Origin of the sequence: Nonomuraea sp. 3N208 (assembly GCF_052245935.1) — a bacterium.
Taxonomy (GTDB): Bacteria; Actinomycetota; Actinomycetes; order Streptosporangiales; family Streptosporangiaceae; genus Nonomuraea.
Genome location: NZ_JBQQBR010000018.1, coordinates 171,371 through 218,922, shown reverse-complemented (window position 1 = coordinate 218,922; position 47,552 = coordinate 171,371). Strand labels below are relative to the sequence as shown.

The 47,552-nt window shown below is 71.3% G+C and carries 43 protein-coding genes (1 of these 43 cut by a window edge); 26 read left to right on the top strand and 17 right to left on the bottom strand.

Translation table 11 applies throughout. The annotated features are described in order from the left end of the window. Positions 1-185 precede the first annotated feature (185 nt). From ACTWPT_RS27585 to ACTWPT_RS27575, 3 genes are all read right to left on the bottom strand, one after another. Positions 186-1,091: a cation diffusion facilitator family transporter gene (locus ACTWPT_RS27585; protein WP_443180367.1), complete on the bottom strand. Its 906-nt coding sequence runs from the start codon at positions 1,089-1,091 to the stop codon at positions 186-188. Next, positions 1,088-1,216: a hypothetical protein gene (locus tag ACTWPT_RS27580; RefSeq protein WP_443180366.1), complete on the bottom strand. Its 129-nt coding sequence runs from the start codon at positions 1,214-1,216 to the stop codon at positions 1,088-1,090. Before ACTWPT_RS27580 ends, ACTWPT_RS27585 begins: the two co-directional genes overlap by 4 nt. A gap of 86 nt (positions 1,217-1,302) precedes the next feature. Then, entirely contained in the window at positions 1,303-1,698 is a 396-nt protein-coding gene (locus tag ACTWPT_RS27575; RefSeq protein WP_443180365.1) for an ArsR/SmtB family transcription factor, read from the bottom strand. 165 nt (positions 1,699-1,863) lie between these two features. On the opposite strand from ACTWPT_RS27575, the gene ACTWPT_RS27570 reads away from it, so the two are divergent. The 3 genes from ACTWPT_RS27570 (at position 1,864) to ACTWPT_RS27560 (ending at position 6,802) form a co-directional block, all read left to right on the top strand. Next, complete coding sequence (locus tag ACTWPT_RS27570; RefSeq protein ID WP_443180364.1) at positions 1,864-2,058, top strand: DUF1918 domain-containing protein; 195 nt, start codon at positions 1,864-1,866, stop codon at positions 2,056-2,058. 84 nt (positions 2,059-2,142) lie between these two features. Continuing rightward, positions 2,143-2,649 carry a methyltransferase family protein gene (locus ACTWPT_RS27565; protein WP_443180363.1) on the top strand — a complete coding sequence of 169 codons (507 nt, stop codon included), beginning with the start codon at positions 2,143-2,145 and terminating at the stop codon, positions 2,647-2,649. 130 nt (positions 2,650-2,779) lie between these two features. Then, a complete protein-coding gene (locus tag ACTWPT_RS27560) occupies positions 2,780-6,802 on the top strand; it encodes a hypothetical protein (protein WP_443180362.1) in 4,023 nt (1,340 codons plus the stop codon). A gap of 331 nt (positions 6,803-7,133) precedes the next feature. On the opposite strand, the gene ACTWPT_RS27555 is transcribed toward ACTWPT_RS27560, so the two are convergent. Further along, positions 7,134-7,946: a phosphotransferase gene (locus ACTWPT_RS27555; RefSeq protein WP_443180361.1), complete on the bottom strand. Its 813-nt coding sequence runs from the start codon at positions 7,944-7,946 to the stop codon at positions 7,134-7,136. Between the two features lie 27 nt (positions 7,947-7,973). After that, a complete protein-coding gene (locus ACTWPT_RS27550; RefSeq protein WP_443180360.1) occupies positions 7,974-8,249 on the bottom strand; it encodes a hypothetical protein in 276 nt (91 codons plus the stop codon). A 165-nt stretch (positions 8,250-8,414) separates the two neighbouring features. Here ACTWPT_RS27550 and ACTWPT_RS27545 point away from each other — a divergent pair, with 165 nt between their 5' ends. Beyond that, complete coding sequence (locus ACTWPT_RS27545; protein ID WP_443180359.1) at positions 8,415-9,395, top strand: acetylxylan esterase; 981 nt, start codon at positions 8,415-8,417, stop codon at positions 9,393-9,395. A gap of 54 nt (positions 9,396-9,449) precedes the next feature. Here ACTWPT_RS27545 and ACTWPT_RS27540 read toward each other — a convergent pair whose 3' ends face one another. Beyond that, positions 9,450-9,737, bottom strand: a complete 288-nt coding sequence (locus tag ACTWPT_RS27540; RefSeq protein WP_443180358.1) for a Fe-S cluster assembly protein HesB — start codon at positions 9,735-9,737, stop codon at positions 9,450-9,452. 137 nt (positions 9,738-9,874) lie between these two features. On the opposite strand from ACTWPT_RS27540, the gene fxlM reads away from it, so the two are divergent. The 12 genes from fxlM to ACTWPT_RS27480 all read left to right on the top strand — a co-directional run bounded on the left by fxlM (position 9,875) and on the right by ACTWPT_RS27480 (position 21,715). Continuing rightward, a complete protein-coding gene (fxlM, locus tag ACTWPT_RS27535) occupies positions 9,875-11,011 on the top strand; it encodes a methyltransferase, FxLD system (protein WP_443180357.1) in 1,137 nt (378 codons plus the stop codon). A gap of 183 nt (positions 11,012-11,194) precedes the next feature. Beyond that, the gene (locus ACTWPT_RS27530; protein WP_443180356.1) at positions 11,195-11,725 is read left to right on the top strand and encodes a DUF4142 domain-containing protein; all 531 of its coding nucleotides are present in this window, start codon (positions 11,195-11,197) and stop codon (positions 11,723-11,725) included. A gap of 67 nt (positions 11,726-11,792) precedes the next feature. Continuing rightward, positions 11,793-12,149, top strand: a complete 357-nt coding sequence (locus ACTWPT_RS27525; protein ID WP_443180355.1) for a PRC-barrel domain-containing protein — start codon at positions 11,793-11,795, stop codon at positions 12,147-12,149. Between the two features lie 471 nt (positions 12,150-12,620). Further along, positions 12,621-13,523, top strand: coding sequence for a hypothetical protein (locus ACTWPT_RS27520; RefSeq protein WP_443180354.1), 903 nt, complete (start codon positions 12,621-12,623; stop codon positions 13,521-13,523). A gap of 70 nt (positions 13,524-13,593) precedes the next feature. Further along, positions 13,594-13,851, top strand: coding sequence for a hypothetical protein (locus ACTWPT_RS27515; protein WP_443180353.1), 258 nt, complete (start codon positions 13,594-13,596; stop codon positions 13,849-13,851). 24 nt (positions 13,852-13,875) lie between these two features. Next, positions 13,876-15,276 carry an FAD-binding oxidoreductase gene (locus tag ACTWPT_RS27510; protein WP_443180352.1) on the top strand — a complete coding sequence of 467 codons (1,401 nt, stop codon included), beginning with the start codon at positions 13,876-13,878 and terminating at the stop codon, positions 15,274-15,276. Positions 15,277-15,370: 94 nt separating this feature from the next. Beyond that, a complete protein-coding gene (locus tag ACTWPT_RS27505; protein WP_443180351.1) occupies positions 15,371-16,957 on the top strand; it encodes an MFS transporter in 1,587 nt (528 codons plus the stop codon). A gap of 26 nt (positions 16,958-16,983) precedes the next feature. Next, positions 16,984-18,123 carry an FAD-dependent monooxygenase gene (locus ACTWPT_RS27500; protein ID WP_443180350.1) on the top strand — a complete coding sequence of 380 codons (1,140 nt, stop codon included), beginning with the start codon at positions 16,984-16,986 and terminating at the stop codon, positions 18,121-18,123. Between the two features lie 231 nt (positions 18,124-18,354). Further along, positions 18,355-19,392 (top strand): fatty acid desaturase family protein, encoded by a 1,038-nt coding sequence (locus ACTWPT_RS27495; protein ID WP_443180349.1) that lies wholly within the window; start codon positions 18,355-18,357, stop codon positions 19,390-19,392. 123 nt (positions 19,393-19,515) lie between these two features. Beyond that, positions 19,516-19,917: a cation:proton antiporter regulatory subunit gene (locus tag ACTWPT_RS27490; RefSeq protein WP_443180348.1), complete on the top strand. Its 402-nt coding sequence runs from the start codon at positions 19,516-19,518 to the stop codon at positions 19,915-19,917. Between the two features lie 8 nt (positions 19,918-19,925). Beyond that, positions 19,926-21,086, top strand: coding sequence for a cation:proton antiporter (locus ACTWPT_RS27485; protein WP_443180347.1), 1,161 nt, complete (start codon positions 19,926-19,928; stop codon positions 21,084-21,086). A gap of 17 nt (positions 21,087-21,103) precedes the next feature. Next, positions 21,104-21,715, top strand: coding sequence for a pentapeptide repeat-containing protein (locus ACTWPT_RS27480; RefSeq protein ID WP_443180346.1), 612 nt, complete (start codon positions 21,104-21,106; stop codon positions 21,713-21,715). A 43-nt stretch (positions 21,716-21,758) separates the two neighbouring features. Here ACTWPT_RS27480 and ACTWPT_RS27475 read toward each other — a convergent pair whose 3' ends face one another. Then, on the bottom strand, positions 21,759-22,616 hold the full coding sequence (locus ACTWPT_RS27475) for a helix-turn-helix domain-containing protein (protein ID WP_443180345.1): 858 nt from the start codon (positions 22,614-22,616) through the stop codon (positions 21,759-21,761). A gap of 111 nt (positions 22,617-22,727) precedes the next feature. Here ACTWPT_RS27475 and ACTWPT_RS27470 point away from each other — a divergent pair, with 111 nt between their 5' ends. After that, the gene (locus ACTWPT_RS27470; RefSeq protein ID WP_443180344.1) at positions 22,728-23,312 is read left to right on the top strand and encodes an NADPH-dependent FMN reductase; all 585 of its coding nucleotides are present in this window, start codon (positions 22,728-22,730) and stop codon (positions 23,310-23,312) included. Between the two features lie 21 nt (positions 23,313-23,333). After that, the gene (locus ACTWPT_RS27465) at positions 23,334-24,320 is read left to right on the top strand and encodes an aldo/keto reductase (RefSeq protein ID WP_443180369.1); all 987 of its coding nucleotides are present in this window, start codon (positions 23,334-23,336) and stop codon (positions 24,318-24,320) included. A 4-nt stretch (positions 24,321-24,324) separates the two neighbouring features. On the opposite strand, the gene ACTWPT_RS27460 is transcribed toward ACTWPT_RS27465, so the two are convergent. From ACTWPT_RS27460 to ACTWPT_RS27440, 5 genes are all read right to left on the bottom strand, one after another. Continuing rightward, positions 24,325-25,335, bottom strand: a complete 1,011-nt coding sequence (locus tag ACTWPT_RS27460) for a hypothetical protein (RefSeq protein WP_443180343.1) — start codon at positions 25,333-25,335, stop codon at positions 24,325-24,327. Beyond that, positions 25,325-25,960, bottom strand: coding sequence for a copper resistance CopC family protein (locus ACTWPT_RS27455; RefSeq protein WP_443180342.1), 636 nt, complete (start codon positions 25,958-25,960; stop codon positions 25,325-25,327). Before ACTWPT_RS27455 ends, ACTWPT_RS27460 begins: the two co-directional genes overlap by 11 nt. Before the next feature lie 89 nt (positions 25,961-26,049). Further along, on the bottom strand, positions 26,050-26,601 hold the full coding sequence (locus ACTWPT_RS27450; protein WP_443180341.1) for a hypothetical protein: 552 nt from the start codon (positions 26,599-26,601) through the stop codon (positions 26,050-26,052). Positions 26,602-26,631: 30 nt separating this feature from the next. Then, a complete protein-coding gene (locus ACTWPT_RS27445) occupies positions 26,632-27,807 on the bottom strand; it encodes an acetate/propionate family kinase (protein WP_443180340.1) in 1,176 nt (391 codons plus the stop codon). Next, entirely contained in the window at positions 27,783-30,086 is a 2,304-nt protein-coding gene (locus ACTWPT_RS27440) for a phosphoketolase family protein (protein WP_443180339.1), read from the bottom strand. The genes ACTWPT_RS27445 and ACTWPT_RS27440 overlap by 25 nt, the downstream gene beginning before the upstream one ends. Positions 30,087-30,148: 62 nt before the next feature. Between ACTWPT_RS27440 and ACTWPT_RS27435 the strand changes: the two genes are divergently transcribed. The 4 genes from ACTWPT_RS27435 (at position 30,149) to ACTWPT_RS27420 (ending at position 34,948) form a co-directional block, all read left to right on the top strand. Then, the gene (locus ACTWPT_RS27435; protein ID WP_443180338.1) at positions 30,149-31,855 is read left to right on the top strand and encodes an IlvD/Edd family dehydratase; all 1,707 of its coding nucleotides are present in this window, start codon (positions 30,149-30,151) and stop codon (positions 31,853-31,855) included. Positions 31,856-31,897: 42 nt separating this feature from the next. Beyond that, positions 31,898-33,586, top strand: coding sequence for a glucose-6-phosphate isomerase (gene pgi, locus ACTWPT_RS27430; protein WP_443180337.1), 1,689 nt, complete (start codon positions 31,898-31,900; stop codon positions 33,584-33,586). A 331-nt stretch (positions 33,587-33,917) separates the two neighbouring features. Continuing rightward, positions 33,918-34,271 (top strand): spore germination protein GerW family protein, encoded by a 354-nt coding sequence (locus ACTWPT_RS27425; protein WP_443180336.1) that lies wholly within the window; start codon positions 33,918-33,920, stop codon positions 34,269-34,271. A 35-nt stretch (positions 34,272-34,306) separates the two neighbouring features. Then, positions 34,307-34,948, top strand: a complete 642-nt coding sequence (locus ACTWPT_RS27420; protein ID WP_443180335.1) for a LysE family translocator — start codon at positions 34,307-34,309, stop codon at positions 34,946-34,948. Positions 34,949-35,065: 117 nt separating this feature from the next. Here the strand turns inward: ACTWPT_RS27420 and ACTWPT_RS27415 are convergent, their stop codons facing one another. Then, entirely contained in the window at positions 35,066-35,788 is a 723-nt protein-coding gene (locus tag ACTWPT_RS27415; protein WP_443180334.1) for a VIT1/CCC1 transporter family protein, read from the bottom strand. A 217-nt stretch (positions 35,789-36,005) separates the two neighbouring features. Continuing rightward, positions 36,006-36,725 carry a hypothetical protein gene (locus ACTWPT_RS27410; RefSeq protein ID WP_443180333.1) on the bottom strand — a complete coding sequence of 240 codons (720 nt, stop codon included), beginning with the start codon at positions 36,723-36,725 and terminating at the stop codon, positions 36,006-36,008. Positions 36,726-36,793: 68 nt separating this feature from the next. Between ACTWPT_RS27410 and ACTWPT_RS27405 the strand changes: the two genes are divergently transcribed. The 4 genes from ACTWPT_RS27405 (at position 36,794) to ACTWPT_RS27390 (ending at position 44,712) form a co-directional block, all read left to right on the top strand. Further along, a complete protein-coding gene (locus tag ACTWPT_RS27405; protein ID WP_443180332.1) occupies positions 36,794-36,967 on the top strand; it encodes a hypothetical protein in 174 nt (57 codons plus the stop codon). A gap of 62 nt (positions 36,968-37,029) precedes the next feature. Next, positions 37,030-40,428 (top strand): phosphodiester glycosidase family protein, encoded by a 3,399-nt coding sequence (locus ACTWPT_RS27400; protein ID WP_443180331.1) that lies wholly within the window; start codon positions 37,030-37,032, stop codon positions 40,426-40,428. A 286-nt stretch (positions 40,429-40,714) separates the two neighbouring features. Beyond that, positions 40,715-41,857, top strand: coding sequence for an amidohydrolase family protein (locus tag ACTWPT_RS27395; protein ID WP_443180330.1), 1,143 nt, complete (start codon positions 40,715-40,717; stop codon positions 41,855-41,857). 65 nt (positions 41,858-41,922) lie between these two features. Further along, positions 41,923-44,712 (top strand): glycoside hydrolase family 2 TIM barrel-domain containing protein, encoded by a 2,790-nt coding sequence (locus tag ACTWPT_RS27390; protein ID WP_443180329.1) that lies wholly within the window; start codon positions 41,923-41,925, stop codon positions 44,710-44,712. 124 nt (positions 44,713-44,836) lie between these two features. Here ACTWPT_RS27390 and tuf read toward each other — a convergent pair whose 3' ends face one another. The 3 genes from tuf to ACTWPT_RS27375 all read right to left on the bottom strand — a co-directional run. After that, complete coding sequence (tuf, locus tag ACTWPT_RS27385; protein ID WP_443180328.1) at positions 44,837-46,015, bottom strand: elongation factor Tu; 1,179 nt, start codon at positions 46,013-46,015, stop codon at positions 44,837-44,839. 613 nt (positions 46,016-46,628) lie between these two features. After that, the gene (locus tag ACTWPT_RS27380; protein WP_443180327.1) at positions 46,629-47,438 is read right to left on the bottom strand and encodes a thiopeptide-type bacteriocin biosynthesis protein; all 810 of its coding nucleotides are present in this window, start codon (positions 47,436-47,438) and stop codon (positions 46,629-46,631) included. 2 nt (positions 47,439-47,440) lie between these two features. Continuing rightward, positions 47,441-47,552, bottom strand: the end of a protein-coding gene (locus ACTWPT_RS27375) for a lanthionine synthetase C family protein (RefSeq protein WP_443180326.1). The gene runs 1,094 nt beyond the window's last position; only the last 112 of its 1,206 coding nucleotides appear in the window; its start codon lies off the right edge, out of view — the gene reads right to left on this strand; its stop codon occupies positions 47,441-47,443.

The window sequence follows — 47,552 nt, the reverse complement described above, 5'->3', positions numbered from 1 at the left end:
GACGGCACGATCACCGCGATCGAAGGCAACACCGGCAACGGCAAGGTCGAGCAGCGCATCCGGCCCAAGTCCCACGTCGTGGGCTACGGCTACCCGCAGTACAAGGCCTGACCGGCCAGACGGCTTCACGGGTGGTGCAGGACAAGCTCCTGCACCACCCGTTTGCTTTTGCCGCCCCCGGTCACTCACCAGCCCAGTTCGTCGCATCCCTGGTGATCGGTCGGCTCGACCTGCAAGGTGGCGTGGGCGATGTGGTGACGGCGCAGGAGCACGTCGCGGGCCTGGTCCAGGACGGCGTGGTTGTCGTTGAGGTCGCCGGTGACCAGGTGGGCGGTGGCGACGTTCATGCCGGAGGTGAGCGTCCACAGGTGGAGGTCGTGCACGTCGCGTACGCCGTCGATGGCGGACAGGTCGGCGGCGACCGCGGTGGCGTCGATGCCTTCCGGCACGTGCTGGCCGAGCACGGCGAAGACCTGGCGGCCGAGGGCGATGGCGCGGACGGCGACGAAGACGCCGATGGCCAGGGCCACGAGGGTGTCCCAGAAGGGCTGGCCGGTGGTGGCGACGAGCCAGCCGGCGACGATGACGCCGACCGAGCCCGCGGTGTCGGCCACGACCTCCAGGTAGGCGCCCTTCACATTGAGGCTCTCGGTGGCGCCGGAACGCAGGAGGAGCAGGGCCACGACGTTGACGATCAGGCCGAGGGCCCCGACGACGAGCATCGGCCCGGAGGAGACCTCGGCAGTGCCGCCGATGCGGCCGATGGCCTCGATGACGACGTAAAGGGCGACGCCGAGCATCATGGTCACGGCCAGCAATGAGGCGAACACCTCTGCCCGGTAGGAGCCGTAGCTGCGGCGGCCGGTGGTGTCGGGCCGGGTGGCGATGCGGGTGGCGACGAGTGCGGCGCCGAGGGTGACCACGTCGGCCGCCATGTGCCCGGCGTCCGACAGCAGGGACAGCGATCCCGACAGCAGCCCGAAGGTCAGCTCGACGATGAAGTAGACGCCGATCAGCGCGAAGGAGACGGCCAGGCGCCATCGATGGCGGCCACCGGCGTGGCCATGCCCGTGCCCGTGCCCGGCGCTCATACGGTGATCCCGCCGTCTCGCGTGCCCGGATGGATGCGAACGCTGCGGGACAGGTCGAGCCGCACGTCGTCGGGCCGGTGGCGGGCGGGCCGGCTTGCGCTCTCAACTCCTGAATAGCTGTTCACATATGAACGATAGCGACATCGGTGACCGCCTTGTCAACAAAAGCGGCCGGGGCCACATGCGTGTCGCGGCCGAGCCGCATCCGGGTTCAGTCCTGTTGGCGTCCGTCGCGTTCAGGATGGATGGCCTGCGTGTGCTCGGTGTGCGCCACCGCCAGATCCAGCAGCATCCGGACATGCGCGTCGTCGAGCCGGTAGTAGGCCATCCGGCCGGCCCGTCGTACCGACACCACGCGATGCGCACGAAGCAGCCGCAGCGCGTGTGACGTGGCCGATTCACTCAAGCCGCTCACCACGGCGAGATCGCAGACGCACAGCTCCCCCTCCAGCAGCGCCAGCAAGAGCCGCAACCGGCCGGGATCGGACAGCAGCCCGAACACATCCGCGGTGTCCGTCAGATCGCTGTCGCCGGGCATGCGCGAGCACACCACCGCGACCCGCTCGGCGTCCACCACCCGGGTGCTGCAACTCTCGAGATCCGACACCTGGTTAGTTGAAGAAGCCTTCACACGTCAACCATAGGTCACTCGGTAGACGGTGCTACGGCAGTGGCGACCGTGGCCCAGATGCCCGCCTTCCCTCGAGGGAGCCACTGGTGCAAGGTGGGGAGGAACCTCAAAGTTGTCCTTGCCCAGCTGAGAGGAGCGATCATGCAGGCGAATGTCGGTGACATCCTGCTCGTGCACGGCCACGTCGTCGGTCAGAAAGACAGGAAGGGCCAGATCATCGAGGTCCGCGGACCTGGCGGCTCGCCGCCTTTCGTCGTCCGCTACGACGACGGGCACGAGCAGCTCGTCTTCCCCGGCCCTGACGCGGTGGTGATGCCGCCCGGGGAAGGGTCCTGACGACGCGGCGGGAGTCCGTTGACCCTGGTCGGGATCGCCTCTTAAACTCATCATGTAGTGAATTGAGTGGTGAGGAGCGATTCCGTGCGCAGGACTCCCGCAGCCGTCGTCAGCACAGCCTTCTTCGCCGTCGCGCCGGGCGCCGCCGCCGTCCTGGGTCCGTACTGGATCAGCGGATGGCGCATGCGCGCCCCCTTCCCCGACCCGGTCATGATCCCGCTCAAGGCGCTGGGCGCCGTGCTGGTGCTCGGCGGGCTGGGGGTGCTGATCCATGCGTTCGTCAGGTTCGTGGTCGAGGGATTCGGCACGCCGCTCCCGCTCGCGCCGCCCGACCGGCTGGTTGTCGGCGGACTCTACCGCCACGTTCGCAACCCCATGTACGTGGCGATCTTCGCCTCCGTCATCGGCCAGGCCATGATCTTCGGGGATCCGTGGCTGCTGGTCTACGTCGTCGTCATGGCGATCCCCGTCTACTCGTTCGTGCACTGGTACGAGGAGCCACACCTGCGCAGGAAGTTCGGCGCCGACTACGACGACTACCGCGCTCACGTGCCCGGGTGGTGGCCGCGGCTGCGCCCGCACCACTCCTGAGGGGCCTCCGTCGCCCCGGATGTTGGAGTTCCATTTCCGTGACGGTTTGACTACCGGTGAGGAAGTATGGTCGTCTCGTGACCATTGTTTCTGATGGGATGAATTAGACCGGTCCGGGGGAGAAAGCTTCATGCCGCACGCCCTTCTGCGCGTGCTCGCTTCGACGTCCATCGCCAGCACCGTCCTGGTGGCCCTGCCGCCCGCTGTCCAGGCCGACGTGCGCGCGTCAGCGGGGACGGGCGCCACGGTCCGGCCGGTGCCCGCCGTCGAGGAGCCGTCGGCCGCCGTGGTGACCGTTCCCACGCGGCCGTCTCTCGCCGTCCGGCCCGCGGCGAACGAGCCGGTGGGCCCCGCCGAGCCCGAGGTGACCACGTCCGCGGGACCCGGGCTGATCAATCAGGTCACCGCCGACGCCGCCGCCGTCCTGGAGGAGCAGGGCGTTGGCGGTCAGACGCCGGACGTGCGGAAGATCCTGCCGGACACCAGCCAGGCCCAGACGCTGTCGCTGATCAAGCCGCTGGCCGCGGTCGCCAAGATATTCGACGGGCTCGGCAAGGCCGTGCCGGGGCTGACGTACCGGCTCTGCGTCGAGAGCGCCGAGGTGCCGGTGTCCTGCTCGATCCGGCAGCCCGTCGGCGTGCCCGCGGCCGCCGACGTCACCGGCGACGGTGCCCCTGATCTGGCCGCCGACCTGGTCCCGGCGGCCATGCCCGCGGAGGGCGCGGTCGGGCTGGGCTTCGCGGTCAAGCGGCTGTCGCGGGAGACCACCCTCAAGGCGCGGGTCTGGGCGGAGTACGACGGCAAGGTGTCGGTCGGGTTCGACGGGCTGCGGCGCGGCTCGTCGCTGTCGGACTACGACCGGGGCACCTTCACGGTGGACCTGACGGGCAAGCGGGTCAAGGCCGTGGTCCAGCGTACGGATCCGGGCGCGTCCGTGGCCGTGATCGCCGGGTTGACCGGCCGTAGCGCGGTGAGCCTGCGCCAAACGCCGGCCACCGGCAAGCTCACCGTGAGCGCCACACTCGACTCTCCCACACTCGACGTCGCCGCCTCCGCGCCCGCCAAGCTGGAGGCGCTGGCCGTGACCGGACGCCAGTTCACCCAGGCCGTGCTCGACCGGATGCCCACCCGTGCCGAAGTGCGGCTGGCGGGCGGTGAGATCCGCTTCTCCGGGCCGTCGCCCATCGCCCGCGCCCGGGTTCACCACTACACCTACCGCGACGGCCGGCTGGCCAGGGCGGTGAGCGCCGAGCTCCGGAAGGTTCCGCCCACCCTCACCGCCAAGTACGCCACCGCGAACGGCCGGCAGACCCTCTCCGTCGACTCGGGCCGCCCCCACGCCGGTGCCGCCGAGCTGCTCTTCTTCGACAGGAACGCCGACAAGACCGTCCTGCGCGCCGAGCTGAGCGACCTGCCCGCCAAGGTGCGCCTGGTCAACGACCTGGCCAAGCACCGTGTCACGCACACGACCAGCTCGCCCATCGGCAGGTTCGCGGTAGTGCTGCAGCGTAACGAGGGCGCGATCTCCAGCCCGCGCGGCGGCCACGTCACCATGATCAAGAATGGAGGGGCGGTCGGGGTCTCGGGCCTGCTGGCGGGGTTGTCCGGATTCGATGTCACGTACGGGGCCACGCCGCACGTCCACCTGGAGGTGGGCTCCAGCGGCCGGTCGTTCGTGGGGGCGGCCAGCATCGACGGCGCCCATCTGGCCCAGCTGGAGATCTCCAACACGCCCGCCACCGTGGACGTCACGCTCGACCCGGCGGCCAGGAAGGCCGAATACCAGGCCAGCGGCGTGATCGACAAGCTGCGGGCCGCGTACGCGAACGTCAAGTCGGGACCCACGATCGACGGCACCGTGCTCGGCGTGCGTGACGACGTGAAGGCGTCGTGGCAGCTGGGCGAACGCACGACAGTCGAGATCGACACGTCCTCCAAGATCCGCCAAATCCAGATTTATGCCAATAAAGCGCACGTGACCTCCACCGACGGCGCCGGCGATGACCTGCGAGCCACCGTCGAAGGGGTGCGCAAGCACGTCGAGCTGGTCGCCGACACCAAGGCCCAGACGCTCGCCTGGACCGCGGACAGGCCGGTCGCCAAGGTGTCGGCGATGGCCAGAACCAAGCTCGGCGACCGCTACGCCAGGGCCGCCGCCGAGGTGACCGGCGTGCCCGCCCGCTTCGACGCCTCGTGGAACGCCGCGTCGTACCGCTTCCGCGGCCTGTCGGGACCCGTCGGCTCGGCCGCGCTGGCCTTCACCAACCACGACGGCGCCACGTCGCCCACGGGACCGCACCTGGCGGCGCACTACGACCAGGCCTCCGGCGACCTGGACGCCAGCGTGCTGGTGAAGGGGCTGTCGCAGGTCGAGTTCAGCCCGGCCGCGCAGGGGTTCACCGCGGACTTCCGCTCGGCCAGGCAGACGCTCGCCGTGGACACCGACGTCACCCAGGGCGACGTACGATTCGGCCTGGTCGGCAGTCTCGGCCCCGTGCCCGGCCGCCTGGCGGTCTCGGTCGTCGACGGCAAGCTCACATACTCCGGGTCCCACCTGGACGTGCGCGCCCGCGCCTGGCTCGGGAAGACGGGGGCGCTGCAGAACATGCGCGCCGCGCCGGCCCTGCCGGGCGGGGTGTCGCTGGTGGACGGCGGCTGTGCGCCCGGCTCATCCGGCTGCGCCCCAGGGCCCTTCTGCACGCCCGACCGCGGCTGCTTCGGGCTGCAGGGCTACCTCGACGTGACCGGGCTGCCCGATCAGGTGACGGTGGACCTGGCGAACAAGACGTTCGCGTTCTCGGGCTTCAGCCCTCGTCGCCGGAGCCTGGGGGTGTACCTCGCCAGCAGCGTGCTGACGCCCGTGCCGATCAAGGCCAAGGCCACGCTGACCGGCCTGCCCTCCAAGATCACCAGCATGTCGCTGGGGTCGTTCGGCGTCGGGCAGGGCAACACGGTCCAGGCCTCGTACCGCATCGAGCCCGCCGCCACGCTCGGCGCGCTCGCCGTGACGGCCGAGTCCGGGGACCTGCGCGGCCACGTGGCCATCGACCCGGTGCCCGCCGCCGTGTCCGTCCAGGGGACGTACGGCGCGCAGACCCGCATCCGCGTGCGGAACTCCGCCGCCGTCAAGCGCCTGGTCGCCAAGGTCACGCTGGCCGGCAAGGGCAGCGGCGAACTGCGCTTGGGTGACGTGCCCGCGACGTTCGGGTTCGACGCCGACGCGTCGGCGGCCGGGCTCGGCGTGCCGGCCGTCACGTACAAGGCGGAGGGCGGCGCCAGCACCCTCGACGGGTACCTCGGCGTGGAGGGCGGCCTCGCCGATCCCTCCGGGCGGTACGGGGACGTGTCGCTGTCGGTCCAGGATCTGGCCGCCGACACCACGATCAGGCTCAATCCCGACCAGACCCTCGACCTCGTCTCCCGGCCGGTGCCCACGGGCCGCATTGCGGTGCGCGGCGGGCTCAAGGTGGACCCCGTCGCCCGGCAGGGCATCGCGGTGAGCCAGGAGATTCCGTACACGACCGGGTTCCTGACGTACCACCTCGGCGGGAGCTTCGCGCTGGGGGCCAGTTCGGTCGAGGACCTGGGGCTGTCGGTCCGGCGGGTGTCGTGGCTGCGCGTCCGGCCGGGCAAGATCCCCTTCGGGCTGAAGGCACCACCGGCGCTCGGGTACGTCGCTCCCGGCTTCGAGGGGAACTACGAGCGGCTCGACATCTCCGCCAAGGGCGTGGACCTGCGGCCCGACGTCGACCTGCAGGTCAAGCTGAGCAGGGAGATCGGCAACGACGTCTTCCGCGACACCATGCGGCTCGGGCCCACCAAGTCGCTCGCGCTGCGCCGCTACGACCAGCGGATGCGGCGGATCGGGGCCAAGCAGGAGATCGAGGCGGCCGGGATCAGCCTGGCCTGCGTGACCGTCGACGCCAAGCCGGGCTTCGCGGCCGGGGGCACCGGCAACTCGATCACGTTGCGCGGCGCCGACGGGCCCCAGATGGTGTCCCTGCTCGATCCCGGCGGTCAGGCGCCGGACTACGCGGTGGACCTGCTGACGCACTTCATGAGCCCGTTCCCGGGGGCGGAGTGGAAGGTGGCCTCCACCAAGGCCGGCTCCTGCACCGCTCACCCGTCCCCAAACCCCCAGGCCCAATCCTGAACCGGCACACACCCAGTTCGGGGCGACGCACCCGCATCTGAGGCCCGGGGCGGTCGCGCCCGCGTCTGAGCCGATGCAGGGCCGCACCGGGCCGCTGTGCCCCGCCTGGAGGCGACTGGACGCGGTGCGGCCGCCAGGCTGCGCGTGTGCGGGGCGATCGGGCTGCGCGCCCGCCCAGGACCCGGCGCACCCGCACGCGCCGACCGGGCAGCGCATGGCGCGTCCGGGCGGTGCCGTAAGAGGCATCTGGGTGGTGCCTGTGCGGGGCGGGCCCAGTGGTGCCCGTGCGCGGCTGGGTGGTGCCCGTGCGGGGGTGGTGAGGGGTAGCCGGTCAGGTGAGGGCGTGCTGGAGGCGGGTGGTGTGGGTCGTGACGAAGGCGAGCGTGGCCGTCATATCGTCGGTGACCCCGGCAGCCGCCAGGCGGGCGCAGACCTCGTCGCCCTCGGCCGCCCCCGCCAGGATGCCGTCCCTGCTGTCCCGGATCCGGTCGCGGATCGCGGCCACGAAGCCCGCCCGCCGCGTCAAACCATAGGCGTCCGCCAGCAGCCGCAGCCGCCGCTCCCGGTCCGGTGGCGCGGACCACCCGACGCGTTCGGACGATTCCGGGTGGTAGAGCGGCACCGTCTGCCACGCCAGCAGGGCCAGATCACGCCGGGGGTCGCCGGGACCGGCCAGGTCCCAGTCGATGAAGGCCCGCACCTCCCCGTCGCGATGCACGAAGTTCTGCGGGCTCGCGTCGTTGTGGCAGATGATCTCTCCGTCGCGCAGCTCGCCGCCGTACATCCACACCGCCCCCGGCGGCGGCCGGAACGAGGCGACGGCGTCGTGGTAGCGGCGCATCAGCCGGGCGGCGCTGATGAGCGTCTCGTCCGTCCTGGTCCACTCCGGCCACGGCTCGGCCCCCGCCACCGTCTCGCCCTCCACGAACGACAGCACCTCACGGCCCTCTCCGTCCATCCCGAGCACCCGCGGTGCCCCGTCGAAGCCCGCGTTCTCCAGGTGCCGCAGCAGGGCGTGCACGGCCGGCGTGGAGGGCCGCGCCCCGCGCAGGACCGTGTCACCGGCCCGCACCACGCTGGAGGTCCAGCCACCGGCCAATGGCACCGGATCGGCGGGCGGCGGCGCCGGGCGGTCGTTGCTCACACGGGCCAGCGTAGCCACCGCGCCCGCTCAGGGAAGGGAACGGCCCAGGCGGAGCCGGACGCGGTCGCCGTGCCGGGCGGCCTCGCGTACGGTCCACACGCGCTCGTCGATGACCGTGCCCCGGGCCGTCATGTACCCGCCCATCCTGAGCACCGGCCGCCCCGTGTCGTCCCTCAGCAGCTGCGCCCGCGACTCGGAGTCGTCGCCGAAGAGCACCAGGAAGTCGTGGGCGTCCGCGGGAGTGTCCAGGATCAGGCCGGGATGGAGGTGGGAGTAGGGGATCTGGACGACGTGTCTGCTCACGTGATCACCCGATCTGGACGGCGTGTCTGCTCACGTGATCGCTCCTACCCAGGAGCGGCGCTTTCACCTGCCGCTCGCGGAAGCCGGAAGCCTTGGGGGCCGGGATAGCGCTTTCCGGCACGATGGGATGAAATATCACCATCCTTCGATGGGATTGGAGAACCCGTGCCACTGTTCGACTTGCCGCTTGAGAAGCTTCGCGCCTACCTCCCCGACCGCGACGAGCCCGCCGACTTCGACGACTTCTGGTCCCGCACCCTGGCCGAGGCCAGGGAGTTCGGCCTTGCCGCCGAGTACGTCCCGTACGACCTGCCCTTCGCCGCCGTGGAGGTGTACGAGGTGTCGTTCGCCGGCTGGGGCGGGCACCGGGTCAACGGCTGGTTCCTGCTGCCGCGCGGCGCCGAAGGCCCGGTGCCGTGCGTGATGCACTACATCGGCTACAGCGGCGGGCGCGGGTTCCCCAAGGACCACCTGTTCTGGCCTGCGGCGGGGTACGCGGTGTTCGTGATGGAGACCCGCGGCCACGGCGGCGGCAACGTGGGCAGCCCGGGCACCACCGGCGACCCGCACGGCAGCGCCAACCCGCAGGCGCCGGGCATGATGACCCGCGGCATCCTCGACCCGGATGACTACTACTACCGGCGAGTCTTCACCGACGCCGTCCGGGCCGTGGACGCGGCGCTCGAGCATCCGGCGGTCGACGCCGGCCGCATCGTGGTCTCGGGCGGCAGCCAGGGCGGCGGCATCGCCCAGGCCACCGCCGCCCTGCACCCGGCCGTCAAGGCGGCACTCATCGACGTGCCGTTCCTGACCCACTTCCGGCGGGCGGTCGAGATCACCGGGCGCGACCCGTACCAGGAGCTGGTCAGGTTCCTGGCGACCCGCAGGGACAGCGCCGAGCAGGTGTTCCGCACGCTGTCGTACTTCGACGGCATGAACTTCGCCGCCCGCGGCCGGGTGCCCGCGTTGTACTCGGTCGCGCTGATGGACGACGTGTGCCCGCCGTCGACCGTGTTCGCCGGATACAACCACTGGCAGGGCCCCAAGGAGATCACCGTCTGGCCGTGGAACAACCACGAGGGCGGTGGCGGCTTCCAGTCCGAGGAGCAGCTGCGTTACCTGCACAAGCTGCTGTCCGGCAGTTGAGTGGCGGTCCCCGCCGCGGCCGGCCGGCCGCGGCGGGGGCGCGCCCGTGTCGGGTCAGGCCGTCTGGTCGGTGACCAGGAACGACACGCTTCCCTGGTCATCGGCTCCGGCGTCGAGAGACTTGTCCTCCAGTACGGTGGCGGCCACGGGATCCAGGTAGACTCGCGCCCCTTCGGCCTCCACGATCGCATCGGCCGGCTCCGGCGCGGTAGCGAGCGAAAGGGTGAGCGAACTCGCGCCCTCGCCCTGCGACGAGATGCGGATCCCACTTTGGGCCGCATCAGGCGCGGACGCGGTCAAATCGCGAATCGCCTGGGCTGCGTTGGCTGTCAGGGTGAGCACTACGGCTCCTCCTCACGGTCGACGTTCAGGAGTTGGCTGCCCTTCCCCCTTAATCGACTCCCAACCCTTCCTGACTCGTTCTTTACCAACAATTCTCGCGCGAACAGCGTCCTGCCGACCCGCGGGACAATGGGGGCATGGACTTCGCGACGCAGAGGGAAGCCATGGTGGCGCTGCTGCAGGAGCGCCAGGACGTCAGCGAGCCCGTGGCCGCGGCCATGCGGGACGTGCCGCGCCACCACTTCGTGCCCAGCATCGCCCCCGAGGACGCCTACCGCGACGAGCCCATCGTGACCAAGCGCGACGACGAGGGCCGGCCGATCAGCTCGTCGTCGCAGCCCGCCATCATGGCCACCATGCTCGACCAGCTCGACGTGGCGCTCGGGCATCGGGTGCTGGAGATCGGCGCGGGCACCGGCTACAACGCTGCGCTGCTCGCCCGCCTCGTCGGTCCCGAGGGGCGTGTCGTGAGCGTCGACATCGACGAGGACGTGGTCGCGGGGGCCAGGGAGCATCTGGCGGCCGTGGGGGAGTCCCGGGTGGAGGTGGTGCGCGGGGACGGCGCCGCGGGCCACCCCGAGCTGGCCCCGTACGACCGGCTGATCGCCACCGTCGGCGTGTGGGACCTGGCTCCCGCCTGGCTGGCGCAGCTGCGCCCGGACGGGCGCCTGGTGGTGCCGCTCGACCTGCGCGGCGTGCAGGTGTCCGTGGCCATGGAGCGCGACGAGGGGCACTGGGTGAGCCGGTCGGTGGCGGCGTGCGGGTTCATGCGGATGCGGGGGCCGTTCGCCGGACCCGAGGTGATCATCGTGTTGCGCCGGGATCCCGAGCTGATCCTGGCGCTTCCCGGGCCGCGCAAGCTCGGCGACGTGGCCGCCGCGCTCGACGCGGTGCCCACCGAGATCACCACCAAGGTCGAGGAGCCCGCTCCCATGCCCGTGATCGGCATGGGCATGTCGTTGTGGCTGGCTCTGCACGAGCCACGCTGGTGCGCGCTCAGCGGTCAGACGGCCGCCGGGCCGACGTTCAGCGCGGGCATCGTCGAAGGCGACAGCATCGCCGTGCTGGCGGCCGAGGACTTCCTCGTCGCCCGCGGCCACGGCGGCGCCGGCGCCAGGCTGGCGGCCGACCTGGCCGGGCATGTCGCGGCCTGGGACGAGGCTGGCCGCCCGCAGGCGGGGGACCTGCGGGTGACGGCCTACCCGGGGCAGGCGGACGCCGAGGGGATCGTCATCCGCAAGCAGCACACCACCCTGGAGCTGAGCTTCCGCTGACCGTCCAGCCACGTGCCGCCGACCATGAGGTGGCGATCTGCACGGTGGCGCCGTCCCACAGGAACGACAGCGGCACGAGGTGCGCGGACCAGGACGCGCCCGGGCCACGGAATGGCCCTGGCCGTTCATCGGCTGCGATTACTCTGCGTAGTGTAAGAGAGTCGCCATGTCATAGGAACGCCCATGCGTACACGCCTGACCCTGTTGCTGGCCGCCGCCGCGCTGGCCGGATGCACCGAGGCGCCGACCAACACCGCCGCCGTGGCGCCGAAGACCGTGGCGCCGCCGTCCGAACAGGACAGGGCCTGGATGCGGACCATCCACCAGGGCAATATCGCCGAGATCCAGACGGGGCGGCTGGCGCAGGGCAAGGGCTCCACGAAGCCGATCAAGACGATCGGCAAAATGCTCGTCCAGGACCACACCGCCTTCGACGTCAAGGTCGCCCAGCTGGCCACACAGCTGGGCGTCCAGCTGCCCAAGTCGATCTCCTCCCACCAGCGGGAGGAGATCCTCCAGCTGCGGGCCGCGATCGGCAAGGACTTCGACCAGGAATTCCTCGCGACCATGACCAACGAGCACATGGCCGCGATCGCGGCGACCAAGAAGGAGATCTCCCGCGGATCGTCCCCGGCGGTCGTCGCCCTGGCCAAGGCGGCGGTCCCGACGCTCGAGAAACACCTGTCCGTGCTGCGTGGCACCCATGGTGAGTAAGTGTGCAAATGGGTGATATGGGGTATTTATCCCATTTAGGGCAGGGTCAACGCATCGGGGGATCGTCGTGGCGACGCTGACGGAGATTCGCAATCTGCTCGAATGTCATGTCGTTGGGCCGGACGGGGAGCCGATCGGCGAGGTCGGCCAGGTCTATCTCGACGAGCGCACCGAGGAGCCCGAGTGGGTGACCGTGCGCACGGGGTTCCTCGGGATGAGGCAGACCTTCGTGCCGCTGACCGGCAGTCACCACGCGGGCCACGAGATCCGAATTCCCTTCGACCGGGAAACGATTCACGCAGCCCCGCACATCGATGTCGACGGGCACCTGAGCGCGGCGGAGGAGATGGAGCTCTACCGCCATTACGGGATGGGGTCGAGCGTTCCTGTGCAGCGCACCGGCGACCACGACAATCCGCATTAGCCGGGCGGCCGGGTCCGCCGTCGGCTCCCGTGCGGCGGGCGCCGGATTGCGACGAATCCAGTCTAGTGACGAATCACTATCGATCAGGTAAGGCACGGACTGCTGGGAGTGCTCCTGTAGCAGTCAGTAGCCGCCTCCTGCCTGCGCCGCACCGGGCGACGCGGGCGGTACGAAGGCCGGCGACATGGCCGCGACCACGGCTCCAGGCCCCCGGTGCGGGCTGCTCCTGGCGCGTCCTCGAGGGCTTGCCGAACCGTGCGGACGCCAGATCGGCCACGGCCCGTAACGCCGGATTCACCTGCGGGAAGTCGCCCGTTCACGCCGCCGCCTGACCTCGCGGCGAGGGATCCATACCGTATCTGTTAAGTGGTAGTTGACAGAAAACCGCCCGCTGCTCACGATCAGAGCGGCAACATTAAGTGTGAATTTACAGAGATCGAATATGGCCCTCGGGTCAGGAGGTGGCCTCAGATGAGCATCGAGCCAAGGGCGAAGGTGGCCCCAGAGCGAGTGCTGCCTGTCTGGGAAGGCCCGGTGCCGGTGGATCCGGCGCACACACGCGTGGTGCGGCGCATCTGCGCCAGGGTCGCCCCCGACGGCATGGACATCGGCGTCGGCGAGCTGCCCCCGGGCGGCCTGCAGGTGTGGATCGACACCCCGGCGCCCCCCGCCCCGCCGGAGGCCTGGGTGCTCTACCACCGCATGGCCCGCGAGGTGTCCCTGGTCGGCTGGCACTGCGAGGCCGATCAGGACCGGCTGCTGGTGCTCGGCTGGAGCGCCGCGTGCCTGCACAACCGCGTACGCCTGCTGCAGAGCGGCCTGCGCCGCCTGTCCGACTTCGAGCACACCGCCCAGCGGGCCGTGCAGCTCGAGGGACAGAGCCCAGACGACCACCCCGCCGCGCAGGTCGTGGCCGCCACGTGCGCCTCGATCGAGCGCCGGCTGCGCTGGCCCGAGCGGCTGGCCGAGCTCGCCGGGTTCGAGCGCAGCTCAGGACTGCCCCACCTGCAGCTGCTCCTGGCCCAGGTCATCGGCCTGGAGTCGAAACTGGCGACGGCCTGCGACGAGCACCTGGTCATGGCGCGGGTGCTCGCGGGGGCCGTCTGCGAGCAGTACGCGCAGCACCGCGACCTGCGCCGCGCACAACGAGACGTGCTGGCCGAGTCACGCCGTTGGGTGCACGCCAGCTCCATGATCCGTGGCTCGGCCGCACGGCCGAACTCCACCGGCGGCGGCCGCCCCCACATGGGGCTGGCAGAACGCCGGATCGCCGCCAGCGTCATCAACCACGGCGCGCCGCGGGCCATCCCCACGGCGGTCACTCCATGGGCCGGCCACCCCGGCCCAGAGGAGGGCCGAGCTCCGGCGCGCTGACTCAGACGCCGCTCAACGGCGAGCGGCCGCCCGGAAAACCCCATTCACATCCGGTAGGAGAGCTCCCGTCATGCGAACCCCCCCGCACCTGCCCGGCCGCGCCAGGCACGACTCCCGCGACACCGACACCGCCCGCCCGCGGCGTCACCCGTACGCGTTGCACGAGGTTCCCGTGCAGTCCCCGCCGCGCGCGAGCTCCGGCACGCTCGACATCCCCGACGCTCTCCCCGAAACGGACATGTACGTCGAGCAGCGGCTGCTCGGCATCAGGGAGATGTCCAACCAGGCCATCGGCTCCATTGACGACCTGCTCCAGCACACCGCCTAGCCCGTAGAAAGTCTGAGGAGAGACATGCAGGAGCTAACGCGAGTGGAGCTGATGCCACGTGACGTCGGGGGTCACCAGCCTCGCTCCATAGCGGGCACCGAGGCGCCGCGCACCCTCGACGAGGTCCGCGCCCTCGTACGGAGCGCCACGACGACCAGGCGCCGCCTCTACCCGATCAGCACCGGCAGGAACTGGGGAATGGGCTCGGCCATGCCGGTCACCGATGACAACGTCGTCGTCGACCTCGGCGGCATGAACCGCATCCGCAGCCTCGACCTGGAAGCCGGGTTCGCCGTCATCGAGCCCGGGGTCACGCAGGCGCAGCTCGCCGCGGTGCTGCGGGACACCCCGTGGATGCTGAACGTCACCAACTCCTGTGCCGACACCTCCGTCGTCGGCAACGCCCTCGACCGTGGCGACGGCACCTTCCGCTCCCGCGTCCACGACGTGGCCGGGCTGGAGGCCGTGCTGGCCGACGGCAGCGTGGTCACCACCGGCGGGCTCGACCCGTCCGGGCGCTACCACGGCCGGGTCGCCGGACCCGACCTGACGGCCGCGTTCGTCCAGCACAACCTGGGCATCGTCACCGCCATGGCGGTCGCGCTGCTGCCGCGTCCCCAGACCGTCGGCCTGGTGCACGGCCGTATCCCGCGTGACCAGGTCGGCGTCGCGCTGGACGCGATGGCCGGCTTCCTGCGCCGCGGCAATCCCGCCGACGGGATGCTGCGCGTGCGCGAGCTCGCCCTCGTCCCAAGCCACGGCGACTGGATGCTGCCCAAGGGCGCCGACCCCGGCATGTTCACCGTCATGGGTCCGCTGATGGGCAGCGACGCCGCGGTCGAGCTGGCCGAGGAGCTGCTGCGCAAGGCGCTGGTCGAGGTGGAGGGCGCCGAGGCGCTGCGCGTCCTGGACGCCGCCGAGGTGCGGCCCGGCGACCCCCTGTACGCCAGAGCGCTCATGGCCCAGGGCATCCCTACCTGCCTGGGCGTACGCAACGCGCTCCGCGTGTCCTCCTGCGACCAGATCGACGAAGGCCAGATGGGGTTCCTGGCGCTGATGCCGCTGATGCCGACGAACGCGCGGAAGACCGAGCAGATCGTGGCCGCCCTGCAGACGGCCGTGGACGCGCACACCACCGCCCTCATGGTCGAGTGGAACCTCGTCAGCCAGCACATGGCCAACGGCGTCATCCAGATCTTCTTCGAACGCGGCGCGCCGGAGGCTCCCTATCGGGCGCACCAGCTCCGCAACGACGGCAACTGCCTGCTGCGCGGGCACGGCTGCGCGATCTACCGCTCCGACATCGACCACGCCGCGGCCGACGTCTGGTCCGAGACCAGCACCGCCAGCCTCGGCATGCTCCACCGGCTCAAGACGGCGCTCGACCCGGACGGCCTGCTCTCACCCGGCCGTTACGGCGCCTGACTTATTTCGGCATAAAACGACATGTCCACCTCGCTGGTCGCACAGCCGGAGTGTGCCGGCCGGCGGAGACCACTCATAGCTTGGAGGTGACCACGTGCGTTCGTCACCGGCACGGGGGACGAGCACGGCCGGCGTGAGCCGCCGCCACGCGGTGATGTTGCGGCTGGTCGGCGCGGGCGTCATGTTCACGGTGATGGCCGACACCACGGCCACCACCCTGGCGGTCGGGGTGTTGCGCTACACGCCGGCAGGCGCCGGCATGCCCCTCGGCGACCTGGTCTGGCTGACCAGCGCGGCGTTCGTCCCGATCGCGGCACTGCTGGCCACGGCCGGCCGCTGGGCCGACCTGTGCGGCCGCCGCCGGGTGCTGGCCGTCGGGCTGGTGGTGTTCGTGCTCGGCGGCATCGCCACCGTCACCGTGGAGTCCTGGTCATACGTGCTGGCCGCGCGGGCCGTCCAGGGCGCGGGCGCCGCGGCGATGATCCCGGCCAGCCTCGGGTTGCTGCTCGGGGAGCTGCCGGAGGCGCAGCGGCGCGGCGCGATCGCGCTGTGGAGCTCCGCCTCGGGGCTCGGCTGCCTGCTCATGCAGGCCGGCGGCGGCTGGCTGGCCGCCACCGTCGGCTGGCGGTCCCTGTTCGTCCCCGACGTCGTGATCGGCGTCGTGCTCCTGATCGCCTGCTTCGCGATTCCGTCGGGCCGGCGCGCCGGCGCCAAGGGCGTGCCGGACGTGCTCGGTGCATGGCTGCTCGCCGCCGGGATCGCGGTCGTCGTGCTGGCCATCTCCAAGGCCATGGCCTGGGGGATGGACGTGGTGTGGCTGGCCCTCGCCGCCCTCCTCCTGCTCGGCGGAGCGCTCGCGCAGGCCAGGCACCACCGCCTGCCGGCCATCGACCTGGTGTTGTGGCGGCGGCCCAAGTTCGTCTGGGGCTGGCTGGCCACCTGGGGGTTCGGCGCGCTGTCGTACGGGCTGCTGACCGTCCAGCCGCTGTACCTGCTCCACCTCGGCTACCCGATGCTTGAGGTGGCCATGTGGCTGACGCCCACGTCGGTGGCCGTCGTCGTGACGAGCTTCCTGGCCGGAAAGATCGTCAAGCGGATCGGCGCGTACGGCCTCATCTACGCCGGCTCTCTGCTCTGCGGCGGCGCGTGCGTGCTCGTGCTCACCCAGGTCGGCCCCACCGTCTGGGGTCTGGTCGCCAGCGTCGTGCTGGGAATGGGCGTCGGCGCGCTGGCGCCGGGCACCTCCATGGCCACCACCCTGGCCGCCCGCCCCCAGCAGTACGCCTCCGCCGTCGGCGCGGCCACCATGGCCCGCATGGTCGGCGGGGCCGTCGGCATCGCCGTCGTATCAGTAGTCATCGACCACCCGTTCGTGGCCGGGCCCTTCGCGGGCCCCTTCGCCGGCCTGGCCGGCGCGCTGGCGATCTGCGTGGCGATCTCGGTCCTCATGGGCGCGCTGGCCCTCACGAAGATCACCCGGCTGCGGCCCGACCCCGGCGACGTCATGATCAAGGTGCCGCGCCGGATGTTGCTGGAGTTGCGGATGACCCTCGCCACCGTCGCGGCGGAGGCGGACGCGTTGCTGCCTGTCGAGACCCGCACACCTCCCATGGACCACATCCCGCGGCCGCGGGCGGCCGAGGCCGGACCGCTCGCCGGGACCCGCGGGAATACGCACTAATTCGAACCACCGAAAGGGCTCTCGTCATGGCAACCACATCGTGCGACGTAGCCATCGTCGGCGCCGGGCTCGGCGGCTGCTTCCTGGCCTTACTCCTGGGCCGGCGCGGCCGGCGCGTCGTCGTCATCGAGCAGGGACCCTCCATCCCCAGCGCGGGCGCCGACTTCCTCAAACCGCCGGGACTGCGGGTGCTCGCCCGTCACGGGCTGGCGAACCTCGTCGAACGCCATGGCCTCCGGCGCGACATCATCCGCTACTACCACGACGGCGACCCGATCAGGGAATGCCGCTTCCCCGACGGCGGCTTCCTCATCCGCCCCTACAGGGAGCTAGTCGAGCTCATCTACACGTGCTGCGCGATGGAAGGCGTCGACTTCTGGTTCGACGCAGACATCGCCGACATCGCGGTCGGCGATGACCGGGTCGAGGAACTCATCCTCTCCGACGGGCGGCGGCTGCGGGCCGACGTCGTCATCGGCGCCGACGGCACCAAGTCCGCCGTACGCCAGGCGCTCGGCATCGAGCAGGTCACGATGCCGTACGAGCGGCTGCTGATGCGGGTGGCCACCGTGCCGCTCACGGCCAGCGTCGCCCAGCTCAACCGGCTGTACTTCAGCTCCGACGGCTGGCTGGCCTACCTCTACCCGCTCAACAAGGACCAGGCCAGGGTGTTCGTGGGCCTGCCTCCCGAGCAGGACAAGGAGATCTTCCAGGACGGCATCCCCGCCCTGATCGACGAGCTCAAGAAGTTCGTCACCGACAGCTCCGACGCCTTCAACGCGCTCCAGCCCGCCAAGTGGCAGCTGATCAAGGTCTCGTCGCTGCGGGTGTCGGCGTACCACAAGGGCAACGCCGCCCTGCTCGGCTCGGCCGCGTTCGCCTGCCACCCGATGACGGGCATGGGCATGAGCTACACGCTGCACGACGCGGAGATCCTGGCCGACGTCATCAGCGCGGCAGGAGGCGACGCCGAACTGCTGGACCGGCTGCTGTACGCCCGGTACGAGCCGCGCAGGCACGCGCACCGGCAGCTGATCGACTACGGCGACACCCTGGCCGCGACCTTCCGCGACCGGGACGCGTACCTGGCCGCCTTCCGCCCGGACCTGCACGTCTACGGTACGGCGGCCGCACCGGCCGAGATGCCGGCCATGCAGCTCACCTGAGCAGGCGCCCCCGCCGCCTGCCATTCCCGAACCGGTGAGGTCGTCCAGTGCCACGCTGAGTGCGGTTGGGCAGCCCGATCCCCAGGCGGCGGGGGCGCCGTTTCGCGCCCATGGTAGGGCCTGCCCTACCGCGAAGACGGGTGTCAGCGGGGATCCGCACGGTGTCCGCGCTCGCGATGCTGATGAGTGGTCACACACGACTCGGCAGCATCGGAGAGAGCTTTGACTGTGATGGACACCGCCCGAGCCGAACGGGGGAGCGACTTCGCCAAATTGTCGCGCCGCATCGCACAGGCGGGCCTGCTGGACAAGCGGCCCGGCTACTACGCGGCCAGAATCGGCGTGGTCGCGGCCCTGTTCGCGGGAAGCTGGGCGGTGTTCGCCACCGTGGGCGACTCCTGGTGGCAGGTGCCGGTCGCGGTGCTGCTCGCCGTCGCGTTCGCCCAGGTGACGCTGCTGGCCCACGACCTGGCGCACGGGCAGATCTCCCGCTCGCGGCGTACCTCCCGGATCGCCGGGCTGCTGGCCGGCAACCTGGCGGTCGGACTCAGCTACGGCTGGTGGATGGACAAGCACACGCGCCACCACGCCAACCCCAACCACGAGGACCACGACCCCGACGTCTCGCCGGACATCCTCATCTGGTCGGAGCGGCAGGCCGCGGCCGCCCGCGGATTGCCCAGGATCATCGGCCGCTGGCAGGCGCTCCTGTTCTTCCCGCTGCTCACCCTGGAAGGGCTGAACCTCAAGGTCTCCAGCTTCCGCGCGCTGCGCCGTCCGTCGCTCAAGAACCGCACGACGGAAGGGCTGCTACTCGGGGCGCACGTCCTCACCTACCTCGGCGCGGTGTTCCTCGTGCTGCCGCCCGGCAAGGCGCTGGTCTTCCTCGCCGTGCACCAGGCCTGCTACGGCATCTACCTCGGGTGCACATTTGCGCCCAACCACAAGGGGATGCCCGTGCTCACCGCCGAGGACGAACTGGACTTCCTCCGCCGCCAGGTCCTGACCTCCAGGAACGTGCGCGGCGGGCAGCTGGTAACCACCGCGCTCGGCGGTCTGAACTACCAGATCGAGCACCACCTGTTCCCCAGCATGCCCACGGCGAACCTGCGCAGGGCGCAGCCCCTCGTCCGCGACTACTGCCGGTCGATCGGCGTGGACTACGCCGAATGCGGCCTGTTCGCGTCGTGGGGGCAGGCCCTGCGCCACCTGCACGAGGTCGGCCGGCCGCTGCGCCGGGCGGGAAGTCGCCGATCGCACGATTGGTAGGGTTATCCGGAAACAGGCTGAACGCGACACGGGTGGGGTCAGGTGGAGGTCGAGCAAACAGCACTGCCGGGTATAGGGCTGCGTCACGACTTCACCACCCGGGCAGGCCAACGGGTAGGCGTCGTGTCTCACCGCACCGGCCGCCGGGACCTGGTGATCTACGACGAGGACGATCCCGACCGCGCCTGCCAGACGGTCAAGCTGAACGACGAGGAAGCCGACGCCCTGGCCGAGCTGCTCGGCGCCCCGCGCATCGTGCAGCGGCTCAACCAGCTGCACCAGCAGGTCGAGGGCCTGGTCAGCGTACAGCTGCCGATCCCCCCAGGCTCCCCGTACGCGGGACGGCCCATGGGAGAGGCCCGGGTACGCACCCGCACCGGCGCCTCCATCGTCGCCGTCGTGCGAGCCGGGCGGGTGTTCGCCAGCCCGGGCCCCGACTTCGTGTTCGGCGAGGGCGACGTCGTGGTCGTGGTCGGCAGCGAGGACAGCACCGCCGACGTCGCCGGCATCCTGGCGGAAGGGTAGGGCCGCGGGTGCACGAAACCGCGGTCCTCTTCCTTGAATTCGGCGCTGTACTGCTGGGCCTGGGCGTGCTCGGCGCGCTGGCCCTGCGGATCGGCATCTCGCCGATCCCGCTCTATCTGATCGCCGGCCTGGCGTTCGGGACCGGCGGCGTGCTGCCGCTGGCGACCAGCGAGGAGTTCATCTCCGTCGGCGCCGAGCTCGGCGTGGTGTTGCTGCTGCTGACACTGGGCCTGGAGTACAACGCCGACGAACTGGTGACGAGCCTGACCGGCAACGCCCGCGCGGGCGTCGTCGACCTGGTGCTCAACGCCGCGCCCGGCGCGATCTGCGCGCTGCTGCTGGGCTGGGGGCCGGTCGCGGCCGTGGCCATGGCAGGCGTCACCTACGCCACCTCCTCCGGCATCGCCGCCAAGGTACTGACCGACCTGGGCTGGATCGGCAACAGGGAGACGCCGACGGTGCTGTCGCTGCTGGTGTTCGAGGACCTGACGATGGCGATCTACCTGCCGGTGCTGACCACCGTGCTGGCCGGGCTGAGCCTGGTGAGCGGGGCGATCTCGGTCGGCATCGCGCTGGTGACCGTGACCGTGGTGCTGGTCGTGGCGCTGCGGTTCGGGCGGTTCATCGAGGCGTTCGTGTCCAGCCCGAGCTCCGAGGTGCTGCTGCTCAAGGTGGTCGGACTCGCCCTGCTGGTGGCCGGGCTGGCGCAGCAACTGCAGGTGTCGGCGGCGGTGGGCGCGTTCCTGGTGGGGATCGCGCTGTCCGGTGAGCTGGCCGAAGGCGCACAGGCGCTGCTGGCGCCGCTGCGGGACCTGTTCGCCGCGGTGTTCTTCGTGTTCTTCGGACTCCAGACCGACCCGGCGAAGATCCTGCCGGTGGCGGGCCTGGCGGCGCTGTTAGCGCTGGTGAGCATGGTGACCAAGCTCCTGACCGGCGCGTACGCCGCCAAGCGGGCCGGCATCGGCAAGGCCGGGCGGGCGCGGGCGGGCATCGCGCTCATCCCGCGCGGCGAGTTCAACATTGTGATCGCCGGACTGGCGGTCGGCGCCGGCGCCCACCCCGACCTGGGGGCGCTGGCGGCGGCGTACGTGCTCATCCTGGCGGCGTTCGGCCCGCTCGCCGCCAAGCTCGTGCAACCTTTCATCACGGCCATCGCCAAGCGGGCCTGAGCCGATAGCTTGTTCGCATGGCCAACAGGAGACCTGTCTTCCCCATCGAGCGCACGATCGGCGCCGCCGACTGGGACAATCCCCTGGAGCTCACCGGCGAGAGCTACCAGCGGGTCCTGTTCCAGGACGTGGACATGACGGAGCTGCTCGACCGCGGCTGCTCGTTCGAGGAGTGCACGTTCGGCAACGTGCGGTTCAACGTGTCGGAGCACGATGACGCGCAGTTCCTCAACTGCACGTTCATCGGCTGCTCCTTCTTCGACGCGACGTTCAGGGGGTGCAAGCTCACCGGGAGCGTGTTCGAGGGGTGCACGTACGGGCTGCTGAAGGTTGAGGGCGGCGACTGGTCATACGTCGTCATGTCCGGCGCAGACCTGCGCGGCAGCTCCATCGACGGCGCCCGGCTGCGCGAGGCCGACTTGAGCGGGGTCCGGCTCGAGGGGGCCGAGCTGCGGCGGGCGGACCTGTCGGGGGCGTGGCTGCGCGGAGCCGACCTCACCAAGTGCGACCTGCGCGGCAGCGACCTCAGCACGCTGGACCTGGAGCAGGTCACCTTCAAGGACGCGATCATCGATCCGTTCCAGGCGACGGTCGTGGCCGCGGCGCTGGGTCTCACCGTCCGCGAATAGGTCCCACCCGCGACCGGCCGACAGCCACGCCCGCGACCGGCCGTTACGCCGTGACGGCGCGCAGCGCGCCCGGGTGGCGGCCGGTGAGGCGGTCGAGCGCGGCCGACGTGGCGGTGTCCGCCGGCAGATAGACCAGGAGCCGCTGTTCACCGCCGTCGAGGTCGAGCACCTCGCGGGCCAGCCGCAGCTGGCCGGCCTGCGGGTGCGCGAGCCGCTCCACGGCGGCCATGCGCGGCGGCTCGGGCGGCCCCGACAGCCGCTTGGTGAAGGGCTCGCCCGCCGCGAACGACAGCTCGGAGACGAGCTCGGCGGCGTACTGATCGCCCTGGGCGATCTCCAGGCGCAGGCCGGCGGCGTGCTCGTCGGCCACCCGATCCCAGTCCGGGAAGGCGACCCTGGCGCGCGCATCGGCGAAAACGTACCTGATCATGCTGGGCGGGTCGCCGTCCAGCATCCCGACGGGGCCGAAGAGCCGCTCGTAGCCGCTCGTGCGGGCCACCACCTCGCTCAGCCGGTTGACCACGGCGGCAGGCGCGGGCTCCAGCCGGTCGAGCACCGCGCACACGGTGGCCCGCACTGTGCGGGCCGGCCCCTGATCGGCCCCGGGGCACAGCCCGATGGCGCCGCTGGAGATCTTGTTCAGGGAGCGGAGGTGAATCCGCTCCTCCGGCGTCATGCGCAGGGCGTCGGCGAGCGCGGTGAGCACCTGCATGGACGGATTGCGATCGCGGCCCTGCTCCAGCCTGGTCAGGTATTCGACGCTCAGCCCGGCCACCGTGGCCAGCTCCGACCTGCGCAGCCCGGGCGTGCGCCGCCGAGGCCCGTCGGGCAGCCCGACGTCGGCAGGCTTGAGTGCCTCGCGGCGGGCCCGCAGGAACGCACCCAGCTCGTTATCACTCACGGTCCGAGTGTACGGCGGCGGGCGCGGCCCTATCGTGGCCCTGCCAGGGCCAGTCTCCGCCCGGCCTTCCTCGGCGGCGCGAACCGCAGCAGGTTGGACACCGTGACGAACATGAAACTCGCGGTGATCACCGGCAGCGTTCGCGAAGGCCGTTTCGGCCCCACGATCACGAGGTGGTTCACCGAACACGCGCGACAGCACGGCCTGTTCGACGTCGACGTCGTCGACCTGGCGGACACGACGCTGCCGCTGGAACTGCCCGGCACCCCAGAGCGGCTCTTCGACGTGGACGGCCGTCCCGAGGACCTCAGGCGGCTGGCCGCGCGGCTGGAACAGGCGGACGCGTACGTGGTGGTGACGCCGGAGTACAACCACAGCTTCCCCGCCTCGCTCAAGCACCTCATCGACTGGCACCCCATCCAGTGGCAGGCCAAGCCGGTCGCGCTGGTGTCCTACGGCGGCTACGGCGGCGGCGTGCGCGCGGCCGAGCACCTGCGGCAGGTCTTCTGCGAGATGCACGCCGTCACCATCCGCAACTGGATCAGCCTCGACCAGCACTGGACCCGGTTCGACGCCGAGGGCCGGCTGATGGATCCTGAAGGGCCGGACGGCGCGGCCAAGGCCGTGCTGGACCAGCTCGGCTGGTGGAGCACGGTGCTGCACGAAGCCCGCCTGGCCACGCCGTACCAGGCCTGACCCTCTGGAGGAGTTGACGTGATGCGTTACCGGCTGCTCGGCCGTACCGGGCTGCGGGTCTCGGAGCTGTTCCTGGGCGCGATGACCTTCCGCTCGGCGTCGCCTGAGGTGCGGCGCATTCTCGACGCGTACGCCGACGCGGGTGGCAACGTGGTCGACACGGCCTCGATGTACGGCGACAGCGAGAGCATCGTCGGCGAGCTGCTGCAGAGGCGGCGCGATCGTTTCGTGCTGGCCAGCAAGTACACCGGCACCCGTGACCGCACCGATCTCAACGCGGCCGGCAACCACCGCAAGAACCTGGTGCTGACGCTGGAGCAGAGCCTGCGGCGGCTGCGTACCGACTACATCGACCTCTACTGGGTGCATGTATGGGATCGGCACACCCCGGTCGAGGAGACGATGCGGGCGCTGGACGACGTGGTGCGGTCTGGCAAAGTGCTCTATGTCGGCATATCGGATGCTCCGGCGTGGCTGGTCAGCCGGGCCAACACGGTCGCCGAGCTCCGGGGGTGGACGCCGTTCGCGGGTCTCCAGGTGCCGTACAGCCTGCTGCGGCGGGACGTGGAGCGGGAGCTGCTGCCGATGGCGGAGGCCTTCGGGATGAGCGTGACCGCGTGGGGGACGCTCGAGCGCGGCGTGTTGTCCGGCCGGTACAACGACCCGGGGGCGCCGGCCTCGCGGGTGTCGCCCGCCTCGCTCGGCGAGCGCGAGCTGGCCGCGGCGCGGGCGGTGGTGGAGGTCGCCGGGGAGCTGGGCGTCACGGCGTCGCAGGTGGCGTTGGCCTGGGTACTGCGGCGGGGCGTGCACCCGATCGTGGGGGCCAGCAGCGCCGAGCAGCTCAAGGACAACCTGGGCGCGGCGGGGCTCGCGCTGCCCGAGGAGGCGGTGCGGCGGCTGGAGTCGGCGGTGGAGTTCGAGCTGGGCTTCCCCCGGGACTTCATCGAGTCCTGCGACCGCAGCCCGGACCTGTACGGCGACGCCATCCACCGCCTCGACGGCCGCTGACCCCTCAGCAAAGGGAGAGGGCGGTTTCCCGAAGACCCGGGAGGGCGGCCAGGACGCGGTCGCCCCGGCGGCGGCGGTCGGCGGCCGTCGCCGCGCCCAGGTCGCCCAGCAGTTCCATGAACCCGTCCTCGTGCCCGGAGTACCCGGAGTACCCGGAGACCCCGGCCGCCGCCCGCTTGGCCAGGCACCGCGCGTACGTCGCCACCACCCAGAAGACGGCCTCCCGGTGCAGCCCGCGCCGGATGAGCTCCCGGCTCCCGTCGATGGCCACCGGCCGGCTGGCCGCGGTGATGTCCGAGGCGAACCGGTAGGAGGGCGCCTGCACGGCCGTGGCCGCGTCGAACGCCCTCTCCAGCGCCGACAGGTGCAGCTCCACCCGCTCCGGGCTCAGCTCCGCGCACCCCATCAGGTCCAGCAGCACCTCGTGGTAGTCGTGCCGCCCATGCTCGGCCAGCAGGTCCCGCACGGCCGCGTACCGCGTGCGCACGGTCGGGTTACGCAGCCCCGCCACCAGCAGCACATGCGTGGTCACCCCGGTGCCGAACAGCCACGAGGTGACCTGGTCGTGCAGTGGCGCGGAGGCGTCCATGCCGGTGATCCACGCGCGTACCCGGTCCATGGCGTGGCCGCACCGGGCCAGGATCCAGGGCCGTTCGGCGAAGTCGCGGGCGACGATCCGCTGCACCTCGGTGAGCCGCCCCGTGGGGTCGGCCAGCACGCACGGGAGGTGGAAGCTGCCGGCCAGGTGGTAGTCACCGAGCACGTCGTGCGCGGACCCGAGCCCGGGAAGGCAGGAGACCTCCAGCAACACTCCTTCGTACAGGAACTTTCCGATCCTGGCGGCGGACGGGTCGGCGAGCACCATCACGTCCACGTCGGAGGTCGGGGGCAGCTCCGCGTCCGGGTCCGCCCACAGCGCCGACCCGGTCAGGAACGCGCCGCCGAATCCGGGCAGCCGGGCGCCTTCCTCCGCGACCCAGCGCCGCGCGAGTTGTCTGGCCTGGTCAATCCGCATTCGCGTCCTCCTGCTCGGGCCCACGGCGCGCGCCCCTGAGCACAACGAATGCGCCCAGCGCGACGAGCGCGGCCAGTGCGCCCCAGATCCAGCCGGGGACGCCGGCCGACGAGGCGGGGGACGTGCCACCGGCGGCCGACGGCTCCACCGCCTGGGCGGACGACGAGGGCGGTGCCGACGCCGCGGGCGGGGCCGACGACGGAGACGATGCGCTCTCGCCCGTCGACGTGGGCGAGGGCGAGATCCCCTTCACGCGGAACGGGATCTCACCCTCGATGGGATGGCCGTCCGACGAGACGACCCGCCACGCGATGACGTACGCGCCGGCCGGGAGCGGCCCGTTGACCTCGGCGACCACCTTCGGCCCCGCGAGCCGCGGCTTGCCGAGCGGCACCCGCGCGCCCTTGGCGTCGCGCAGCACAACGAACGGGAACTTGACGCTCGCGGTGTACTCGAGCTCGATCTCCTCCAGTGAGCTCGCGGAGACCCGCGAGTTCTTCGCCGGCGAACTGCTCTTGAGCGCGTCGTGGGCGAACGCCGGCGACGGGGTCGTGGCGAGGAAGGCGGCACAGGCCAGCCCCGCCGCGGCGGCCGTGCGGATGTGACGGTACAGGGAAAAGGTCATGGTTCGATCTCCAGAGATCGTCTCCCGGGCCTCGAGGTCCGGGTGCGGGCAAGGACACGCGCCGAAGAGCCGGCGCGCCGGGACGTGCTTCAGGGGAAGCGCCCGGGCGGTCCTCGCCTGGTGACGGCGCGGGAAGCGGTCGTCCTCGCGCGGATGGAGATCTCTGGAGCGGCCACGGGCCGCCACCCCGGCCTCGCGCAGGTCGCCGGGACGGTGACGAGCAGCCGGATGAGCGGGAGCGGCGTCCCGTACAGCCGGACCATGAGCCACAGGGCGCGCTCGCCCCGATACAGCCACCACGCCGTCAACGCCGCCACGGTGAGGTGCGCCAGCGTCATGCCGGGCGCGAGGTGCCCGTGCGCGGCCTCGGCGCCGGCGGGCCGAGCCCCGGCGAGCCGCTCGAACAGCTGGTGCAGCACCGTCTGCGCGCCCGCGGTCGCGGCGAGCACGGCCGCCGGCCCGAGTTCGCGGCCGTCGATCAGGTACGCCGACGCCAGCACCGCCAGCACGCCGGCCAGGTAGACCTCGAACGGCACCAGCCCGCCGCCCGCCAGCGCGTGCCCCCCGGCCGAAACGGCGCCGCAGACCGTCGCGAACACGACGGCCCTCGACAACCGCAGCGCTGATGACGCGGAGGACACGACTCCCATCCTCCCACGGTCGCCCTCCGCTCAAGGGGAGCCGGCAATGAGGGAGAGGGCCTGGCGGGCGATCTCCCATTCCTCGTCGGTCGGGATGACCAGCACCGGCACCTCGGCCCCCGCCGGTGAGACGGCCCGTTCGCCGTCCGCGTCGGCCCGGTTGAGCGCCGGGTCCACGGCGATGCCGAGCCGGTCGAGCCCGGCCAGGGACGCCGCCCGTGTGGCGGCGTCGTGCTCGCCCACCCCGCCGGTGAACACGATCGCGTCCACCCCGCCGAGCAGCGCGTAGTAGGCGCCGACATACTTGCGGATCCGCCGGGTGTAGATCGCCAGCGCCAGCCTGGCCGCGTCGTCGTCGCGGCCGCGTACCTCGCGCATGTCTCCGGTCCCGGTCAGGGCGAGCAGGCCGCCGTGGCGGCTGAGCGCCTCCTCCACCTGCTGGGGGTCTAGCCCGTCCACCCGGGCGAGGTAGCCGGCGAGTGCCGGGTCGACGTCGCCCGAGCGGGTGCCCATGACCAGCCCCTCCAGTGGCGTCATGCCCATGGAGGTGTCGACGCTGCGGCCGCCGGAGATCGCGGTGGCGCTCGCCCCGTTGCCCAGGTGCAGCACGATCAGACCGAGTCCCGCCAGGTCGCGGCCCAGGAAGGCGGCGGCGCGGCGGGAGACGTACGCGCAGGAGGTGCCGTGGAAGCCGAAGCGCCGCACGCCCCACTCACTCGGCACGGCGTAGGTGTAAGCCTCCGGTGGCAGCGTGCGGTGGAACGCGGTGTCGAACACGGCCACCTGCGGCACCCCGGGAAACGCCTTGCGCGCGACCCTGATCCCGGTGAGATTGACCGGGTTGTGCAGGGGCGCGAGCGGGGCCAGCTCCTCGATCGCGGTGATCACGCCGTCGTCGATCAGCACGGCCTCGGTGAACCGGGTCCCGCCGTGCACGACGCGGTGGCCGACCGCGACGGGCGCCAGTTCGGGTCCCGCCGCGGCGAACGCCTCCATCATCGCGTCCAGCCCCTCGCCGTGCCCGGGGAACGGCCGCTCCCGCACGTACGGCGGCCCGTCGCCGGCCCGGTGCGTGAGCCGCCCCGGGCCGGCCTCGCCGATGCGTTCCACCAGCCCCCTGGCGGGCCGGTCCCGGGTGCGGACGTCGACCAGTTCATACTTGATCGACGAGGAGCCGGTGTTCAGGACGAGAATTCGGCCGGCCATGTCCACGAGCTGATCTCCACAGGATCCTCGCCGTACTCACGGGTGTGCGCGCGGGCGCGCAGCCGGGCGTCGCTCATCCGCTGCCGCAGGTGCGCCGCCTTGGAACCGAGCCCGGGGACGCGGTCGATGACGTCCATGACCAGGTGGTAGCGGTCGATGTCGTTCAGCATGGCCATGTCGAACGGCGTCGTGGTGGTGCCCTCCTCCTTGTACCCGCGCACGTGCAGGTTGTCGTGCCCGCGCCGGCGGTAGGTGAGCTGGTGGACGAGCGACGGGTAGCCGTGGAAGTTGAAGATGATCGGCCGGTCCGTCGTGAACAGCGTGTCGAACTCGGCCTCCGGCATCCCGTGCGGATGCTCCGACTGCGGCTGCAGCCGCATGAGGTCGACCACGTTGATGACCCGGACCTTCAGCTCGGGCAGGTGCTCGCGGATGAGCGCCGCGGCGGCCAGCGTCTCCATGGTCGGCACGTCGCCCGCGCAGGCCAGCACCACGTCCGGCTCCACGCCCTCGTCGGTGGAGGCCCACGGCAGGATGCCGAGGCCGCGCGTGTTGTGCGCGACGGCCTCCTCCATCGTGAACAGGTCCAGCACCGGCTGTTTGCCCGCCACGATCACGTTGACGTAGTCGCGGGAGCGCAGGCAGTGGTCGCCCACCGACAGCAGCGTGTTGGCGTCCGGCGGCAGGTAGACCCGGACCACGGAGGCCTTCTTGTTCACGACCACGTCTAGGAACCCCGGGTCCTGGTGACTGAAGCCATTGTGGTCCTGCCGCCACACGTGCGACGACAGCAGGTAGGTCAGCGACGCCACCGGCCGCCGCCACGAGATCTTCTGCGCCGACTCCAGCCACTTGGCGTGCTGGTTGAACATGGCATCGACGATGTGGATGAACGCCTCGTAGCAGTTGAACAGCCCATGCCGGCCGGTCAGCAGATAACCCTCCAGCCAGCCCTGGCACAGGTGCTCGGACAGCACCTCCATCACGCGCCCGCCCGGGCCGAGGTTCTCGTCGGTCGGCAGCACCTCGGCGTCCCACGCCCGGTCCGTCGCCTCGAACACGGCCTGCAGCCGGTTGGATGCGGTCTCGTCCGGCCCCATCAGCCGGAACGTGCGCGGGTTCGCCGCGATCACGTCGCGCAGGAACTCGCCGAGCACGCGGGTCGGCTCGCTCGTCTGCGTGGCGGGCGACTTGACCTCGATCGCGTGCCGGCGGAAGTCCGGCAGCCGCAGCGGCTCCAGCAGCTCGCCGCCGTTGGCGTGCGGGTTCGCGCTCATCCTGCGCGCCCCCCGCGGCGCCATGCCGAGGATGTCCTGGTTGGGCCGGCCGCCGCCGTCGAACAGCTCCTCGGGGCGGTACGAGCGCATCCACTCCTCGAGCATGGCCAGGTGAGTAGGGTTCTCGCGGACCTTGGCCAGCGGCACCTGGTGCGCGCGCCACGTTCCCTCGACCGGCTTGCCGTCCACCTCGCGCGGCCCGGTCCAGCCCTTCGGCGTGCGCAGGATGATCATCGGGAGCCGGTCGGCGTCGCCGCTCTTGTAGGCGGCCATCTGGTCGAACGCGGCGTCCAGGGCGCCGGCCATCTCCTGGTGGTCGGGGCCGACCAAGTGGGGGCGGTAGCCGTACCCCTCGATGAGCTTGAGGAGCTCCTGCTCGGGGATGCGGGCGAGCACGGCCGGGTTGGCGATCTTGTAGCCGTTGAGGTGCAGGATCGGCAGCACCACGCCGTCGCGGCGGCGGTCGACGAACTTGTTGGAGTGCCAGCTCGCGGCCAGCGGGCCGGTCTCGGCCTCGCCGTCCCCGATGACGCACGCCACCACCAGGTCCGGGTTGTCGAACGCGGCGCCGTAGGCGTGGGCGAGCGCGTACCCCAGCTCGCCGCCCTCGTGGATCGAACCCGGCGTCTCCGGCGCGACGTGGCTCGGCACCCCGCCGGGGAAGGAGAACTGCCGGAACAACCGTCGCATCCCCTCGACGTCCTGCGAGACGTCCGGATAACGCTCGGAGTACGACCCCTCCAGCCACGCGTGCGCCACGGCGGCCGGGCCGCCGTGCCCGGGGCCGCAGATGTAGATCATGTCCTGGTCTCGCTCTTTGATCACCCGATTGAGGTGGGCGAAGCAGAAGTTCAGCCCGGGCGTCGTGCCCCAGTGGCCGAGCAGGCGCGGTTTGATGTGCTCCGGGCGCAGCGGCTCGGCGAGCAGCGGATTGTCCAGCAGGTAGATCTGCCCGACGGACAGGTAGTTGGCCGCCCGCCAGTACGCGTCTATATGGTCCATGCCCCTGCTGCTTCCTCCACAGAACGTGCTGAATCCCCCGAATGGTCGATAAGGTGCCGAACATGGATTTGCGGAGTTCGCGGTGGTATTCAGGAAACGATCGAAACTCCTACATCCATCGGGCATGGATGCGGCGCGGGTTGCCGCGCGAGGCGTTCGAGGGTGACCGTCCGCACATCGCGATCGCCAACACGACTTCCGACCTCACCCCCTGCAACTCCCACCTCGACGAGGTGGCGCAGAGCGTCATGCACGGCGTGTGGGAGGCCGGCGGTGTGCCGCTCGACCTGCCCGTCGTCTCGCTCGGCGAGTCGAACGTGCGCCCGACCGCGATGCTCTGGCGCAACCTGGCGGCCATGGCCACCGAGGAGATGTTACGCGCCAACCCCATCGACGGCGTGGTGCTGCTCGGCGGTTGCGACAAGACCATCCCGTCGCTGCTCATGGCCGCCGCCTCGGTGGACCTGCCCGCCGTCGTGGTGCCCGGCGGCCCCATGCTGACCGGCCACTTCCGGGGCACACCGCTAGGCTGCGGCACCGACGTGTGGCGGCTCAGCGAGGAGGTGCGCGCCGGGACGCTCTCCCGGGAGGCGTTCCTCCAGTCCGAGTCGTCCATGATCCGCAGCCGCGGCCACTGCAACACCATGGGCACCGCCTCCACGATGGCCTGCATGGCCGAGGCGCTCGGCATGACGCTGCCCGGCACCGCCGGCACCCCTGCCCCCGACAGTCGCCTGCTCGAACGCTCCCACGAGAGCGGCCGCCTCGCCGTGGACCTCGTCAAGCAGGGCCGCCGCCCGAGCCAGGTCATGACCAAGGGCTCGTTCCTCAACGCCATCGTGACGCTGGCCGCCGTCGGCGGCTCGACCAACGCCGTCGTGCACCTGCTGGCCATCGCGGGCCGGCTCGGCGTGGACCTCACGCTGGACGACTTCGACCGCACCGGCTCCGGGGTGCCGCTGCTCGTCGACCTCCAGCCCGCCGGGCGGCACCTCATGGACGACCTGTTCAGGGCGGGCGGCCTGGCCGCCGTGCTGCAGGAGGTCGAGGACCTACTTGACCCATCCGCCATCACCGTCACCGGCCGCCCGCTGGTCGAGCACCTCGCCGGCGCGGAGATCTGGGACGAGAGCGTCATCCGGCGCCGCAGCGACCCGATCCTGCCGGACGCCGGCATCGCCGTCCTGCGTGGCAACCTCGCGCCCGGCGGCGCCGTGATCAAGCCCGCCGCCGCCTCGCCCGAGCTGCTGCGGCACCGTGGCCGGGCCGTCGTCTTCGACAGCGTCGAGGACGTCTACGCCCGCCTCGACTCGCCCGACCTGGACGTGGACGAGACGTCCGTGCTGGTGCTGCGAGGCTGCGGGCCAAAGGGCTACCCCGGCATGCCGGAGGTCGGCAACCTGCCGCTGCCGGCCAAGCTGCTGGCCAAGGGCGTACGCGACATGGTGCGCATCAGCGACGCCCGCATGAGCGGCACCGCGTACGGCACGGTCGTCCTGCACACCGCGCCCGAGGCCGCGGCGGGCGGCCCGCTGGCGAAGGTGCGCACCGGTGACCCGATCGTGCTCGACGTGGCCGCGCGGCGCCTGGACGTGGACATCCCCGACGCCGAGCTGAACGCCAGGCCGCCGGTCGTGAACGGGCACGCCAAGCCCGCCCGCGGCTGGGAACGCCTCTACGTCGACCACGTCACCCAAGCCGACCGCGGCGCCGACCTCGACTTCCTCATCGGCTCCAGCGGCGACGCCGTGGGCCGCGAATCTCACTGAGCTCCTAAAGACTCCGCTCCGCCGTGCGCGGAATCAACCGCGATGGGTACGGGGTTACGGGACGATGGATCAGTCGGTTTGGCAACGCGAGGAGGAAGCGTGAACGGCGACATCACCCAGAGCCAGGAGTGGGCGGCTCTGTCCAAGCACCAGGAGGATCTGGGCGGAAGGACCCTGCGTGAGCTGTTCGCGGAGGACCCCGGTCGTGCTGAGCGCATGGCGGTGACCGCCGGCGACCTCTACCTCGACTACGCCAAGCACCGCGCCACCCAGGAGACCATGGACCTGCTGGTGGCCCTGGCCGAGCGGGCGGGCCTGCGCGACCGGACCGAGGCGATGTTCTCCGGCGAGCACATCAACGTCAGCGAGGACAGAGCGGTGCTCCACGTCGCCCTGCGCATGCCGCGCGACGTCGAGCTCGTCGTGGACGGGCAGGACGTCGTGGCCGACGTGCACGCCGTGCTCGACAAGATGACCGCCTTCGCCAGCCGGGTCAGGTCCCACGAGTGGAAGGGCGCCACCGGACGGCCCATCGAGACAGTCGTCAACATCGGCATCGGCGGCTCCGACCTCGGCCCCGCCATGGCGTACGAAGCGCTGCGCGACTACGCCGACGCGGGCATCACGGCCCGGTTCGTCTCCAACATCGACCCCGCCGACATCACCGGCAACCTCGCCGACCTCGACCCCGAGACCACGCTGTTCGTGATCAGCTCCAAGACCTTCACCACGCTCGAGACCCTCACCAACGCCAGGGTCGCGCGCCGCTGGCTGGTAGAGGCGCTCGGCGACGAGGCGGTGTCCCAGCACTTCGTGGCCGTCTCCACCAACGCCGCGAAGGTCGCCGAGTTCGGCATCGGCACCGACAACATGTTCGGCTTCTGGGACTGGGTGGGCGGCCGCTACTCCTACTTCGGCGCCGTCGGCCTCTCCCTGATGATCGCCATCGGGCCGGAGCGCTTCCGCGAGATGCTCGCCGGCCTCCACACCATGGACGAGCACTTCCGCACCGCCCCGTTCGAGGCCAACATGCCGGTGCTGATGGCCATGCTCGGGATCTGGTACAACGACTTCTTCGGCGCCGAGACCCGCGCCGTCCTGCCTTACAGCCAGCGGCTGCACCGCTTCCCCGCCTACCTGCAGCAGCTCACCATGGAGTCCAACGGCAAGTCCGTACGCGCCGACGGCGCCCCGGTCACGGTCAACACCGGCGAGATCTTCTGGGGCGAGCCGGGCACCAACGGCCAGCACGCCTTCTACCAGCTCCTCCACCAGGGCACCCGCCTCGTCCCCGCCGACTTCATCGGCTTCGCCGAGCCCTATGACGACCGCGAGGGCATGCACGACCAGCTCACGGCCAACCTCCTCGCCCAGACGTCGGCGCTGGCGTTCGGCAAGGCGGCCGAGGAGATCTCCGCCGAGGGCACCGCGACCGCCATCGTCCCCCACAAGGTGATGCCCGGTAACCGCCCCACCTCCACGATCCTCGCCCCGAAGCTGACCCCGTCCACGCTCGGCCAGCTCGTGGCGCTCTACGAGCACATCGTGTTCGTCGAGGGCACCATCTGGGGCGTCGACTCCTTCGACCAGTGGGGGGTGGAGCTGGGCAAGAAGATGGCCCTCGACCTGGCCCCGGCGCTCACCTCGGAAGAGCCCCCCACGACCTTCCCCGACCCGTCCACGGAGCGCCTGGTCCGCAGATACCGCGCACTCCGCGGCCGCCGCGCCTGACAGCCGCTGCCTCGGACCGCCCCCGGGGCACGGCACCCGGACGCGCCCATGGCGTCGTATAGGGGCGCCCGCTCACCCTGCCAGCGGTGAGGCGCCCCTTGTGGCGTGAAGGCGGCAGCGCGTCCCCAGGCTTCGGCGGCGTGACGCCACGCCCTGGGACGCGCCGTGCCGCCGTAGGGCACCGGACACATGCGGATGGCAAGGGCGGCGCTACCCCATTGCCCGGCCGGCCCATGGGTCAGGGCTGGACGCGCAGGGTGGTCGAAATCTGATAACACGGCATGCCGGATGCGAGGTGGTGCGCTGCCCGATCGGGGGTGACGATGGGGCCATGGACATCATGGAACTGTTGGAGCGGTCGAAGGACGCCGCGACCGTCAAGCGAGTCTTCGGTGAGCCGATCCAGCACGGCGACGTCGTCGTCATCCCCGTCGCCAGGGTCGCTCAAGGAGGCGGCGGCGGTCAGGGAGAGGGCAAGGGCGAGAAAGGCGAGGAGAGCGGGGGCAGCGGCGTGGGGTTCGGCTTCGGGGCCACGCCCGCGGGCGTGTTCGTGATCAAGGACGGCGTCGTCATGTGGCGGCCTGCTGTTGACGTCAACCGCATCGTGCTCGGCGGTCAGGCCGTCGCCATCGTGCTGCTGCTGACCCTGCGTGCCATCTTCAAGAAGCGGCGCCGCAAGCGCTGATCCCACGAGGCGGCCTGGCTCGTAGAGTGAACGCCATGTCCTCTCTGACGCAGATCGTGGCTTTTGGCGGTGTCGTGTTGCTCGGGGCCATGTCGCCCGGCCCGGACTTCGCGGTGGTCGTACGGCGCTCCGCCGTCTCCGGGCGCGGCTACGGCATGGCCGCCGCGCTCGGGATCTCCGTCGGCGTCTTCGCCTGGGTGGTGGCCGCGGCCACCGGCGTGGCGGCGCTGCTGGCCGCCTCGGCTCTGGCGTTCACCGTGGTCAAGGTGGTCGGCGCGGCCTACCTGCTGTATCTCGGGGTCAAGGCGCTGCGCTCGGCCCTGCGCCAGGGCGGGGAGCCGAAGCTGGATCTGGCGGCCGATCCGGGGCGGCGCAGCTCGTGGGCGGCGTTCGCCGAAGGGCTGCTCACCAATGCGCTCAACCCCAAGGCAGCGCTGTTCTTCGTGGCCCTCGTGCCTCAGTTCGTCGGCGGTGGCGCATCCCTGGCGGACACGCTCGTGCTCTCGCTGATCGCCCTGACCGGGACGGTCCTGTGGTTCCTGGTGGTGGCCAACATCGTGGGCACGCTGCGCAAGGTGTTCGCCAGGCCCGCCGTGCGCCGGGCCGTGGACGGGTTGACCGGGGTCGCGCTCATCGGCCTCGGCGTCAAGCTGGCCGCCACCACCAGCCGCCCGTAGGGCCGGGGCATCACCGTACCGTGCGGCCCCAGCCGCCCTCAGGCCCGGGCGTCGGCTCGTGGGCCGGGTCGGCCGTAGGCCGGGCGTCGGCTCGCGGGTCTGGTCGGCCGTGGGCGGTTATGCCACCGTGACGCCGAGAAGGTGGCCCAGGCCGAAGGTCACCGTCGCGGCGCCCACACCGAGCGCGAGCTGCCGCAGGCCGCCCAGCCACCACGGCCGCGCGGTCATCGCCGCCACCGCCGCGCCGAACCCGAACAACCCCAGCACACTCAACACCACGGCCAGCACCAGGCCGGACGCCCCGAACAGGAACGGCGCCAGAGGCACCAGCGCCCCGGTGGCGAACGCGCAGAACGACGAGGCGGCGGCCACGTACGGCGAGGGCAGGTCGTCCGGGTCCACGCCCAGTTCCTCGCGTACATGCACCCGGAGCGCTTGCTCGGGATCGGCCGACAACCCCGCGGCGACCCGCCGCGCCAGGTCGGCGTCGAGGCCGCGGGCCCGGTAGAGCGCGGCCAGCTCCGCCTGCTCGCCCTCCGGGTTGCGGGCCAGCTCGCGCCGCTCCACGGCGATCTCCGCCCGCATCAGCTCGGTCTGGGACTTCACCGACGTGTACTCGCCGGCCGCCATGGAAAACGCCCCGGCGGCCAACCCGGCGAAACCGGCGAGCACCGCGGCCCGCCCGGCGCCCGCCGCCCCCACGACGCCGGCGATCAACGCGAAGTTCGACACGAGCCCGTCCATGGCGCCGAACACCGCCGGGCGCAGCCAGCCGCCGGTCACGTCACGGTGGCTGTGGTGCTGCTCGGGAGAGTACGGCCGGGCGAGCTCGATGGTCATGTAACTCCTCCGCTTTCGGGTGCCTTGTCCCAAATTTAGGCATACGCTGACAAGATCCGCAACGAAGGAGAGGCTTGCCTGACCTGGGGAAAGACCGTCTCGATGAGCGTTTCGTCACGCTACGTGCGCGGGCATGTGCACCGCCCGAACCCCCGGCGGACGGGTGCACACGAGAACCCCCGCGGGCGATGCCGCGGGGGGAACGTCGGTCGGCCGGTCAGGCGTGGGCCGGGGCTGGGGCCGGGGCGACCGGCTCCACCGTCTCCGCCTCGGGGACCTCGGTCCAGGAGTCCGCCTCGGGGACCTCGGTCCGGGAGTCGCGGATCAAGGCGTCGGAGTCCGCGATCGCCTCTTCCAGCAGCCGTCGCAGCAGCGCGTCCGGGTCCGGGATGCAGGCCTGGACGATGCCCACCACCGACAGCTGCACCGCGTTCGGCGCGGCGTACCTGCGGAATCCCTTCTGCGTGATCCGGGCCGCCCGGCTGAAGCGCCTGGCCTGCTCGGCCGCGTGTGGCACTTCCTCCATCGCCCGGCGGCTCTCGGCGCTCAGCCGGCCCGGCGGGGCCCCGTCGAGCCTGGCCAGCATCTCCTCCGCCGCGAGCACCGACACGGCCAGCGCGAGCTGGCGCTCGGCCGCGGCCACCGGCAGCGCCGTCGTCGCGCAGCGCAGCGCGATCCGCGCGTCCACACGCAGGTCGTCGCTGGCCAGCCCGATGATCGACGGTACGAGCCCGACCAGCTTGGCGCGGCTCTCGTCACTGACGTTGTCGTTGACCAGACGGGCGAGTGCGGCCAGCAGCGGATGCGTGCAGGCCGGATGGTCGCTCCACCGCTCGCCGGCCAGGTAGGAGGCCAGCTCCATGAAACAGGCACCGCGTTTCGGGTTGCGATGTCTGCCGCGGGACAGGACCGGCAGGTGATCAAAGTGATTGTCCACGGATGCTCCACTGCTCCACGCGATCGCCGTCCATCCAGTCTGCGCCGTCGTGCGCGTCAACGCCAGAGATGGACCGTCTTCGTCATGAACGTTCCATCCGTCTGCCCCGGATCGGCATCCGGAAACGTACCTGCGGCGGAGCGACCGAGCTGCGCGTGCACGGCGTCGCCGGCGCGCCGCCGGAGGGCACGCTCAAGTCTTACGGCGAGGCGCTCGACCGGCTGGCCGGGGTCAAGCGCTGAAATTATCTTTTAGTTCACCCCGAAGTCTTGAAAGTTATATCCACGAGCGATTGAGTTCGGTCGTGCAGACCCTCCGATTGCTGGCCGCCACCGCGCTCCTGTTAGGCCCTCTGGCCGTGACCGGCGCGCCCGCGCAGGCCGACCCCGTACCCCCCGTAGAGGACGCGCTCGAGGCGTCGTCCTATCCACCGCCGTCCACGTTGCTGGCCCGGGCCGCCGCCGGGCAGCCGCGGCTGGAGACGGCCAAGAGCACCCGGCCGGTGGCGCCGGGGATCTCGCTGACCTCGTTCGACACCTATGACGCGCTGGGCTGGCTGCGTGCGGACGCGATCACCGCCGACCTTGGCGGCGCGACGGCCGACTACGTGTTCTCCGGCGAGGTGTCCAAGACCGAGCCGCTGTCCGGGCCCGCCAAGCGCTCGCGCGCCGTCGCGGCCGTCAACGGCGACTTCTTCGACATCAACAACTCCGGCGCCGCCCAGGGCATCGGCGTGCAGAACGGCGACCTCATCCAGTCGCCCGTCGCCGGCCACGACAACGCGGTCGCGGTCACCGGGGACGGCGTCGGCCGGGTGCTGAAGATGTACTTCGAGGGCACCGCCACGCCCGCCGGCGGGTCGCCGATCACGCTCACCCAGTTCAACCAGATCGTGCAGGGCGGCGGCGTGGGATTGTTCACGTCCCTGTGGGGCTCCTACACCCGGGCCCGCGCCGTCGTGGGCGCCGCGTCCGTCGCCGAGGTCGTCCTGGTCGACGGGGTCGTCTCGGAGGTACGCAGCTCCGCGGGCAGCGGGCCGATCCCCGCCGGAACCACGGTCCTGCTGGGCCGCGACGCCGGGGCCACCGCTCTGTCCGCGTTGAAGGTCGGCGACCGCGTTGACGTGAAATATCAGCCGAAGTCATCCGATGGCAGTACGGTCAAGGCGGCCGTGGGCGGCAACTGGGTGCTGGTCAAAGACGGCGTCGCGCAGAACTCGGCCGACCCGGCCGCGCACCCCCGTACCGCCGTCGGGTTCTCCGCGGACGGCAGGAAGATGTACCTGCTGACCGTGGACGGCCGCCAGGCCGACAGCCGCGGCGTCACACTCAACGAGCTGGCCGCGCTGATGGTCGACCTCGGCGCCGCGAACGCGCTCAACCTCGACGGCGGCGGCTCCTCCACCATGCTGGCCCGCGAGCCGGGCTCCGCCGACGTGCAGGTCGAGAACAGCCCGTCCGACGGCGGCGAGCGCCACGTCCCCAACGGCCTGGCCCTCTACGCGCCGCAGGGCAGCGGCAAGCTCAAGGGCTTCTGGCTGGAGACCGCGAGCGACCCGGCCAAGGCGCCCGGCGTCGCCCCCGTCGCGGGCGGCCGCCCCGACCGGGTCTTCCCTGGCCTCACCAGGCGGCTGACCGCCGCCGGCTACGACGAGACCTACGGGCCCGCCGCCGGGACCCCGTCGTGGCGCGCAAACCCGGCGGTTCACGGCGTGGTCCGCGACGGGAGATTCCATGCATTGGTGCCCGGCCAGACCACCGTCACCGCCTCGCGCGACGGCGCCAAGGGCGCCATCGACCTGACCGTGCTCCAGCCGCTGCAGCGGCTCGGCACCACCGCCGACCGGCTCGGCATGCCCGGCAAGGACGCCACGGCGACGTTCGGCGTGGTCGGCTACGACCGCAACGGCAACTCCGCGCCCATCGAGCCCGCCGACGTCGCGCTCGACTACGACAAGAACCTGTTCGAGGTCACCGCGGCAGTGCACGGCTCCTTCACGGTCAAGGCCAAGCAGGCCAACGGATCCGGTCTGATCAGCGCTCGCGTCGGCAAGATCAGCACTGCCGTGCCGGTGACCGTCGGCTTCGAGGAGAAGCCGGTCGCCGACTTCGAGGACGCCGCCAAGTGGACGTTCGCCGCCGCCCGCGCCACCGGCTCGCTGTCGGCGGCGCCCGGGCAGAGCGGGGGCGGGCTCAAGCTGTCGTACGACTTCACCACCTCGACCGCCACCCGGGCCGCGTACGCCAGCCCGCCGCAGCAGATCGTGGTGGACGGACAGCCGCAGGCGTTCGGGTTGTGGATCCACTCCACCGGCAAGGGGGAGTGGCCCAGCCTGGAGTTCTACGACGCGCTCGGGCAGTCGCAGATCCTGCGTGGGCCGTACATGACGTGGACCGGGTGGAGGTACGTGGAGTTCGCCGTGCCTGCGGGCGTCAACTACCCGCTCAAGCTGCGGCGCTTCTACGTGGCCGAGACCAAGGCCGATGCCAAGTACACCAACGAGATCCTCATCGACGGGCTGGTCGCCAAGGTGCCGCCTGCGGTCTCCGCGCCTGCGGCGGCCAAGGTCGCCGACCCCGTGGTCAAGCCTTCCGTGGCGGAGATGCCGTGGCGGTTCGCGGTCATGTCGGACGCTCAGTTCGTGGCCAGGGCCCCCGACAGCGACATCGTCAAGAACGCCCGCAGGACGCTGCGTGAGATCAAGGCGGCCGAGCCGGACTTCCTGCTGATCAACGGCGACCTGGTGGACGAGGCGTCGCCGGAGGACTTCGCGCTGGCGAAGCGGATCCTCGATGAGGAGTTGGGTGGTGCGCTGAAATATCACTACATTCCCGGCAACCATGAGGTCATGGGCGGCAAGATCGACAACTTCAAGGCCGTCTTCGGGGACACGTACCGGACCTTCGACCACAAGGGCACCCGCTTCATCACCCTGGACACCTCCCGGCTGAACCTCCGGGGCGGCGGCTACGACCAGGTGGCCATGCTCAGGTCCGAGCTGGACAAGGCCGCGAAGGACGCCTCGATCGGGTCGGTCGCGGTGCTGTTCCACGTGCCGCCGCGGGATCCGACGCCCGGCAAGGGCAGCCAGCTCGGCGACCGCAAGGAGGCCGCGCTGGTGGAGGGCTGGCTGGCCGACTTCCAGCGTGACACCGGCAAGGGGGCCGCCTACATCGGGGCGCACGTGGGGACGTTCCACGCGGCGCGGGTGGACGCGGTGCCGTACTTCATCAACGGCAACTCCGGCAAGAACCCCGCGACCTCGCCTGACGACGGCGGCTTCACCGGCTGGTCGCTTTGGGGCGTGGACCCGGTGACGCGGACCGAGGCCGAGCACGTCAAGCGCAACTGGTTCGCCGACGCGCCGGCCTGGATCGGCACGCAGGTCCGGCCGCACGTGGACGACCTCGTGCTCACCGCCCCCGGCACCATCGCCGTCGGCACGCCCGCCGAGGTGACGGCCGTGGTCAAGCAGGAGTCGCGGACGGTTCCCGCCGTGCACCCGGTCTCGGCCGCCTGGTCCGGCTCGCCGAACCTGCACGTCGGCGCCCGGCAGACGGCCAAGCCGTGGCACGTCGCGGTACTCGACCCGGCGACGGGCACGCTGACGGCGCTACGCGAGGGGCAGGTGACGGTCGCGGTCAGGGTCAGCGGCGTCACCCGCCAGGCGACCGTGGCCCTCACGGCCAGGGCCGCCGCCTGAGGAACCGGCCGTGGGGCGCCACCTGACTGCCCCGCGGCCGGCCTGCGCGGGGCGCTCCGCGTACCGCAGCACCGGAGCGCCCCGCCCTTCCCACACCGACGCGGTCGTCCGCCGTGTGGCTCGTCCCGGCCTGACGCCGTGCGGCCGTCTGCCGTGCGGGCGCCCGTAAGGCGGTCGTGCGGCTCCGGACGCCGCGGTGCGGAGCCGGGCGAAGGAGGGCGGCGGGATCGGCGGTCGGCGGCGCGTACGCTCCGGGTTGGCAGGGCGGCTCTCATATCCTGGCCGAGTGTCCCTTGAGCTCGAGCCAGTCCCCGGCCTCGCCCGGGCGATCGAGGAGCTGCGGCTGGTCGACCACCATGTGCACGGCGTCTCGGCCCGTGACCTGTCGCGCAAGGCGTTCGAGGAGCTGATCACCGAGTCCGACCGGCCGGTGCCCGAGTGGATGACCCCGTTCGACTCCCAGGCGGGGTACGCGATCCTGCGCCACTGCGCCCCCGTGCTCGGCCTCGACCCGCACTGCACGCCGGAGGAGTACCTGGCCAGGCGCGCCAGGCTCGGCGTGGAGGAGGTCAACCGGCTGCTGCTCAGCGCGAGCGGCGTCGGGCACTTCCTCGTCGAGACCGGCTACCGGGGCGAGGAAGTGCTCGGCCCGTCTGCCATGGCCGAGGCGGCCGGGGTGCCCGCCGACGAGGTGGTGCGGCTGGAGGCGGTGGCCGAGCAGGTGGCCGCGGACGGGTGCGCGGCGTGGGCGTTCGCCGAGCGGTTCGAGGAAGCGCTGTGGGAGCGCACGCGTACGGCACGCGGGCTCAAGACCATCGCCGCCTACCGCCACGGACTCGACTTCGACCCGGCCCGGCCGCCGGGCGAGGAGGTCGAGGAGGCGGCTGGCCGCTGGTTCGCGGCGGGCGGGCGGCTGTCCGATCCGGTGCTGCTGCGGCACCTCATCTGGGCGGGGCTCGACCGGGGGCTGCCGCTGCAGTTCCATATCGGCTTCGGAGATCCCGACGTGGACCTGCGGCGATCCGACCCGCTGCTGCTGCGCGGCCTGATCGAGCTGGCCGAGCCGACCGGTGTGCCGCTGCTGTTGCTGCACTGCTACCCGTACCAGCGGCATGCGGGCTTCCTGGCGCACGCGTACCCCAACGTCTTCTTCGACGTCGGGCTGGGCATCACCTTCACGGGGGCGCGCAGCGTGGCGCTGGTGGCGGAGAGCCTGGAGGCGGCGCCGTTCGCGAAGATCCTCTTCTCGTCGGACGCCTGGGGTCCCGCCGAGCTGCACCACCTCGGGGCGCTGCTGTGGCGGCGGGCCATGGCGCGGGTGCTGGGGGAGTTCGTGGCCGAGGGGGAGTGGTCGCTCGGGCAGGCGATGAGGGTGGCCGCGATGGTCGGCAGCGAGAACGCCTGCCGCGTGTACGGTCTCGGAGCCTGAGCACAGGTACGGACACGGAACTCATCACTGCCCAAAATGCTCGCGAAGCTCTAGGCTCGGCGACGATGGATCTCGAAACTTACACCCCCGGTTCGGGGCTACTCGAACCCCGGGCGGCACTCCGCTCCGACGCGCCCGCACTCGACCTCAACGGGAGGTGGCGCTTCCGCCTCTCACCCACCGCGAACGTCCCCGACGACTTCGCCCAGCCCGGCTACGACGACACGGACTGGGACGAGTTGCCGGTCCCGTCCCATTGGCCGTTGCACGGGCACGGCGCGCCCGCGTACACGAACGTGTCCTACCCGTTCCCCGTCGACCCGCCGCACGTCCCCGACGAGAACCCGACCGGCGACTACCGCCGTGTGTTCGACCTGCCCGAGGACTGGACGGGCGGACGGCTGCGGTTCGAGGGCGCCGACTCCCTCGCCCGGGTCTGGCTCAACGGGCACGAGCTGGGCTTCTGGACGGGCAGCAGGCTGCCGGCAGAGTTCGATGCCGGGCCGTGGCTGCGTCCCGGGCGCAACGTGCTGGCCGTGCGAGTGCACCAGTGGTCGGCCGCAAGCTACCTGGAAGACCAGGACATGTGGTGGCTGCCCGGCATCTTCCGCGACGTCACCCTCACCCGCTCCGCCGCCGACGTCTTCGTGCACGCCTCCCACGACGGCAGTCGTGGCACCCTGAGCTTCGCCGGCGAGGGCGGCCTGCTCAGCATCCCCGAGCTCGGCGTCGCCGGCCTCGAGCCCGGCGTCCAGATCACGCTCGACGTCGAGCCGTGGACGGCCGAGACCCCGCGACTGTACGACGCGGTCGTGACGTTCCCCGATGAGACAGTACGGCTGCGCGTCGGCTTCCGCACGATCTCCATCGCCGATGGGGTGTTGCTGGCCAACGGCAGCCCGCTGCTGCTCAAGGGCGTGAACCGGCACGAGTTCCACCCGGAGCGCGGCCGCGCGGTCCCGTACGAGACCATGCGCGCCGACGTGCTGCTGATGAAGCAGCACAACGTCAACGCCGTCAGGACCAGCCACTACCCGCCCCACCCCGCCTTCCTCGACCTGTGCGACGAGCTGGGCCTGTGGGTGATCGACGAGTGCGACCTGGAGACGCACGGCTTCGGCCAGGTCGGCTGGCGCGGCAACCCCACCGACGACCCCCGGTACACCGACGCGCTGCTCGACCGCATGCGCCGCATGGTCGAAAGGGACAAGAACCACCCGAGCATCATCATGTGGTCGCTCGGCAACGAGGCCGGCGTCGGCCGCAACCTGGCCGTCATGGCCGACTGGGCCCGCGAGCGCGACCCCTCCCGCCCCCTCCACTACGAGGGCGACTGGTCGTGCGCGCACACCGACGTCTACTCGCGCATGTACGCCTCCCACGCCGAGGTCGAGGCCATCGGCCGCCTCGCCGAGGACCCCCTCGACGACCCGGAGCTGGACGCGCGGCGGCGGGCGATGCCGTTCCTGCAGTGCGAGTACGCCCACGCCATGGGCAACGGGCCCGGCGGGCTGGCCGAGTACCAGGAGCTGTTCGAGCGGTATCCACGGCTGGCCGGCGGGTTTATCTGGGAGTGGATCGACCACGGGATCGCGCATCCGGAGTTCGAGTACGCCTACGGCGGCGACTACGGCGAGCCCGTGCACGACTCCAACTTCGTGATCGACGGGCTCGTGTTCCCCGACCGCACGCCGTCGCCCGGGCTGATCGACCTGAAGAAGGTCTTCGAGCCGGTCAAGTTCGAGTTCGGCGACGGGGTCGTGCGGGTCGTGAACGGCTACGACTTCCGCGACCTGTCCCACCTGGAGTTCCTCGCCACTGTGGAGGTGGAGGGCGAGACGGTCGCCGAGGACCGGCTGGAGGTGCCCGCGGACGGCGGCGAGGTCAAGCTGCCCGACGGGCCGCCCTCAGCCCCGGGCGAGCGCTGGCTGACCGTCCGAGCCCGGCTCTCCGGCGACCAGCCGTGGGCGGAGGCGGGCCACGAGATCGCCTGGGGGCAGACGCTCCTGTCACCGCCCGAGCCGGGGACGGCCGGGTCGCCGCCGGCGCTAGCGCTCGCGCGGGAGGGCGGCGAGATCGCGGTCGGCGAGTCGGCGTTCGACGCGGCCACCGGGCGGCTCGTGCGGCTGTTCGGCCTGGACGTGGAGGGGCCGCGGCTCGACCTGTGGCGGGCGCCGACCGACAACGACAGGTACGGCGGCCTCGAGGGCAAGTGGCGAGCGCTCGGCTTGCACCGCCTCACCCACCGCGTGGACGCCGTGGAGACCGGGGACTCGCTGACCGTCCGCACCCGGGTCGCGCCTGCCGCGACCGACCTGGGGATGCGGGCCACCTACCGGTGGACCCTTGGCGCGGACGGCGGCCTGCTGCTGACTCTGGAGGTGGAGCCCGAGGGCGACTGGCGGGACCCGATCCCGCAACTCGGCCTCACCATGACGCTGCCGGGCACCGCCGTCGACCGGGTCACCTGGTTCGGGCGAGGGCCGGGGGAGGCGTACCCGGACACGGGTATGGCCGCCCGGGTCGGCCGCTGGACGGCGACGATCGACGAGCTGCAGACGCCGTACGTCTACCCGCAGGAGAACGGGCACCGCGCCGACGTGCGGTGGGCCGACTTCGGGGCGTTCAAGGTGTCCGGGGATCCGGTGTTCGGGATGACCGCGCGGCGCTGGAGCACCGACGAGCTGGCCGCCGCCACACACCGGCCCGACCTGGTGCCGGGAGATCGGGTGCACCTCCACCTGGATCTCGCCCACCAGGGCATCGGAACGGCGACCTGCGGTCCTGGCGCGCTGCCGCACTATGAGCTGCGAGCCAGCCCCGCGACGTTCACGCTCAGGTTCGACCCGGCGTGAACGTGAATGCCGGATTCCGCGCTTGGTGGAACCCGGCATGACCGGTGGCGAGGCCGGCACCGGACGCGGGTCCGCGATGCGCGGACCCGCGCCCGGGCCGCACGAGACCCTGACGTGAGTGGGCTCAACCGGTGGGCGCAGAAGGCACGGTGAGGACCGTGCCCGCGCCCACCGTCAGCCCGCCCTCGCGGATCGCGAACCCGAGCCCCGGCTCGACGGCGACCGGCTTGCCCAGCTCGACCTCCACCTCGACCGTGTCACCAGGCCGGGCGGCCTCGTCGAGCCTGAGCTCCCCGGGCACGTCCGTCGTCCGCAAGTAAAACTGCGGCCGGTACCCGGACGCGATCGGCCTGCGCCGCCCGCCCTCCTCCGGAGTCAGGAGGTAGACGCGGGCGGTGAACGACGCGCGGGCCTGCTGACTGCCCGGCTGGGCCAGCACCATGCCCCTCCGCACCTGCTCGCGGCGTACCCCGCGCAGCAGCACGGCGGCGTTGTCACCGGCCTCGCCCTGCTCCATCGTCTTGCCGAACGTCTCCACGCCCGTCACGACAGCGCTGAACCCGTCGCCGAACCCCACGGCCTCCACCGTGTCGCCGACGCGGACCGTGCCGCGCTCGATGGCGCCGGTGACGACCGTGCCGCGGCCGGTGACCGTCAGCACGTTCTCGACCGGCATGAGGAACGGCGCGTCGACGTACCGCACCGGCACCGGGATGTGCTCGTCGACCGCCTGGAGCAGCGCCTCCACCGACGCCGTCCAGACCGGGTCGCCCTCCAGCGCCCGCAGCCCGGACACCCGGACCATCGGGACGCCGTCGTAGCCGTGCTCGGCCAGCAGCTCCTGCAGCTCGAGCTCGACCAGGTCGGTCAGCTCCGGGTCGGCGCCGTCGGCCTTGTTGACGGCCACGACCAGGTGCTCCACGCCGACCCGCTTGGCCAGCAGCACGTGCTCCCTGGTCTGCGGCATGATCCCGTCGTGCGCGGACACGACGAGGATCGCCCCGTCGAGCTGCGCCGCCCCCGTGATCATGTTCTTCACGTAGTCGGCGTGCCCCGGCATGTCCACGTGGGCGTAGTGCCGGGTGGCGGTCTCGTACTCGACGTGCGAGATGTTGATCGTGATCCCCCTGGAGGCCTCCTCCGGGGTCCGGTCGATCCGCTCGAACGGCGTGTACGTCGCCTGCCCCCGCTCCGCCAGCACCTTGGTGATCGCGGCGGTCAGCGTGGTCTTGCCGTGGTCGACGTGCCCCATCGTGCCGATGTTGAGATGCGGCTTGTTCCGTACATAGGCCTGCTTGGCCATGATTCCCTCTCCTGAGACATCTGGATGCTTCGTGACCCGTCAGGGCCGGTCGACCTCCCCCCGCCGGGTCACCTCAGGACTTACAGGGAGAGGTCAGCGCTCCAGGCCGTCGCAGACACGCTCGAACGCGCCCACCGGCAGGGTGGGCGTCGTGAGGCGAGCGCGCAGGAACATGAGGAACATAGTGCGATCATCAGCACTGAAGGGCAACCGATTATTCCGCCGGGGGTAGGTTCTCCTCGCGCACCCACCCGTTGCCCTGTTACGTGGTTACCTGACAGGAGCCCGCCCCGGGCCAAAGGACTTCGCATGCCGGCGCTTCGCGCCGGGGAGCTCAGGCTGTTCATTTTCAGGCGCCTCCGGCGCACCCCACGCGCCTTCGGCGCCATCGTAAGGCCCACCCGTTGCCCGCCTAGGCGGTGGGCCGCCTGATGCCCACCCCGGACTGGGAAGTCATAGGGCCATCTGTTGACCGATGTACAACTTGGCTTGATCCGTTTGACGGACATCCGAGATCAGGGTTCCTTCCCGGAAGGACGTCCATGCTGGAGGGCATGGAAAGAAGAGGCGTCCTCGATGGTGGTGTGCACGCGCGTGAGATCGTCGAGCAAGGTCAGTCACTGAACACCGCTTCCTTCGCGGCCAGGGCGATATTCACCTGGGCGGTGGCGGGGAGGCCGATCCGATTCCAGTGGAAGATGACGTGGTGGGCGATCACTGCGCGTAACCCGCGGGTGAGAAGCCCTTCGTCAGCCAGGGCGCGTAGTGTTCGACCTGCCTGTTCGAAGGCGGTCAGCCATCCGTCGGCGAAGTTCAGCGCGCCCTCCCGCAGGAGGGTGTGCGGGGCGGAGTCGGTGGTGAGGAGCTGCCGGACGGCGGCCCGGAAGCGTTCCCACTCCGGGGTGGGGGCGGTCCTGGCTGGCCGGAGAGCCACGACTTTCGCCCACACATCTCCCTGCTCGTACCAGTCGAGGCCGGAGGCTCGGGCGAGGGCGGCGCACAGCAGGATCGACAGTTCCCGCCGTTGGACCCGCCGGCCGGGTGCGCCATCACCGAGCTGGCTGAGATCGGTGAAGATGCGGCGGCTGTCGGCGTGGAACAGGTCATGCGCAGCGCTCATGGCCCGCTCGCCGCCGAATGCGTGAGTCTCGGGTTCGTAGATCGTCTCGGCGTAGTGAGCGATGTGGCCGCGCGCCCTCAGCTCGTTGGCAGCCTCGTGGAGGAGTGCGGCCGCTCCGGGGGTGTCGGTAGGCATGTACCGGAACCGCCATGACTTCTTCCGGATGAATGACCAGGAAGTCAACAGTCCTGTCGTCTCGGCCCGCAGCAGTGCGGGGCCAAGGCTGTCGAGGGCGTTCTGTTCGGCGGTGTGACGGTCGCTGAAGCGAAGAGCGAATTGCCGCCAGGGGGACGCCCTTTCCATCGTTACCCCTCTCGTGATGCCGGTGGGTTGAGCAGGAGGCACGCGTCCCAGCCCGTGACCGTGGTGGTTGCGGCGAGCGCCAGGCCCGCCGAGCCGGTCAGGAACCCGCGCACG

What these genes read in the sequence shown, in the direction of transcription:
- ACTWPT_RS27585 (WP_443180367.1), bottom strand. Translation starts at nt 1,091, where the DNA reads ATGAGCGCCGGGCACGGGCACGGGCATGGCCACGCCGGTGGCCGCCAT.
- ACTWPT_RS27570 (WP_443180364.1), top strand. Translation starts at nt 1,864, where the DNA reads ATGCAGGCGAATGTCGGTGACATCCTGCTCGTGCACGGCCACGTCGTC.
- ACTWPT_RS27560 (WP_443180362.1), top strand. Translation starts at nt 2,780, where the DNA reads ATGCCGCACGCCCTTCTGCGCGTGCTCGCTTCGACGTCCATCGCCAGC.
- fxlM (WP_443180357.1), top strand. Translation starts at nt 9,875, where the DNA reads ATGGACTTCGCGACGCAGAGGGAAGCCATGGTGGCGCTGCTGCAGGAG.
- ACTWPT_RS27530 (WP_443180356.1), top strand. Translation starts at nt 11,195, where the DNA reads ATGCGTACACGCCTGACCCTGTTGCTGGCCGCCGCCGCGCTGGCCGGA.
- ACTWPT_RS27520 (WP_443180354.1), top strand. Translation starts at nt 12,621, where the DNA reads ATGAGCATCGAGCCAAGGGCGAAGGTGGCCCCAGAGCGAGTGCTGCCT.
- ACTWPT_RS27515 (WP_443180353.1), top strand. Translation starts at nt 13,594, where the DNA reads ATGCGAACCCCCCCGCACCTGCCCGGCCGCGCCAGGCACGACTCCCGC.
- ACTWPT_RS27510 (WP_443180352.1), top strand. Translation starts at nt 13,876, where the DNA reads ATGCAGGAGCTAACGCGAGTGGAGCTGATGCCACGTGACGTCGGGGGT.
- ACTWPT_RS27500 (WP_443180350.1), top strand. Translation starts at nt 16,984, where the DNA reads ATGGCAACCACATCGTGCGACGTAGCCATCGTCGGCGCCGGGCTCGGC.
- ACTWPT_RS27495 (WP_443180349.1), top strand. Translation starts at nt 18,355, where the DNA reads ATGGACACCGCCCGAGCCGAACGGGGGAGCGACTTCGCCAAATTGTCG.
- ACTWPT_RS27480 (WP_443180346.1), top strand. Translation starts at nt 21,104, where the DNA reads ATGGCCAACAGGAGACCTGTCTTCCCCATCGAGCGCACGATCGGCGCC.
- ACTWPT_RS27470 (WP_443180344.1), top strand. Translation starts at nt 22,728, where the DNA reads ATGAAACTCGCGGTGATCACCGGCAGCGTTCGCGAAGGCCGTTTCGGC.
- ACTWPT_RS27465 (WP_443180369.1), top strand. Translation starts at nt 23,334, where the DNA reads ATGCGTTACCGGCTGCTCGGCCGTACCGGGCTGCGGGTCTCGGAGCTG.
- ACTWPT_RS27460 (WP_443180343.1), bottom strand. Translation starts at nt 25,335, where the DNA reads ATGCGGATTGACCAGGCCAGACAACTCGCGCGGCGCTGGGTCGCGGAG.
- ACTWPT_RS27455 (WP_443180342.1), bottom strand. Translation starts at nt 25,960, where the DNA reads ATGACCTTTTCCCTGTACCGTCACATCCGCACGGCCGCCGCGGCGGGG.
- ACTWPT_RS27445 (WP_443180340.1), bottom strand. Translation starts at nt 27,807, where the DNA reads ATGGCCGGCCGAATTCTCGTCCTGAACACCGGCTCCTCGTCGATCAAG.
- ACTWPT_RS27440 (WP_443180339.1), bottom strand. Translation starts at nt 30,086, where the DNA reads ATGGACCATATAGACGCGTACTGGCGGGCGGCCAACTACCTGTCCGTC.
- ACTWPT_RS27435 (WP_443180338.1), top strand. Translation starts at nt 30,149, where the DNA reads ATGGATTTGCGGAGTTCGCGGTGGTATTCAGGAAACGATCGAAACTCC.
- pgi (WP_443180337.1), top strand. Translation starts at nt 31,898, where the DNA reads ATGGGTACGGGGTTACGGGACGATGGATCAGTCGGTTTGGCAACGCGA.
- ACTWPT_RS27425 (WP_443180336.1), top strand. Translation starts at nt 33,918, where the DNA reads ATGGACATCATGGAACTGTTGGAGCGGTCGAAGGACGCCGCGACCGTC.
- ACTWPT_RS27420 (WP_443180335.1), top strand. Translation starts at nt 34,307, where the DNA reads ATGTCCTCTCTGACGCAGATCGTGGCTTTTGGCGGTGTCGTGTTGCTC.
- ACTWPT_RS27415 (WP_443180334.1), bottom strand. Translation starts at nt 35,788, where the DNA reads ATGACCATCGAGCTCGCCCGGCCGTACTCTCCCGAGCAGCACCACAGC.
- ACTWPT_RS27405 (WP_443180332.1), top strand. Translation starts at nt 36,794, where the DNA reads ATGGACCGTCTTCGTCATGAACGTTCCATCCGTCTGCCCCGGATCGGC.
- ACTWPT_RS27390 (WP_443180329.1), top strand. Translation starts at nt 41,923, where the DNA reads ATGGATCTCGAAACTTACACCCCCGGTTCGGGGCTACTCGAACCCCGG.
- tuf (WP_443180328.1), bottom strand. Translation starts at nt 46,015, where the DNA reads ATGGCCAAGCAGGCCTATGTACGGAACAAGCCGCATCTCAACATCGGC.
- ACTWPT_RS27380 (WP_443180327.1), bottom strand. Translation starts at nt 47,438, where the DNA reads ATGGAAAGGGCGTCCCCCTGGCGGCAATTCGCTCTTCGCTTCAGCGAC.